The following is a 57,671-nucleotide window of genomic DNA, read 5'->3' on the forward strand; positions in this document are numbered from 1 at the left end:
TACATAGGCCGGATCCAGGGCTTTAAGATAACGCTCTAACTGGCCTGAACCTTTCAGGATTATTTCGTTATGGCAATTACAGTTTTCCATTTTAGCGTATTTTTGATGTTGGCTTTAAAGCCGTTTTTGTAAATAATTATATTGATTCGACCAGAACCACTTTCACGTTGAAATATTTGTTGCTTCGCTGATATAAAATGGATAAACATAATTATAGCGCGTATTAGTTGTTATGATGGTATATTGAATGTCGATCTGTAACACACCTCCGTTCTGATCAGGCGTAGCTGTTACGCTTTCCACTATGATCCGTGGTTCGTTATACACAAGCGCGTCATTAACTATTTTTTGGATCATAGCAATGTTAGGCGCATTCATCGCATCAAAAACGTGAGGCTGCAAATTGCATCCAAAGGTTGGCAGCATAATCCTTTCACCTGTTATGGTTGACAAAATTATCTCTATGCTGCTGCGTACATCCGGTTCATTAACCAGCATATCAACAGTATATGACTCTCTGCGAAAAGTTGGGGGAAAGCTCCACCCTGTTCCTAAAAATGATTGGTCTGTTATAGCCATTGTTCAAATATTTAAAAATCAACCTCCAATTAAAACTGTAAGGCAGCCTGCAACTATGCTGCCGCCATGTGCTGTTGAATCACCTACCCGGGCAGCCTGGTTACCACTTATCATTACCGTAGCAGATCCCATTATAATGCTATCAGGCGGCCCTGCGCAGGTACACATATTTCCAACTGTTGCCGCCGGCATTCCGCCAATTAAAACCGTTGGAATTCCCGGCGGTAAAATAGGCCCGCCTGTGTGTGGAGTCGGTGTCGGTGGCGGATTCGTCATCGGGCATACATGATTGTCGGTTACGCGGGCTGCTGGTGGCATATGTTTATATTGTTTATTCTCCTATTTAATTAATCATTACCATCGTGCCTTTTATAGTCACATTTCCCATTCCTGCCTCTATGGTAATTCCGCTTGAGTCCATTTTTATGCTGTTCTGATTTTCATCCGTCATCACAAAAGCACCTGAATCGTCATTTAAAATCACTGATTTTTCGCCTGTTGCAGTGGTCACAGATAAAGTAAGCCGCTTATTAGTGTCGTCAAAAATCAGCTTAACACCTTCTTTGGTCACAAACCCATATTGCTCCGCACCTGAATCTACAGGCAGGGGTGATTGTTTTGAGCTGCTGCTATGCAGGTATCCGAGTATAATCGGCTCACGCGGATCATCATTCAAAAAGCCAAGTACAACCTCATCTGATGCCTGCGGCCTGAAATACACGCCCCTGTTTGCACCGGCATCAAGGGTTGCTACCCTGGCCCACATCCCTTCATTACCTGATGTAATGGTGGGCACCTGTACTTTTACCCGGTACTGGCCGGCATCAGCATCGTCAACATCTAAAACTGTACCTATAAGCAACCCATTTATGCCAGGCAGTAAACCCGAGGTCGGCTTATCCATTACTTTTTCTTTCCAGTAAAAAAGGTCTTCGTTCCAGCCAAACTGGATATCAGTAAGCCAGGTGCCATCAAAAATATGCTGAACGCCACTGACAAATACATCGCCGTTAAACCGGTCGCCCACCCCTCCAAGGGTGATCATTGTACCTGGTTTTACAGTTGAATTTCCCTGGATGCGTACCCGTCCCACATTCTTTGAAAGGTGGTTCCGCATAGCATAAGCATCGGCCCAGTCCTGCAATTGCGGTTGGGTTAAATGTCCCGCATGGTTAAGTTTTACCTGCGCACCTATTACACCGCCTATATCATCTATAGAAATATTGCCATTATCAGCAAACGAGGAATCGCCTGGGTCTGATTGTTCCAGCTGTTGTTGGGTATAATCCCATGAAATGCCTGAAACACCGGAAAGTTGCCTGCGGGCATCCATTTCGGCTTCAAACTCAAAAATAGTTTGCCCGTATGTTGCCGTTAGCACAGAGGTGCCCGCTGTTGGCTTTTTAATAACCAATTTACCGTCATCTGTTAAAACGAGCATTCCATTGGCCTCGGCACGGGTTACAATAAAATCCCAGTCGGTAGAGTCAAATTGCACTAACTGAGGGTGAGATACCGAAGTCGTATCAAGGTCTGTATCCAAACCTGCATTGCCGGCAAGCGTACTTATTACATCACTATCCTTTTGATCAATGTAATAAGCGCTTTTACGGTTAGCCGTAAGCTTTATTGAAGTGTCTTTGGCTTCAACTATAAGCATTGAGCTCCCTTTTTGAGTGGCTTTAATAGCATGCTTAACAATTATTCCTTTAAATACAGTATTCACCAACCCCTGGTAACCCAACTGTACCTCAACCTGGCTGCCAGGTTTATAAGTATCATCATCGCTAAGCGGAAAATCGGCATCAGATGCAGAACCGTCAACAAAAACAAGTTTTGCGTAAGCCACCTTATTAAAGGTTTTATTTACCAGTATAGTTAAAAGCGCAACGTTTGTACCCAATGCAGTGCCATTAATAAGTACTGTCTGGCTGGCTACAACTGTTGATTGCGGTGCTCCCGGTGGTAAACTGTCTAACATGTCTTTATCGGTTATTAATATTTTATACTCTTATTTATTTTGAAATGGGCGGAAAAATAAGGGTGCTTCCCGCCTGTAATTTCCTGAAGTTTTTAAGCTTATTAACTTTTGCCACCTGCAGGTAGTAACGTTGGTCTTTATATACCTGATTGGTTAATAGTGGCAGCAGGTCTCCCTCTTTTACTTGCACAGAATGCGTAAGATCAGGCGATGAAAGCATGTTCAGGATATTGCCCAGGCTGGTTGTACGCTCGGTAAATGAAGCGCTGATCTTTGCCCTTATAGGAAGGCCAAACATGTCAAACATGGTATAGGTTACCGTTGAGCTGGTTAATACACAATTGCAGATAAACAAACCATATTGCAGCAACAGGTAATTTGGCCTGTGAATGTCGCCACTAATTGATGTTGTTGCCAGCCTGAAAAGAATTACCTGCGCGGTTACCGGTATTTTTACACCGTTTGTATTTACACCGGTGCCGTCAAGTGTCAGTTCTATCGTAAATGTACGGGGGTCTACCCTTAAAAAATGGGGATCAACTCCCGACTGGCCGGTTGGCGCATCACTATCATAAACAATATTTTCACTAATGGCTATATTTTCCGGATTGAACATAGCCAAAAAAGGTACAGCAAGCTTAGGTATCCCGTTCTCGTCTGTTTGTAAGATCTTAAGGTTAAAGGGCAACATTGCCGCACTTTGAGTATCCATCAGCGTTCTTGTTTTTCTTTAATAATTTCTAATACTTTTTGTATGGCTTCATATTCCGCAACTTTGCTGCCCGCCTGCGAGGGCTGACTGCTGTTACTGTTGTTCGCCGGGGCCGGGTTAACAACCGCCCTGATAATTATTTCATTGATCTGTACAGGCATAGCTTTTACATTTTTCGTTCAAAATATTGATAGGCCAGTTCTATAGTTTCCACTACAACCGAATTATCAGTTGATTTAAAGTCAGATGTAGACCACTTTAGAGGATAAGCCTGCACCACATTCCAAACAGCATAGGGCTGGCCTGCATCATCCAGTAACGTTATCATAATATCAGCAGGCTTGAAATCGTAAATCGGCACAGTGAAATAGGTGTTTTGTGCCGATTTGAACCATGCGAGCAGGGCTGTTCCTTTTAACAATCCTCTTTTCAGAATCAGATTTGGATATTTCGCCCTTTTTGGGAACTTATATACAAACCTGTTCTCCCCGCCTTCGCGTAATTCTTCAGTTTCAATTTCTACCGATAAACCACTAACCTCCTGGAAACGCTGTTCAGTATCACTGTCAGCGCCGCTTACTCCAACAAATTCAACTTTGAAGTGAAAGCCTGCCGGTGGATAATAGGTTGCCATGTTGTTATGCTACTTTCCTTGAAATGCCTTCGTGAACAAGCTCTAAAGATTCGATAGCTATTTCGTTGCCGGTAGCTTTTAATCCAGGCCCGTCAATTTTCACAGGCCATGCTTGTGCTATGCTCCAAACAAAAACAGGGTTATTTTCATCATTTAACAATGTAATAGTCAGGTCCCTGCGGTCAACGCCTGGGTTTCCAGCATTATTCAGCCAATCAAAAAGCAAGTTATCACTGGTAACCATGCCCTTTTTAATGGTTATATGAGGAGCCTTTGAAAGCCCCTGGCGTTGTAGTGATAATGTAGTTGATGACATTAAGCCATCTCTGTATTCAATAGCTTGAACTTCTTGTGAAAGCCCGCTTACTTCTGAGAAACCAATAGGTGCACCGCCGCCCAATGAAACACTGAAATGGAAGACTGGTAATGGATAATTTGCCATTTTTGTAGTTTTTATGTTTTACAATAATTTGAAATACTATTTATTACTTGTTATTACGAGGTTTGCAACATTTGCTCAAACTGCATAATGATAAATTCGGCCGGACGTGCTACAGCCATCCCGATTTGGATGATAAGCCTTCCTTCTAAAATATCAACAGATGTCATTGTGCTGCCAAGGCCAATATTTACAAAATACGCCTGCTCTGGTTTTGCACCGGCTAATGCGCCATCGCGCCATTTCATGAAAAGATAATTCTCAATCATGGCCTGTACTTTTACCCAGGTTGCTGAAGTGTTTGGCTCAAAAACAAACATGCCTGTTGAATTTTTAATTGACTGTTCAACAGTGATAAAAAAGCGGCGTACATTGATATATCTCCATTCATTATCATTACCGTCAAGTGTGCGTGCGCCCATAACTACTGTACCAAAGCCATGCGTATTCAATATGGCATTTACTGATTTACCGGTTTGATCATTTACATTCATCAGGTCCTGATCAATCCTGGCCACAGTAACGTTTGCTTTAACTACATCAGTTAAGGAAACATTTGCAGGGGCTTTCCACACACCAATTTTTTTATCAATACCGCAATAAACGCCGGCCATAGCAGCTGAAGGCGGTAAAGAGATATGTACGTTCTGATACTGGCCCAGGATGTAATTGTATAAGGTTGAGGCAGTAGTTTTAAGCGAAAGCATTGTTGCTCCGGCTCGTGGATTCGGAGCAGGTGTAGCCCCATTCACTGTATAATTGTGAATTGTCAAATTATCAAAGGTAAATGCATAATTATAAACAGTTTCCAGGTGTGGATAGTAAACTGCTGCGTATTGCAAAGCAAACGGAGCCGCACCTGTTGCATTTATATTGTTAATGGTATTGTTAAGATCAGTGCTGATTGAAGCAGATGTTTTTGGAACTGTTGGCCTGGCAGTATCAAGAACTGCAAAACGATCGCCCAGGGTTGCTGCCTGACTAGCCATATACTGATTTATAGCACCAAGGTTGGTGGGTGTAGTAGGGTCGGCATCCAGGTGGATTGCTTCAGGACATAACAAAATTGTTGGTCCGTCTATCGCTCCTACCGCATCAAAGCCACCTTCCAGGTCGGTCAGCGCAATTGAATTGGTGTATTTTCCAACAGATGTTATGTAACAACGTGTACCTCCATTAGCAAAATAATGCTTTACTGCATGGTATAAAATATGAGGACTCATATGTGCGGAATCAAGGGTAATCACAGCACTGTAACCCGTTGTTTTTCCGCCTGATTGTTTCTCATCAACATCAATGGTAATATGAGTTGGGTCTTCAACATCCGGTCCGCCAAAAAACTGCACGTAATCACTCATGCTATTGATGGGTGTAGGTACCTTTGCCAGGTCGTCTGTAACCAGGTTAGTAGCTATACTTGTATAGCCTACAAAAGCAGGAACAGCAGATTCTACTTCTGCTATTGAAGGTGGAAGGGTAGATATTTCCTCTACATATACACCCGGAGATCTGTAATTTGCCATTTTTTTTATTGGTTTTAAAGTGTTATAAATACGTCTGAATAAATAGTTGGAAGGCTGCCCGAATCAATGATAGCTGTTGATGGATAAGGCAGGCTGGTTTTTACAACTGCTGTTTTAGCTGGTGTTTTTGTGTATTTGCTTAGTGTTATTATAAGCGGATCTTTTGTTGCGCTTGTTGATGATGTATATTTTTCAAACAGGGTAATATTGCTCATCGATACAAATACCAGGCTTAAATCAGCGCTTGAGGCCAGCTTAAATTTAATGGTTGTATCATTGGAGCTTATAGCCAGTTGTTTTATAAAATCCGTTTTTTGAACCGGGGTAAGTTTGGCCATTTCAAGGTAAAGCGGGCTATTGGTTTGCAACTGGATAGTATAGCGCCACACGGTTGGACGGTTTTTGAACAATGCCACATAATTTGGCCTTGCAGGAACAAGTGACCTGTCTGGCTCAACGATTCTGTAATTTGCAGACAAGCTTGCCGATAACGAAAGCTCTATTACTCCAAATACCTGCTGGTTAGCCATGCTACCCAAAAAGTAAAATGTATCTGTCACAATATTATTGATCAACAGTTGGCAACACCCTGAAGGCAGCGAAGAAAGATCAAACGTAATGTCTGACTGGGTGCCCTGAACAATAACAGACCTGGCGGTAACTACAGCACCGGTTAAAAGATGCTTAACTTTTGCTTTGCTTGCAGTTATAACTCCAGCAAAATTAAATGTATAATTAGCAGAAGATTTTTTAAGCTGATCAACGTTGCCGTCAACCCCGGTTGCGTTTTTTGTTAAATGAAGGTTATTGCGGGCTGCGGCTAGGTCCTTTACCTGGTTACTGAAGTAATAAATATTCCCGGCATTTAACTGGGTTGGCAGGGTATCAAAATTAACCAGTGCGGGGTTTTGCAGCAGCATGAAAAAGCTAAGTTTATCCGCATTGGTTACAGCATTCCTTAAAAGATCATTACCCGCCAGATTTTTTCCTGATGTGCCAGCCATTACCACAAAGCCACCTGTTGTGTCAGTATTTTTAAATACCATATTTTTCGCCTTCATAAAGGCCATACATTCAGCTGTTGGCACAATAGTGAAATCTAATTTGGGAGTTGCCTGGTAGCTTGCGCATATTTGATTACTATAAAATAATTGCATAACCTGCATGGTTACTAATTCTGAATATTTTACTATTACTGTAGCCATAATAAATCAGTTTTCAACAAAATTAAGTTCACTAATTGCGGTAACCTTATCGTCGCTTTTGGTTTCAAACACAGTAAGCATTTTTACCCGGTAAACTGCACTCGGCATATATTTGGAACTCAGCATTCCCCATAGGTTGTTCTGCTGTTCAAATGTCAGGCTCACCAGTTTAAAGCTTAACCTGTCAATCAGTTGCCACACCTTATTAACAGGGTCGGTTACTGATGCATTGAGCGAGGGGTATTTCTGGCTGTCAAATACAGAATGTGACTGAAAAAACTCTATCACGTCCGAAAGGTCACGCAATGCTGTAGGATAGTCGGAATTGTTTGCTACAAAAAGAAGAAACAGATCAATCTCAACCGGTGGATTTAGTTTTAAAAACTTTTTGTCATCTGTTGGCAAATAATAGGATTGCTTACCTTCCCGCCTTTCTTCCTCTATATTTACCAGCATTATAGTAACATGCGTACTATCCGTTATATTAATATTTCCATTAGGTAAAACAATCGACTTTAAGTCAACCACATTACCGGCACTATAGATTGAAGGATCTTGCTCCCGGTCAACCATGTAGTTCTCCAGCTCTTTTTTTATAAATTCAAGTGCAGTACGAATCATATACTTGTATTAATAAGTTATCAAACTTTGTGTCTTGTATAATTGGTTACTCAATATTAAACATCCAATATTAAAGCGATCATATTTTAATATTAAATTAAAATATGATATCAAAAATTATATCTGTATCAATCTAAAAGATAATTTATAATTAAATTCAGTAACAGACCACTGTATGGATCGCTGGTCAGGTTCAGTTAGGTTTCAATTTTTTATCTGGAATAAAGTTATTTACTAACCTATTGGTGCACAAGAGTATTTACACGTAATTACGTAAGTATTTTTACGTAAAAATAAACAGGTGAAAAAACTCAAAAAAGCCACAAAGCCCCATAATGTTCAAATAATGATTGTTTTTTAATTAATATGAAATAATTATAATTCATTAAAAAATTGCCAATTATCGTATATTAATACCAATCGTGATATTTAATAAAGAATTTGATAAGTTGGATTAAAAATCAGGGGGTATCATTCATGGCAATAGGCCGGTGATAATTACTCTTTTGAATTACGGGAATTTGAGTTGATGCGGGCTCCATATTACTATTAAATTAACAGCGCCCCTAAATTGAGATACTTATGCTATCTTTATGTAAACTTAAGCACCATGTCAGCAATTCATTTTATCCTGTCGGCTATTTCAATTGGTTTTGCAAATACCGTTATTGAATGGTTTTTTATCGGCTTTTTGTTTCATAAATACCAGGCTCTTACCCCTCAAACCTGGCGACCGGAAAACTACTCAAACTATACTTACAGTACTTTGCTATCGCTTTTATTCGGTGTGCTGTTTACTTTATTTTATCTAAAAATCGGGGCGCATTATGTGCTGCCGGGGAGTTTGTGGTCACATATCAAATTAGGGCTCATCTGTTTCGCATGTTTCAGTTTCGTTTCAGCCATTAACAACTCTATCTATATTAATTACGATAAAAAATTTGTCGCCGGTTTGTTAATCGCTTCATGCCTTACTTATATTTCGGCAGCAATAATTGTAAGTTTATTTTACTGGCGATAATTTCTGCAAAACAGGAAAGCCAATGAATTCTCATTGGCTTTCCTGTTTTATAAAACTGGTCTTTCACCGGCTTTATGAAAAATCTATAATTATTTTGATGACTGGTAATAAAGCACGACAACACCTCCCTCCAGTGGCTGGGTTTTAACAAGCTTCAAACCGGCAGCATACATTCCTTCCTTAAATAAACGCTTTCCGCTCCCAATAATAATGGGATGGACCATGAACCTGTATTCATCAACAAGATCAGCCTCCATTAACAGCTGAACAAGCTCACCGCTGCCTTCCAGCATAATTTCATTACCGGGCAGTTGTTTCAACTTGCCGATCTCTTCAGCTATGTTTTCTTTAATAACGATTGTGTTATTCCAGTCGGCTTTTTCAAGCGTTGATGAAACTACATATTTGGGCACACTGTTCAGCTTGTCTGCCACCCCGTCCTCATTATTCTTCATGGCCGACCAGTAAGGCGCCAGCATCTCATAAGTTTTGCGTCCAAATAATATAGCATCACAAGTTCTGTGGCACTCCTGGATATAGGCTTGCCTTGATTCACTGTCATATGGCATAAACCACTCGCCCATTTTTTCTGCATCAAATACGCCATCCAGCGTAATCCATTCCGAAACTATTAGCTTTCTCATTTTAATTTGATTTAGTTTGTTTTTAATAACACAAAGTAAGGGCAGCCAAATTTTGTATGATAGAACAAATCCGACAATTTTAAATTTTTCAACGCGGAAAGTCAGAGGCTCGTTTTAAATATTCAAGGGGTGAGCAATTGGTAAATTCATTAAAGGCCCGGATCAGGTGACTTTGGTCTGCATAGCCGTTTTCATAAGCAACATCAGCCATCCCCGAAAATTGATTCTGGCTGAGTTGCTGAAGTGCCGAATGAAACTGGCAGATTCTGCTAAATGTTTTTGGTGAAACACCTACATGAAATTCAAACAATCGTTGAAGGGTCCGTTCGGTAACATAAAGCTCTTTTTGAACATTGGTAAGTGATATTAAACCCTTACTTTTTTGTATAGTCTGTGTAGCAAATGAAATGGGATTGTTTATGCTAAGTTTATTAAGTCCCGAAAGTTTTAGCACATAACTATTCATCAGCTGTAAACGTTTATCTAAAGAAGTTGCATTGAGCAGCTGTTCTTTCAGGCTCATTTCCCTGGCAGGTTCCGTAAGGCTTAAATCAAGGCCAATATCTGTTAACTCTTTTGCATCAATTCCAAACAAATTTTTTAAAATATGCGGATACAGAAAGTAAGCTATAACAACAACATAGCCGCGGGTATAGAGTTCAATTGGTTTAATGTTTTGCCCGTAAAGCACTAAGTTATTATTGTTTTTATTACTGTTTATAATCAGCCCCGTATCGGTGATCTGGAAAGTAATACTGGGAGAGCCATTAGCAATAAGGGGGAGAATTGCTTCGCGGTAGATATTATTATTTTCAATAACAACTATGTTACTTACATAAGCAGCAATTGAAGGGTGAGGAATAATTGATTGCGTTTTCATTCCCTGGATAATATAATCTTACTATTTAAGCATCTAAGTTAAAACCATATACAGCCTTACGTTATACCGCTAATTTACACATATAAAGCAAATTGATTATAAGTTACCTGTATTAAGATCTGTTATTTAGTTTCAGCAGTTTGCTCAAGCTGCCCAATCTTATCAAACATAACTTTGAAAGTGTTCCATGGGGTTTTATCACCGGCTGCGGGATTTACCGTTTTTCCGTAATACCCGTCAAGAAATTGAACCGGCGATGACCATACAGTTTCTGCAATTCCGTAAAAACGCCCTTTAAGCTCCTTACCTGATATAGCCCGTGAACGGTAAAAGTTTTCTACCTGGCTTACTGCTACCTGAGGGCGGTTCCAGGCACAGGTTACAACCCTGAGGCCTTTCATAGCAAAATAAACTGCAGTTTGGTTATCCTGATCGTATTGCCAGTCGCAGATCACCACATCGCGGGGGATCAGGTCGATGGCTTTATAGGTATTATTATAACTGGCTGCCCACTCACCAATACCTGTAGTCCTGCCGTCAATTAAACGGTCGCCCCAGATCCACAGCTCGCGGTTTTGCCCGGCAAGGTGATCACGGATAGTTTGTACCTCGTTGGCAAAAAGAACGGCTTTATCGCGGCCTGCGCAACGCGGGCACTTATCCTCGCCCAAATAAAAAACCTCATCCATGCCTGCATGGAAAGCTTTGGCTTCAAATACATCAGTAATCTCATCCACCAGGTCGAACACAACCTTGTGCACGCCGGGATGAAGCGGGCAATAGCTTTTGCAATACAAACCATCGGCATTGGGCCATTTATATTCAGCAGCAGTAGCCGGCATTTTTACCCATGGGTTTTCATCAAATTCGGGGTAAACCTTCAACAGCATCCCGGTTTTACTGGCCCATGACTGGTGCCCCAGCAAATTAATCTGCGGAATAATACTGATGCCATTCTTTTTACAAGCCTCAACCAACTTTCTGACATCGCTTTTTGACAGGCATATAGAATCCCGAAGCTCCGGGTGGCTTTTAAATTGGTAATTGAAATCAACCCGCAGGATCAGCGTGTTTACCTTCCGCGGTGCCAGTTCTTCATTAATAAATTTAACAAAATCGGCTACGCCATTTGGCCTCGGGGCTGCAATAGCAAAACCTTTTACCTGGTATAGGCTATCGGTACTTTGCCTTGCAAAGGCTTTAAAAGTAAAAAAAACGACTATCAGCAACAGTAAGCATTTAGGTATTTTCATTGGGATAAAGATTTATTTAAGTTAACGAAAACTAAGTTACCATAAATAGCAGCTTTATTTAAAAATGAACCCGGTTTTTAGCAGTTGTAGTGCAGAAATAGTACTATCAAAAGAAGATCAGTCCTCCCGGTGACTTCAAAGTATATGAAATATTTATACCACGCCGGAGCCTACTCTTTTAAGCTTGTTTTTTAAGAACTTTAACCAGTTGTTCTACCAGTTCTGCTTCTTTAAAGGGTTTGCCTATTATGCCCGAAAAACCCTTCTTCAGGAACTTTTTTGCATCTGTTCCATCAGCAGCGCCACTGATCATAATTACCGGTAGTTGATTTAAAGGTTTTTTTAATTTTTTTATTTCGGCCAAAAGCTCATAGCCATCCATTTCAGGCATCTCAATATCAGTTAAAACAACCGTTATTGCATTTTCAGCAATCAGATCCAATGCTTCTTTTCCATTTGTCGCCTGGTGAAATTTTACATTCCACTTATCCACCATCATCTTCAGAAACATTAAATTAAGTTCATTGTCATCAACTGCCAAAATACTTATGCCATTAAGTAATAATAGCGGATCGTCAGTACCCTTTTTAGTAATATCATCACTGTCATTTTTTTGATAGGGGATAAAAAAGCTGAATGTGGTACCCGCATCCGGGCTACTTTTTGCTGTGATCTTTCCACCTTGCATCTCAACCAACTGTTTACAAATAAATAACCCAAGCCCGGTTCCTACTTTACCTTTTGAAGAGCTGGTTTGATAATACTTTGAGAACAATTTAGCCTGTTGTTCTAAACTAATTCCGGCTCCTGTATCGCTAACGGTTACCTGCAGCCTGTTCTCCGCCCCTATCAGCACAGCGTTTACCGTAACGCCACCCGTGCCGGTATATTTTATTGCATTGCTTAGCAGGTTGGTCATGATCTGCTCAAGTCTGAAGCTATCCCCAAGCAAAACAGCTTCTTTATCCCCTTTAAAGTTATATCCAATGGTCAACCCTTTTTTTGTTGCACTGAATTCCATACTTTCTATAACCGTTTTCAATATAAAATCAGGATTAAACGGATCATTGTTGATTTTAAACTCGCTGCTTTCCATTTTTGCTGCATCAAGCGTATCATTAAGGGTACGCAGCAACATATCAGAAGAATGGCTTATGGAATCAAGCATTTCCGTTTGTTTTTGCGACAAGCTGGATTTACCGAAGATATACAGAAAGCCTTTAATGGCGGTAAGAGGGTTACGGATCTCGTGGCTCATATGTAGCAGCAGATCCATTTTTTGCTGGGCTATAGCAACAGATCGTTCATTTTCTTTCCACAAATGCTGTTCAGATTTATTGAGCTCAATTATAAAAAGGATCAGTAATATTGCAAATACCAGTACTAGGGATAAAGCTGCCAGGTAAAATTTATTCAATAATACAGTAGTTTCCAGGTAATTTTTAAGCGCCACCCGCTTAAACTCATCCGCCATCTTGTAGTTAATTTCCTTCACATCACTAATGATGTGTTCCAGTTCATTACTAATCCGGGTATTCACGACTATCAACTCCCGCTGCTTATTGAGCAGATCCATGTTCCGCTCCTGCAACTCTTTCAACTTCTTTGAATAAAGGTTTTTGTCTTTGGTTAAAATTTGCTGTGTGGTAATGTCCGTTACTTGGCTGTTGTTACTATGCTTAACAGCAACAGAACTGTTATTTTTATTTATAATAGCATCTTTTATCCTCCCCAAAAGCCCTTTTTTCTTTGCATTGTTGGCTTTCAGGATTGAATCTGTACTGCTATTAACACTTCTCTGGTTAACATTTACATTTGTGCCGGATTCTTTTAAATTTTTATCAGCCTCTTTATTGAAATCAGCATACACAGTAAGCAGGGAATCAAAATTGTGTTTAAGTACATATAGTTTATCTGATAGCTTTAATTTTTTCTGAAACCATAACTTTACCATATTGCCTTGTGCCGAAGTTAGGTGTGCTGTATCAGCGCTTTCTTTCAGCAAAGTATCTATCTCGTTAAAAGACTGTGTTAGCTTTATTTTATAGTCTGCCCTCTTTTTTCTGCTGGCACTTAATAAGGATTCCTGGAAATCATTTTCCGACTCATGGAGCAAAAGCAATGCATGTTCCGGCTTGGCCCGGTCATCTTCAACGTTGCTTGCTAGTTTGGAAATACTTGCTAATTTTTTATTAATAGTGTTGCGTACAAAGAACGCCGTTATGGAAAGAACTATAATAAATGTAAGAAAGGCAAGAAGAATTTTCCTCGCCATGGCTTTTGTATAAGGTACTCTCATTAAATGGTGTCAGCTCTGTAATATTGAAGATATCGGCTATCTTCAATAAATAATTTATCAGGCTAAAAGTACCGTTTTCTTCCCGTTCAGGATGAATTGCATTAATTTATTTATTAAAAAGATGCGATTTATTTCTAACAAGTTAAATTATCAGGCAACAATTGCGTTTATTATTAAAAAGCACTCATTTGGGGATGTATCCAATGGATACTAAAAAGTCGTTTTCCTTCTTAAATGCATCAGCTACCATTGCCGGGTCAGGGTCAAAATCCTTATACTGGATCTTCAAATTCCGGGTTAGTAAATGGCCAACTCCGGGGTAAACAAACAAGATACACTTTGCCCCTGCTTTTACTGCGGCGTCGCGGAATGCCGTCGCGTCCTTTGCAAAAACGATACTATCCTTTTCCCCCTGGATTATTAATGTCGGGACGAGTTTTTTGCTGATATATTCAGATGGCGAATAACTGGCCGGATCACCTTTTCCGGCCATAAGGCCAACAAAATAATTATCATGCGCCATATTCAGCGCTGGCGAATATAACATTAATGCATTGGGGCGTGCCCTGCCAGGAATTTTAATGCCATTAATGGCCGGGATCAAAGCTGCTGCAGCTACCAAATGCCCCCCTGCCGAAACACCGTAACCAACAACCCTTTTTGTATCAATCCCCAACTTAACAGCCAGGCTGCGCGCCCAGGCAAAAGCGGCACAGGCATCATCCACCCCGTTAATGGGTGTTAAGCCGTTATTTGCTAAACGGTACTCTATAGCAATTGCAACCATTCCCCGTTCCGCAAATTGTTTTGCCCGGTCAAAGGTCCATGCTGCTTCACCCAAACGCCAGGCTCCTCCATGAAATAGCAAAATTGCCGGGTGCTTACCTTTTCCAACAGGCTTAAAAACATATGCTTTTAATGTTTCATAGCCTATTTTTCTGTAAACAAATGTATCTGGAATTGTATTTGTCTGCGCCATTAAGGCCGAACTGGTTAAAAGCAGGAAAATCAAGTTTAAGAGTAAAGGCTTAATGTGTTGCATAGCTTTAGGTTTTAGATCTGTGTAAAGGATGAGTAAAACCTTCAAATGTTGCATCGTGTTTTAAAATATGCAATCCATTGTTGAAAAAATATAGCCCCCTCTCTCCTTTTTCATAAATTAGATTTATGAAAACAAACTGTACCCAAATCAGCTTGAACTACCGTCTTAGCAGGGTCCACGGTGCAAGCCCCTGCGGGAACGGGAGATAATGTATAAAGCCAAACTGATTGAACTGCTGATTATTCCACACCATCAACGCAATACTCCGCAGGGTCCGCGATGCGAGACCCTGCGGGAACGGTATGGTATAGTTATTTCTTATTAATCTTCTTCAACATTATATCCGCCGTTTGCAAAGCGCCTTCCACCCAGCCCTGGGCATCCGAGTAGGCTTCGCCGCAGATGTAAAGCTGTAAATTATCAATGGGTTGTGTAATCTGATCCCGTACCTCCGAGCTTTTTACACCGATGTTCCAACTGTTCCAGCCGCCGCCAAAAGGGTCTTCGCCCCAATCGCGGAAGGCGGCGTTTTTAACAATAGGTGTATGGCTAAGGCCATGCATGAGTTGTAGCTGCCTTGCTACTTCATCAACCATGGCGGTTGGGGCCTGGTATTCGAACCAATCCAGGTCGGCTTTGTCGCTTTTGGCTTCTCCTAAAAACGGGTCCTCAATTTTGGCGTGGGCCTGGCCTTCGGCCCAGGCTTGTTTGCGTTGGGGGCGCAGGCCATCCCAAAAACCGATGTTGTTGCCATCGTCATAGCTGGCCAGCAGCATTGATTCGCCTTTCGTGGCTGGCTTGCCATTATTTTTTGGCCAATAGTAGGTTTGCCTAACCGGCAGGTCGGTTACACTCCTACCCGATTCAACCGGGACAAATTTGCCTGTTGCTTTATCCGTATAGCCAGCCGCCATCCACCATGGGTTAGCATACGTGGTAAACAATTTAAACAGCGGGCGCGGTGTAACGCTGCTGATCAACTGCTTTATTTGCTGCAACGCCGGGCTGCCCGGCGCAAGCAGATCAAGCGAGCGGCGCGGCATGGCAAGGATTAATGAATCGGCAACAACGGTACTATCATTAAAAGCCAGATGAAACTTGCCGTCAATTGTTTCAAAACCGTTTAATTTAGTATTCAAATGAATTTCGCCACCCAGCTGAACAAAAAAGTCGGCCAATGTTTTAGGGATCTGCTGAAAGCCTTTTTTAAAGCCTTTGTATTGCGGTACTATTCCAAAATCTGTCAGGAACCATGGAATAGCATCGGCAGCATTCCAGTTGGATAAGGTTGAATTATAACCGCCCGCATCCATCCCAAACTGGTAAGCCTCGCCGCTGATAACGCGGTACAGCACATTCCAAAAGCCCTGCTTATAAAGCGGTTCTCCGGCAAATTCGGCTTTTTGAGCCAACTGGCGCCTTTCTTCTTCGGTTAGCTTAGGATTGGTAATTCCGGGTACTATTTGCTCAATAGCATTTACAATAATGCCGCCCGGCGACCCACCTTTTTCAAGGAATGAAAGCTTATAAGGAACTTTATCAGGGTTCAATGCAAAGTCTGATAATCTTAAATATACGCCCCGCAGATAAGCTATATTTTGATTTTCATCTACCGGGAAATCATATAATTCTATTTGGTTATCATCCGGCAGCTGTTTGTTTAGCTTTTTGATCAGCGCAACTATCAGCGGCTGGGCATTTTCAAGGATGCGCATTCCGCCAAGTTCTGCTACCATTTCGGGAATATTTGGCGGAACAACAGACAGCAAACGACCGCCTATATGGTCGCCACCTTCAAATACAATAATTTTTTTTGCAGGGTATTTTTGTTTAAGCTTCCATGCGCTGTAAACACCCGAAACGCCACCGCCTACAATGGCGATGTCAATGGTCTCATTTTTTTTCATCATGAATCCTCTTTGCGGAGAGGCGCCGTTGTTAAAGGTTTTAGGATTAAATAATGCAACTTAATGCCTTTATTCAAATATTAGATTTTTTACTGATTTATGCGTGTTTTATTTAAAAAATATTTAAAATCGAACGGATCGCCAAAATAATTTACCGCCCCAATTCCTTCGTTTACCGACAACTTCTCCCCTCTCACAAGGTTTGACTTCGCGTGACAAAACCCATCTGTTAGTTTTGCTCAACATTAAATTTAACACCATGAATATAAAAGCCATATCAACCATCTTTAGCAAGGATGCCTATATAAATACTACAGATAATTCGAAAAACCCGAAAAAAGAAGATCAAACAGCAGCTCCCGAAGTTTCGCCGGAAGCAGGTGAAACTAAAACAACCTTATTTTACAATTGGCGGCAGGAAACAGATACCTCAGCGATTTTTGTGCCGATGTGGGGGTAACAACTGATTAAAATCTGTTACTACAAAATGGGCCGAGCCGATGGCTCTTGGGAATTATAATTCGATTTTCAACGGATTAAAATCTGTTACCACAAAATGGGCCGAGCCGATGGCTCTTGGGGCTATGATTAGCTCAACGGATTAAAATCCGTTTTAAACAACAAAGCCACCTGATAGGCGGCTTTGTTGTTTGGTATTGCGAATAAAGCTTATTCGTGTAACACCAAAATAGCTTTTACCGATTTGTTCATTACCTGGTTTATGGTACTACGGTTAAATAAACGGTAAACTATATTGTGGTGATGTTTTACCAAACAAAGTATATCTATTTCATTTACTTCTACAAAGCTTAGTATCCCGCTTAAAGTGCTGCTGTTAGTAATATAATTAAATTCAAGGGTTGTGTTTTTAATCAGTTCCTGCAGCTTGCTCTCTTCGGTCTCAATATTTTTCTTTTCCGAATTCTCAGCAACGTACAGCACCTTCATTTTTTCTGATCCAAAAGCCAACACCATTTCATTCAGTGCGTTCACATCATCAGCAGAAAGCCTGGTTTCATAATCGGTTGCAAGCGTGATTACCGGTGTTTTCGAAAATTTGCTTTCCAGCGGGATGATCAGCGTAGGTATTTTAACGGCTTCAACCATTGTACTGGCGTTACTGCCAACAATGCCGGTAATCCCGGTTGAACCGGTAAGGCCCATCACCAGCAATTCAACATGGTGTTGATTTATATAATCGCTTATCACGCTTTTTAACGAGCCTACTTCGCAAAGAGAGGTTACGGGTATATCAGCATATTCGCTATCTGCAGAATAGGTAGCCACCCACTCCCTTAAAGCCTGCCTTTTATTATTATGATAATCTTCAATAAAAATAGCATTGTATATGTTATTTCCAACGCCTTCCATTGACGGGATAGCGTTTATGGCACATACTTCCATATTTAATATTTTAGCCAGCGCCATAGCATATTCCATTGCATTGGCTGCACTGCTTGAAAAATCTGTTGCAACAAGTATCTGTTTCATTTTTTGATAGTGTTAAATTTAGGTATTACCGGTTACATTAAATAAATAAATGGAAGAACATAAATAATAAAAGCGATAAAATAATTGCTACCGGCAAAGTTAAGATCCATGCCAGCGCTATGCTTTTTAAAGTTTTGCTATTTAAATTACCCTTTCCGCCTGATGCCATCATTGAGCCCGCAATACCGCTTGATAATACGTGTGTGGTACTCACCGGTAAACCAAACGCAGTACTTAGCCCAATGGTTGATGCGGCTATGATTTCGGAAGTTGCGCCCTGTGCGTAATTAAGATGTTCGTTACCTATTTTCTCGCCAATGGTTACCACAATCCGTTTCCAGCCCACCATGGTGCCAATACCTAACGAAACAGATATAGTAGCTATTACCCAGATCGGTGCAAAATCTGTTAGTCCGTTTAAATCTTTTGAGGCTGATTTCAGTATTACAACATCTTCTTTGGCAAACTTTGAATCTTTATCGCCAACAAGTCCGTCTATGCTTTTAACTACCGTTTTTATTTCCTTACGGAACTTGTAAGTTTTAGCTGTATCAGCAGGGTTTTTACTTACCAGCTGAGTTTTGGTTTGCACAATGGCAGAATCAAGGTGAAGGATCAAAGCATGAGTTTTCCCAACAGCAGAAGCAGTATTTTTACTGATCACCTGCTCCGTTTTGTTTAATGCTGAAAGGATCTTATCGTTTGAAATAGAATGATTAACGGCAAATTTAACAGGTAAAAATGCAATCAGGATCAGCATCAATAAGCCTACACCTTTTTGGCCATCGTTACTGCCGTGAAAAAAGCTTACCAACGTACAGGTGATGATCAGCAATATACGTACAAGGATTGGCGGTGTGTCATTTTCGCCTTGTGGGATATGAAACAGGGCCTTTGATTTTACCACGTTCTTTAAAAAAAGCATCAGCAAGGCTGCTGCCCCAAAACCAATTAAAGGCGACAGGATTAGTGATAATCCTATCTCTTTTGCTTTATCCCAGTTAACACCTGCACCACCATAATACCAGGTAAATGCAATACTTGCGCCTATCATAGCGCCTATAAGCGTATGTGAGCTTGAGCATGGGATGCCTAAATACCAGGTGCCCAGGTTCCATACAATTGATGCCAGTAAAACGGCCAATACCATACAGGCCCCTACGCTAACGGGCAGCTTCATCAGGTCATCTAACGGTAGCAACTTTAAGATGCCCATTGCGACCGCTACACCACCAAGAAAAACACCAAGGAAGTTAAAAAAACCCGACCACGGAATAGCATAAACAGGCTTTAATGCTTTGGTGTAAATAACCGTAGCTACAGCATTTGCAGTATCATGAAAGCCATTAACAAATTCAAAGCCAACAACTGCCAGCAGGCAGATAAAAAAAACAATGGTTAATGAAGCGCTTAAACTAACTTCACCAAGCAACGGGAGTGTGATTGCACTTAATACGTTGAGCATAATCTTTCAGCTTTTTTTAGGGGGATAAATAGTTAATTGTGATGCAAGTGATTATTACTCAAAGAAATAGATATGCAGTGTACTTGCCTAAAATTTGGGATTATCAAATTGTTATTTTATTGGGGAATTTATGTTAGGTGGATGATAACTGTAAGTAAATCCGGTTGCTGCAACCAAATTCATAACCGGTGAAACACCAGGTGATGATTTTTACCGATCCAACCCCTTCATTTACCGACATCTTTCCTCCTTCTGCAAGCTTTATCTTCTCATCCTAAAGCCCATCAGTTAGTTTTGATCAACATTAAAATTTAAGATCATGAACAATCAAGCAACATTTGTTTTCACTAATGACGATTATATAAATACAACCACCATTTTTGGCGGAATCAAAAAGAACATCATCTCAAAAGACTTCAGGGGTGGCAGGGTTAGCAACATATTTGGTGCTACCGAGCTGGATTTTACTAATGCCGATATTGCTGGAGTGGCAGTACTGGATATTTCACAATGCTTTGGCGAAGTTAAAATTGCCGTGCCAAATGACTGGTGGATAGAAAGCAACACCACTCAATTTTTTGCTACGGTAGAAGATAATCGTACAAATGCCATGAATGCTTACGATTCAAAAAAAATCCTGGTTTTAAGAGGAACATCGGTGTTTGGCGTTGTAGAAATTTTAAGCAACCTGTAGCAATTGCTACAGATTGCTTAAAATTAAGATCTTTATAAGTGCTGCAAAATATTGATCAACTTGCCGAATGGGTCGCGGGTGTAAAATCTTTTTACACCCCAGGCTTCATTTACCGGGCCGTATTCAACAGGGAAGCCGGCATTTATAATCCGCTCAAGGGCGCTATCTAAGTCGTCAACCTCAACGGAAAGATGTGGAACCAGGGTATCATTACCGCCTTGTGAAGCAAAGCTGATCTGTACTTGCTGCTGCTCGTCCAAACCATAAGTAGCAATCCATCCATGATCCATTAACACATCAAGGCCAAGCACATCTTCATAAAAAAGCTTAGCTGCCGCAACATGTTGCGTTTCAATATTTACCACAATTCTTTTAACCTTCATACTTATCTTTTAAAGCATAAAATCATCATTAACAAACGGGGTCACCTTAACTATTTCAAAAAGTTTATCATATGCAGGATCGCTTATTATCAGCTGCTCAAAATCAAGATCAGACAATACATTGAGCAAAATACAAATACTATCGTCATTTAGCACTTTCCCATACCTTACAATTTTTTTGCGCTCGTAAAGATTTTTATAATAGACTAAATGCGTTGTCATGAGCACATTTTCATTCTCCAAAAAACAGTTTTGCTTTTTTTTCAGGATAACCATCACTTCATGTTGCTGTGCAAATTTTTCTTCATCTTTCATACACATCTTTAAACTACCTATTTAAACCAAGCGGCATAATCCTTTATAAAATCCGCTACGGTACGCGCCGGCTTGTTTAATATTTGCGGTACTATATCACTTACAAATGGGGTTTTACCACTACGCTGAGCTTCTGCGTACAAAAGCAAAGATTTTACAGCCATTTCCGGCATTCCTTTTTGCTCCATTTGCTGCCTGGCTTCATCGCTACTAAGCCGAACGTAGGTAACGTTTTCACCAACTACTTTGCTAATTATTACAGCTATCTGGCTAAAGTTCAACGCTTCACCACCGGTAAGCAAATAGGATTTATTGATGTGCTGCTCTGGCTCAGTAAATACTTTAAACGCTACCTCCGAAATATCACGCAGATCAAGATATGCTCTTTTGCCATCGCCGGTTGCTTCATAAATTTTCCGCTGGTTTTTAACTGAATTTGACAGTGCACCCAGCCAGTTTTGCATAAAGCCATTTGGTTGAAGAATGGTATATGCAATGCCTGATGCTTTTAATATGGTCTCAACATCGGCGTGCACCCGGGCTATCAATAAACCCGGAATATAAAACGGCGACTTTTCATCAGCACCTCCTGATGATAATTTTACAATATGTTTTACTCCCTGTTCCCGGGCAACCGCTATCACGTTGCCTTGCTCCTCTACAAAATTGGGACTATGGCCTGATAATAGGAATAAGGCCTTACTATTTTCCATTGTTTTATACAGGCTTTCCTTATCTGCCATATCTGCTTCCATCCACTCAACAAATGGCATTGCAGCGACTTTACTTTTATTGCGGGTAACAGCAATTACCGGGTGTTCTGCTCCTGATAAATATTCAATTAACGCTGCACCTATTTTTCCTGTAGCACCGAATACGGTGATATACTTTTTGTTTTCCATTTTTATCATTTACTTTTGATATTCAAAGGTATGGGCTGCCAAAAAGCGCTGTAAACGCAAAAGGAAGTGGTATCAACGCAAAAGGAATTATTATGAACGGCATGAATCAATCCGGAGTTTATGAGCAGCAAAGGATCATCCATGATGAAACCGGGTACCGGATCCAACTGGATGAGGTAACCCTAAGCCAGGTTGATTTAAAATGGGGCGCTTACGTTAATCCGGAAGAAAAAGTCCTTTTGTTCCACCCGGATAAGTCTGCTATTATTTCACATTTCAGGATGTATGACCCAAGAGTTGTTGTTGATTTAAAAAGAAAGAATATCAGGGAAAAGCAGTTCGTTATATACCGTGAAGATGCCGGGCCATATGAGCTTTGGATTCCGCCTACAAAAGACAAAGGTTGTTCGTTCTTTGAGCTGATCATGAGCGATCATTTCTTTAATAATATAATGACCGATGAAAGTGAGTTTATGTCGAGCTTTCACCAGCATACAACCGTGAGCACACCGTCCCTGGATTTTACGGCTCAAATGAACCCTGCTATGTATGGCGTTATTAATGAAATGCGAAACTCGCCTTATACGGGTTATTTAAAAGGCATCTACCTTGAAGCAAAAGCCATAGAGCTTTTTTTGATGCAGGTTAATCAGTTAGACCAGTTGGAAATTGCAAGGAGATCAAAGCTAAAAGCAAGGGATATTGAAAGCCTGCATGCGGTAAAAGCTTACATGGAACTAAATTATAATAATCCGTATTCTATTCCCGAACTTGCACGAATAGCGGGCATTAACCAAATGAAGCTAAAAAACGGCTTTAAAGAGTTATTTAACACTACCGTTTTTGGCTACCTGAGCAATTTGAGAATGCAGGAAGCCAAACGGCTTTTAATTGATGAAAAAATGTATGTTAACGAGGTAGCCGACCTGGTTGGTTATAAACATCCGCACCATTTTACGGCAGCATTTAAGAAGAAATATGGTATGGTTCCTAAAGATTTAAAGAGCTGATTTTATGGCAGTACGTCGTAGAGACGCGATGCATCGCGTCTCTACGATATATTTCTAATTTAAACCACGTTTTTCGCCATTTCCAAATGCACCTTACTTCCTGAATGTGTTGCATCCAATTCAAGTACCTTATTAAACATTTGAGTTGCTTCTTCTGTCCTTCCCAAACCAAGATATCCTAATCCCTGTATAAAACAAGCATGAATACGGTTACGCAGATCCAAATCGTCATCAAATATCAACAGATTAGGTAACGATACGGCAAAGTAATCCAGCTTTACTTCATCATCGGTATGTTCAATACCATATGCTACCAGTTTATTAAAAATGGTATTTGCAGTTTCATTATTGCCAAGCTGTTTATGGGCAAGCCCCTGGTAAAAGATCTTATCAGGTTGCTGATCGTTATAAAATATGGCGGCAGATGGTTCGCTTAACCCTTTGGTTGCTTTTATAAAATACATGTTTGCTAATTCCTGCTTATTTAATCCTGAGTAAGCGCAACCCAGCCAATAATCAATATCATTTTCCTGTGCGCCATAAAGTTTTCCTTCACCTAAATTATGCGGGTAGGTTTGAGCCTTTTCTAAATATTCAATGGCTTTTTCATACTGTTTTTGCTGGATAAACTGCTTAGCCAATTGAACCAGACTTAAGAGGTATTGGTATGAAACTTTACCTTCTCCGCCCTCCCATGGATGGAATATTCGCATTTCAATTAAATCCAGGGCAGTTTTATAATCACCTATAAAATTATACATGCCGATGCGCTCCAAATAAGTATCATCCCGCTGTTCTGTTACAGTGAGATGATCTTCCAAAAACTTTAATCTTTGTGTCGGCGCCCGGTTTAATCTTTTGTAGAGTTGATCAAGTTCCATCAGCACACGTGCATCAGTTGGGTCGAGCGAAAAGGCCTTTTCATAGCTATCAAGTGCCTTTTGCGGATCGTTTTGTTTATTGAAATAGGCAATACCCAGGTTCCGGTGAGCGGTAGGGAATGCGTTATCCATTTGTACCGAAGCTTCCCAGCAGTTTATCGCGTCAGTGTATTGCCGCTTATCATAAAACAAATTACCGAGGTAATAGAATGCCTTCGCGTCTGCAGGACTCATTTTAATAGCAGCCTGCAAAATATTTATTTCAATTAACCGGTTTGGAAAGCATAAATAAGGATTGGCAGCAGCGGCTCTTTCAAACCATTGTTTTGCCTTTTGCTGATTGCCTGCTTTATAGCTAAACCAACCCAAAGTATAAAACACAATAGGGCTGGTATCGGTTTCTTTTACGGCATACGCCAATAGTTGATCAGCTTCTTCATATAAACCGGATGCGGCATAATCCAATGCATATTCAAGCAGATTCCGTTCATCTCTCCGTGAAAGTATGAGCAACTCGTTTGTCAATCGTTTTGCCTTATCATCCTGGCTGTTTAATTTGCTGATCAATGCTTTCTCAAAAAGTGCACCCAAATTAAACCTGTCAAGTTTTAAAGCTTCATTCACCGTTTGCAGGGCGCTGTCAAAAAGCAACAGCTTACGATAAGCGGCCGCCTTTACTACCCAGGCCTTGCTATTGTTGCGGTTCCTGTCAAGCGATTGGCAGATATGCTCCAAAGCCTTTTCATAATGGCCTCTTTTCAGATCAATCAATGCAACAGAAAAATAACCGCTGTCTTTCCACGCATTGCTCCATGTTGCTTTATAGAAAACTTCATAAGCTTCATTTTCCCTTTCAAGATAGGCTAAACATAAACCCAGGTTATAATAAGGTTCGCTATCATATGGGTTGGGATTGCGTTGCGTTATGGTTTCAATCGCTTTTCTAAAATAATGTTCGCTTTTGGCAAATTGCCCTTTGCTTAACAGCCACTTACCCATTGCATTGTTATTCCTCGCATCTGACGGATCGCGGCGCAAAGCTTCCTCATAATAATCTACCGGATTATAGGTTGCATGGCGGTATTGCTCCAAATGCTGCCCGGTTAAAAATAGCTGCTCTGTGCTGGCAACTTCCTTTGGCGGCAAAGCTGGTTTTGCAGCTGCCGGCATCTCGTTTTTACGATTGCCTGCAGGTTCATACCGAAGCAGTTCCTTTCCATCTACAGAAGAGACTTTTATTAACAGCTCATTTTCATCAAAATCATTTTCAAGCGGTAATTCTTTATTAAAGATCATCTCAGGCGAAACCGTTATTGCCTCTTTAAATACTTCCTGTTCTTTTATAAACAAGGTTAGTTTGATATCTTCATGTGTAGATGTTGCGTATACCTTTATAGTTAGGTTATTCCCTGCTTTGTCGGCTGCCAACAGGATGTCTTTACTGGCATTTTTTACCATGCCCAACTCCTGGTAAGGCATAAAATATTGCGTAAATGATTTTTCCTCGTAGGGCATCAGCCAGCTAAAATCAGGCTGATTATCCGTAAACACCCCTGTCATCAGTTCAATATACGGGCCGTCTTCATCAGTAAGGTTCCTGTCCCAGGCCTGTCCGAAATCGCTGTGGCCCCAGGTCCATTGTTTTTTACCCGGAGATACATGATGATCAGCAACATGCAATAAGCCGCCTTTGCTGTCATGCTCATAACCGCCAACAAAATCATAATCTGAGTTAATGGCCATGTATGATGTAGGTACAGGGATATTTTTATACATGGAAATATCCGTCCCCGGCGAATAGTCAACTTTATAATAAGTACCAGTAGCAATTGGAAAATCAGAAACATCGCGTTTGCCGTGATCAAAAACAGCATTAACATCAGGCGGAAAAACCGACTGATAGTGATCATTTACCTTTACTGCCGGGTTGGCCCACCAGAGAAACGTTTGTGGCAAACTAGTGCGGTTGTATAATTTGGCGTTGATTTCTATGTAAGCTTTATCAGGGTATAAAGTAAAGCCGGCCATGCTTTTGGTATGGAACATTTTTTCCACTTCATTAATCCATATGGTCTTGCTACCGTCGGAATTTTCAGATAAAGTATAATCAACAGGCTCAAAGGTGCTGGGGCGGTGGTGCTGCGGCCAGTTAAACTCAATCCCGCCCGAGATCCATGGCCCGGTTAATCCTACCAAAGCTGGTTTAATCACCTGGTTGTAATAAATAAAGTGACGTTGCTTGATCTTGTCATAAGCCATCTGGATGCGTCCGCCAAGCTCAGGCAGGATCATTATCCTGAGATATTTATTTTCTAAAAACAGCCCAATGTATTCTTTGTCGGCCTTTTCATCCTCAATCTTTTCAATAACCGGGTTGGGATATACCACGCCGCCGCTTCCCTGGTACACCCGCTTTTCAAAAAACATGGGGTTTTTGTCCGGCTTGCCAATGCCATAGGTTGGTATAATTACCTTTTCTTCCCAAACTGATACTGCTAAATCATTCATTATTATTAAAATTATTATAATATACTCATTGCCGCCTCGCCTAAACTACGTAGCACTCGTGAATGCCTTATAAAACCAATCATGCTGTGAATAATCCTCTCCAAAAGAGAGGACTTGAACTTCGCGCTTCTTTTGCCCTCCATGTATGTGTATCCATCCCGGCAAAGCGTTCCATTTTTACATGCGGAACACCTGGAATAAAGTGAAACATTCTGATTATCAAATATTTAGCTATTTATCAAGAATTAAATAAGTACAAGTAGCTTATAATCAGAATGTTCCACCTATTTTCATATCAAACTCACGTTAATTTATTATAATTAATACCTCTGCACTACCTAGTGTCCTGCTAAATGTTGTTCCAATTCTTCCAATGTTTGGCCCTTAGTTTCCTTTACCTTGCCTTTAATAAACAAGAAGCCTAAAAAGCAGATCCCCGCATAAAGGTAAAACGGACCATAAGCGCCAAGCTTTTTGGCCAGGATAGGAAAAGTAAAAACCAGTATAAAATAAGCTCCCCATAATGATACGATTGCAACCGATGATGCCAGTCCACGAATTTTATTAGGGAAGATCTCGGAGATAAGCACCCACGTAACCGGTGCAAGCGACATAGAATACATGCTGATCGCCAATAAAACAAATATGGAAACCAGCCCGGCAGATGAATGATTTTGTAATAAAAATGCCAGGATGATATACACTACCGATAAGCCAAGCGCGCCACCAAGCATTAATGGCCTGCGACCAAGTTTATCAACCTGCCACATGGCAATCAGGGTGAATACCAGGTTAACCACGCCTATAGCAACCGTTTCAAAAAGCTGCCGGTTAAGGTTTGCGCCTACCGACTCAAATATGGTTGAGGTGTAATTAAACACCACATTTATCCCGCAAAACTGTTGAAATACAGCCAGGGTGATGCCTACAATAACGGCAGGGCGTACACTTTTTTCAAATACAGCTTTGTAGCTTTGTTTTTCGGCCCCAACCATTGACTGTTCAATGGCTTTAAAAGTTTGCTGAACAAAAACCGCCGAACCTATTTTATCGAGTACTCGTTTTCCCTGCTCAACTTTACCGGCTTTAATTAACCAGCGTGGACTTTCAGGCAGCCATGTTACCCCTATTAAAAATATTGCGGATGGAACAACCCCGAGGCCAAACATCCAGCGCCAGGCATCCACGCCTTTATCCGCCAAAAAATAATTAACCAGGTTAGTAACTAAGATCCCGATAACAACGGTAAGCTGGTTGATGGCCACATTACGCCCCCGCACCGCAGCCGGCGAGATCTCTGCAATATACATAGGGCAAAGCATGGAGGCCATACCCACCCCGATACCGGCAGCAAAGCGCATCGCCACAAACCAGGTAAGTGTTTGAGCAAGCGCTACCCCGATAGATGAGATTGCAAAAATTATGGCTGCAGTCATTAGTCCGGGTTTACGCCCATAACGGTCAGCAACCCGGCCCGCAATCAGGCATCCAACAATACAGCCCAATGCTAATGAACCGGTTAAAAAACCTTCCCACCAGGCATCAAGCGCAAATTGTACCCGCAAAAAAGGCAACGCTCCGGATATAACGGCAAAATCAAACCCGAACAAATAACCGCCAAGGGCCGAAATAAACGAGATGCCAATAATGTACCGGCTGTTAAATGTTGATGCTTGGTTCATATTTGAATATCGGGAATTAAAGTAAATTCATAAATAATCTCTTCTCTGTATTGCTCACCCGGTTTTAAAGCGGCTGATGGAAATGAATCATGGTTTGGCGCATCAGGATAATACTGGCATTCCAGGCATAAACCATCGAAAGGTTTATAAGGCTTACCCAAATGCCCGGGATAAATGCTTTCTAAAAAATCTCCGGTATAAAACATTAATCCCGGATAAGTGGTGTAAACATTCAGTCTTCGCCCTGAATTTTCATCATCCAAAACAGCAGCTAACCGGATGTTGTCATCCTGATTATTGAGGATGTAATAATGATTAAATCCCTCACCTTTATTTTCTTTGATCTTATCTCCTATCCTATCCACTGAAAGAGCGCTTTTACCCGCCGGAATTACTTTTCCGGTGGGAATGTATTCCTTGTCAGTTTCCAGTACCTGGTCTGCATAAATGGTTAACTGATGATTAAGCATTGAGCCCCCTTTTCCTGATAAGTTAAAATAGGCATGATTGGTAAAATTGGCAATGGTTAGCTGATCGGTTTCTGCAAGGTAAGTGATTTTAAGCTGATTATTTTCTGTCCATTGGTAACTGACTGTTAGCCCAAGATTACCCGGAAACCCACCATCCCCATCCGGGCTGTTCAATGTAAAAATCAGCTTATCATCCTCAATTTTATAATCAAATACCCTTAAATTATATCCGCTACCCCCCCCGTGATTAGTATTGGTATTATCATTTGCTTCAAGGTGGTATTGCTTACCATCCAACTTAAAGGCGGCATTTCCTATCCGGTTGGCAAATCGCCCAATTGTTGATCCTATATAACATTTGTCAACCAGGTAATCTTCCGGCTCATCAAAGCCGGCTATCACGTGTTCTAATTCTCCATTCCTGCCAGGCGCCACTACTGAAACTATTGTCGCTCCATAATTGGTGAGTTGAATAAAGGCTCCGTTTGCGTTTTTTACTGTGAACAACAAGAGCTCCTTATCATCGTAAATTCCGAATTTTTCAAGTGTGATCATTGGATCTATAACTGGCATTGTAAAATTCAATGATTTAAACGGGCAAATAAATAGGTATTATTATTATAATGATGGATTATATTATGGCAATTATTAGATTTGTTGATAATGCTGCAGACAAATAAAGATATAAAAAGACGCGAAGGCTTTGAAGGACAGAAACTTATTGTGCTGCCTAAAAAGATCATCACGGGTTTCTTAAGTAAGGACCCGGTAACCCGGCAGATCTATATAACTGATATTGGCTATTACCCGAAAGCTAAATTTCATTATGTTGAACGCCCCGCGGGGATTAGCCAGCACATTATTATTTATTGTACAGAAGGAAACGGCTGGCTCGAGATCAATAAAAAAAGGGTTGAGCTATCGCCTTCGCAATTCATCGCCATTCCGGCAAATACCCCACATAGGTACGCAGCAAATACAAATAAACCATGGACTATTTACTGGATGCACTTTAAAGGTGATACAGCCGGATTTATTATCAACCTGATATTGAAAAATTCGGAGAACTATAAACCGCATTTGGCTTTTAATGAGGACAGGATAAAGCTATTTGAGGAGATTTGTTTTAACCTTGAAAAAGGCTATAGCGAGGATACTTTAAGGTATGTAAATATGATCTTTTATCATTTTCTCTCTTCATTGATCTATGAAAATAAGTTCAACCATATTGATAAGGCCGAAGATGATGTGGTAAGTAAAACAATTGCTTATATGCAACAAAAGGTCAACGTAGCCATTAAACTGGAAGAGATTGCTGCATTTGTAAATATCTCTGCATCACACTTTTCTGCTATTTTCAAGTCAAAAACCGGACACTCGCCTATTGAATATTTCAATCAGCTTAAAATTCAGAAAGCTTGCCAGTACCTATCATTTACAAACATGGCTGTGAAGGAAATAGCGATTACATTAGGGATAGAGGATCAGTATTATTTTTCGCGAATGTTTACCAAGCTAATGGGCATTTCTCCTACCAAATACCGAAAAAAAAATCAGGCTGCGGAATAAATCATGCCTTGAAAATAAGCTATGTACAGATATACCTGGCGCTAATACCTATGGCCTGTTTATTATGCCGCCGCCTGAACAAAGAAGCATATATCTTTTAATTACGGATGCACCACTGCCCAGCCCTCATAGTGGCGTAAAATAATTTCGCCGTTACCACTTGGTACGTAAGATATAAAATCGAACAATTCGTTTTTATCTATCTTACGTTCTCTTACCGTGTTACTGCACTCAGCTAATATTACGCCCTTGGCCGCCAATTTTTTTAATAACTCTTCATATACTCCTGATTTCATGTAAACGGCAACGCCATCGCCAAATACAATCAGTTCCATGTGCAGTTTACCTTTTAAGCGCGGGTCATCCAAGGCATTATCCATATTGCGGAGCGTACCCCTTATTTTTTTCTCATCGCTTGAATTCAGCACATATAAAGCATCATAATGGTCCAGTTTAGGCTGTGCACCTGTAAAACCGGCCCCTTCTGATTGTGCCCTGGCTTGTTCGGCAAAAGTTATTAAGGCAAATACTGCTACAATTAAAATATACTTTTTCATAAGTTTTTATTTGTGTTGATATGTGTTTTCTGAAATGCTGCTATAGGTTTAAAAGGCCCCAGCTTGTGCTGCTTTTCACTAAACGAATCAGGATAAGGGCCAAATGGTAAATCTATTGGTTTTTTATTAATATCAGTCCAGTCGTTATGCTGGTCTCTGTGCGGCCGGGGTTGCGAATCTATATAGGCAGCTACATTCCATGCTTCCTCGTCAGTTAGTTGCGGGTTTTGATACGTTGCTCCATAAGGCATATTATTTTTAACAAAGCCAGCCAGGTTTATTACACGATACATTCCCGCCCCATCATTATAACTATGCACACCCCATAGCGGCGGATAGGTATACGATATTTTATCTGCCGCAAGCACGCCTTCGCCGTTATTACCGTGGCAGCTTTTGCACTTTGATGCAAATACTATTTTTCCTTTAACCGGATCAGCCGGACCGTCCAAAAAAGGCAGTTTCTCTGTAGCATTACCAAATAACTTTTGCCCTTTTTTAACATCCCGGCCAATCCATTTCATATAAGCCAGCATTGCCCTGATCTCTTTTTTTGAAGTGTCCGGGCTTTCACCCCCAAGGCTCCGCCTAAAGCACTCTACAAACCGTTCAGTTGCAGGCTCAACTCTACCCGAGCGATTGCTCATTTTAGGATAACTTGATATAAAGCTTGCAAAGTTGTTTCCGAATAGCCTGCTTCCTCCATCCAGATGGCAATTCTGGCAATTCATTCCATTGCTAATTTGTGCTATGCTACCTTTTGGCCCTAAATAGTTCGCCGTATGGGCAATCAGTTCCCGGCCGTAATTGATCATCTCTCCGGCTTTACCGGCAGGTATAGTGCCTGCACCAGGGGCTTTCCATGCATCGGCAGGGATGGCCCTTGAAGATTTATCTGATGCTGATGATTTTGGATCCGCAGGAACAGGTGACGCTGTATCAGACTTGGTAAGTTGTTGCGGAATGTTTACCGGGTCGGCATCTAATAAAACAGAAATTAAAATAACTATGCAAACTACAGCCACCAATGCGATAAAAACCACATACTTTGACATTTTGACAATAGCTTTTACCAGCTCTTTTTCTTCGCGGACTTGCATATTATTTTATTTGTGATCCGGCTAATATATTAAGTGTCGTTTGATTTAAAGGCAGTTATTCACATAATATAAGCATACCTGCAAGATGCAGTTAATAACCTGAAAATGAATATTAAGATTACTTTGAAGTAACGAATATGGTACAAAATTATATCAATTTGTATAAACTTTTAATTTAATATTATCATTAGATTAGCTAATATATCTTAATTATAAGCCAATTTTCCGTTATTATGTATAATAATGGGGCCCCGTTCTTATCCACAAATTAATTTTAATTCACAAAATTAGATTTTACCTCCAAATTTTACTCTATGAGAAAAAAACTTTACTTTCAAAAATTTGCTTCGTCCTTTCAAAGTATTGTCTTACTAACATTCATTACTTTGTTATTCAGCGGCGCAGCATTTGCTCAAAGTACCTCTGTCACTATTACAGGTAAGGTTACTGATGCACAAACCAACGAAACACTTACCGGTGTTACCATAAGCATAAAAGGAACCACAAAAGGTGTATTTACAGATGTAAACGGAACCTATTCAATTACGGCAGATCCTGCAGCCACATTAGTATTTACCTACATCGGTTATAAAACAACCGAAATAGCTATAGCAAACCGGTCAGTAGTAAATGCTAAACTGCAACCATCATCTGAGCAATTAAAAGATGTGGTGGTTACCGCCTTAGGTATAAAAAGAGAAAGACGGGCCTTAGGTTATTCGGTGACAGAAATAAAAGGATCATCACTTACCGAAGCCCGTGAAACCAACTTTGTAAACGGACTGGAAGGAAAAGTAGCCGGTGTTAACGTAAGCAATGTAGCAACAGGCCCGGGCGGTTCTGCAAACGTAATAATTCGCGGTATTTCAGACATCACAGGCTCAAACCAGCCTTTGTATGTAATTGACGGAATCCCTATGCAAAACAGCACCTACAGGCAAACTGACGTTGGCGGTGGCTACGGCGGCTCTGATGGCGGTGATGGTACTATCAACATCAATCCGGATGACATTGAAACAATCTCGGTATTAAAAGGAGCTGCCGCTTCGGCGTTATATGGATATCGCGGTAGCAAAGGTGTTATATTGATCACCACAAAATCAGGTAAAAACGCAAAAGGTACAGGTATTGAGTTTAATTCAAACTATGTTATTCAAAATGTTATTGATAACACCGATTGGCAAAAAACTTACGGACAAGGATCTGACGGGGTTAAACCTGCTACAGGCAGCCAAGCCTTTGAATTAGGGTTATCAAGTTGGGGCCCAAAGCTTGATGGCTCGCAAGTTTACCAGTTTGATGGGGTTTTAAGGCCTTATTCTGCTGTTTCTGGTAACATGAATCGTTTTTACAAAAATGGCGGTGCAGCAACAAACACCGTATCTTTCAGTAAATCATTTGGTGACGACGGGAGCATCCGCTTTTCAGCAAGCGATCTGCATAATAATAGTATTATCCCAAATGCCGGATACCAGCAGCAATCATTTTCATTATCTGCAAATTACAAGTTTGATAAACATTTTGATGTACAGTTAAAAGCACAATACATTAATGCGTTTACCCACAACAGGCCAAGTGTATCAGATGCTGCCGGCAGTTTAAACTTTGCCCCAATGTTCCTCCCTCCAAATGTGAATGTAACATCCCTGGCGCCGGGTTACAAGGCTGATGGCTCTGAAAATCAATTTTTAGATGATGCGTACACTACCAACCCTTATTTTGTGGCTTACAAGTTCATCAATAATACTAATCGTAACCGCTTTATAGGATCGGCAGATGCCAAATATACTTTTGACAATGGCCTGTATCTCCAATTACGAGCAGGTGAAGATTACTTTAACGACATTAATACTATAGTAACTCCTAACGGCACGGCCTACCAGTCGGACGGAGCTATGACCCAGGAAACCATTAAATCTACAGAACTGAACATAGATGCCATAATTGGCAAATCGTTTAAAGTCACCAAAGATTTTAACATCGCAGCCCTGGTAGGCGCTAACTCCAGGAAAGCTGTTACAGATCAGCTTGATGCTACAGGTAATACCTTTCAAACACCATATCTGTACACAGTTGGTAACCTTGCCAGCCCTACTGAATATCAAAGTAAGCCGGTTGTGGTAAATAAATCCATTTACGGCACGCTTGATCTTTCATATAAAAACTACTTATATTTAACCGTTACCGGTCGTAATGACTGGTATTCAACACTTGCTCCAGGTAAAACAAATTACTTTTACCCTTCTTTAAGCGGTTCATTTGTTTTCTCTGAACTGCTTCATTTAGATTGGATGGACCTTGGAAAGTTAAGACTTGGCTATGCTAACGTGGGTGGAGAGGCTGATTCACCTTATCAAACTTTATTAGGCTATAATAATATTGGTAATTTAAGTGGGCACGCCATAGGCAATATATCCAATGGAGGCACTGTACCAAATTCAGCTTTAGAGCCTTCTTCGGCAAAAGAGTTTGAAATAGGAACAGAATTGACCTTTTTTAAAAACAGGCTCCATTTTGATATAGCCTATTATGACAAGAAAGAGTCAAGGGAAGTTATACCTGCCGTTACTTCCAAAACATCCGGGTATGATGCCGTTTTGCTAAACTCAGGCACTATCCAAAATAAAGGTATTGAGTTTTTAGTATCGGGCACACCGGTTAAAACACAAAATTTCAGCTGGACAGAGATCCTTAACGTTACATTTAATGATAATAAGGTATTGACCCTTTCAAACGGCTCAAGTAATTATCCTCTTGGGTATTCACGTGCCGGAGAAGACGAAGGTAATGGGATAGCTTACATGTCGCAAGTAGTTGGTAAATCTGCTTACCAGATCTTTGCTTTAGACCCGGCACGGGATGCAAGCGGCAAGCCAATCATTAATCCTGAAACAGGAGCACCTGACCCAACTACTGCTACTTATAAAGATCTTGGATCAGGAATTAGCCCGTGGACAACCGGTATAACTACTGAATTCAGGTATAAACATGTAAATCTTTCTGTGCTGGTAGATGGAAAATTTGGCGGAAAGATCTTCTCAGGCACTAACTATTACGCTTATACATATGGCCTGTCTAAAGAAACGCTTCCGGGCAGGGATCTTCGATATGGAACCCAACAGCTTTATCCGCAGGATTATTATAATGCATTGAGTAATAATGGCTCAATGTTCCTTTATAATGACAGCTTTATTAAATTAAGACAGATTGTATTAGGCTATACCTTCCCGGCCAGTATGTTCAATAATAAAATACAAGGCATAACATTAAGTGCTGTTGCCAGGAATGTGTTTACCATTATGAAGCATACGCCAAATATCGACCCGGAATCTAATTATTCAAACGGTCCCCAGGGTATTGAACAAGCTACGGTACCTTATACCAGGACATTCGGGCTTAACCTTAATGTGAAATTTTAAGATGATTATTGAAAAAATTAATAAACTGCTTAACATGAAATTACAATCCATATATATACTTGCAAGTGCCTTTATGCTAATGGCCCTTGTTTCGTGCAAAAAAGACCTGATAAAAACAAATACCGATCCTAACTCTGTATCTGTTAACGTATTTGATCCCAATAACATACTTACAGCAACCCAGCTTTATTATACCGGCAGTACCGATAACGCAATTGAGGTGGAAGAAACCGAGATCCAGGGCGCCGGCTGTATGATCCAGCATTGGGCTTCAACTTCCGGGTATTTTTTTGGCGATAAGTACATTGGCGCACCGACCAGCGGAGGTTGGGGCTCATTTTTTGACCATACTTATACTTCCACCATAAAGTATGCTGTAGATCTTTATACCAATACAACCGGTAAGCCTCAATATAAAAATCTACACCAGATAGCGAGAATATTGAAAGCGTTATCATTTGAACGCATTACTGATGTATATGGTGATGTGCCTTATTTTAATGCGGGGCAAGCTTATACTAAAGGCATTTATTTTCCTAAATACGACAAACAAAAGGATATTTATGCTGACTTGTTAAAAGAGGTGGAACAGGCAACCGACAGCCTTGATGAAAACGCCGATAAACCCACGGGTGATCTGTTTTATGCGCACGCCGATGATCAGATTGCCGAATGGAAAAAATTTGGCAGCACCCTGTTACTGCGTATGGCCATGCGTTTAACAAAGGTTGACCCCGCTACTGCAAAAGCCTATGTTACTAAGCTAGCAGGAAAAACAATGCAAAGTAATGATGACAATGCCATTGTGGCTCATGGCACCAATGATCCGCTTACCATAAACAGGATCTATCGTGGAATAGGTGAAGATGGCAGCATACAGTTGTCAGGACAGATAAGTAATACTTTCATTGACTTTTTGAAGAACAATAATGACCCCCGGCTACCTGTTTTATCGTACGTTTATCCGCCGGATTTTACACCAGGGGGTGACCCTTCAGGAGGATCATCTGATCCTGCAGATCAAAACGGTTTGCCAAATGGATATGATGACGGAAACACTGCGCACGGCATTATTAACTACCTTGGGCCACCACCTTACCTGGGTAATACAAATTTGTACTCACGCCCAAGCCCTATAATATTTAATGCTACTGCACCAACTTTAATTTTAACTTATGCCGAGTCGGAGTTTTTATTAGCTGATGCGGCAAAGCGCTGGGGTATTGGCAGCGCAGTAGATCATTACAATAACGGTGTAAGAGCTGCCATGGCTGAATTATCCATTTATGGAAGCGGTGGTTCAATAGCCGATGGTGATATAACCGACTATTTAGCTGCAAACCCTTATGACGATACTGATGGATTGAATATGATAAACACCCAATTTTGGGCCTGCACATTTTTTAATGAATATGAAGCCTGGGCCAATTATCGCCGCACAGGTTTCCCTGTTTTAAATGCTGTAACCTATCCGGGCAGCCAATCTCCCGGTGTAATACCCAGAAGAATGTATTACTCTTCTGTTGATAAACAGGTTAACACAACAAATTACAACGCAGCCGCAGCTGCAATGGGCGGGGACAAAATAACCAGCCGGATGTGGTGGGATATTCAATAATTATAGTTTTATAGCTCTTGTAAATTTTCAGAAACAGCCAGCTAAAAACAACTCGTTAACAAGCCATCTTTCAATAAAAAAAGATGGCTTGTTAACGTATACGGCTATTTTAAAAGCTTGATTATTGAAGTAATTAAAAGAATTATACCTTGAATGATTATTTAGCCTTATTTTAGCGCCTTAATAAAGTATAGCTGGGTTATAGCTATAATTTAACATTTTTTAAGATTTAATATGGATACTTTTGCATTCCTTTATACGTTTGCATAACCGATGGGCCTGCATAAGTATAATATTTATTCATCATTAAATAAAACGTTCCTTACACCATAAAATGAAAAAAACACTTACACTAATTTCAATTATTACACTTATTTCTTTCTATGCCAAAGCGCAGGATTCTGAACCTAAAGATTATGTTAAAAGCTATATCGCACTTATAGGCGGATTGTCAAATCCAATGGGTAATTTCAGTCAAAAAACCTATGAAAACAACCAGGCCGGGTTTGCTAAACGTGGCGCAACTTTTGGGCTTGAAGGTGCAGTTTATGTTTATAAAAATTTGGCCATTGGTGCACTTATTTCATTCCAGGATCAGGGTGAGTTAACTACTCCTGATGTACAGCTTCTTGCTAATGGTTATAACAATGTGCTTAAAGTTAACTCTACCTTAGTTCAGGGTGTTAACCGCTACCATAACTTAAATTTTATGGGTGGCCCCCAATACTCCTTTACCTATGGTAAATTTATCCTTGACTTGCGTGTTGATGCAGGGTTAATTAAAAGCTCATCAACTCCGCAGCTTACCATATACGTTTCCAAGAACAATACATCACAAACTATTACCCAAAACAGTTCAACAGGTTCGGCTTTTGCATATGGTGGCAAAGCTGGTTTACGCTGGGCATTTGCTGATGGCTGGGATATTGGCGTGCGATTTAACTACGTAAAATCTGACGGGATTAAAATTTCTACTACTGGTGATGTTTCGGCGCTTGGAAATACTGGCCGCATTGTAACAAAACAACCTATAAGCGAGATCCAGAGCACTTTTGGAATCGGGGTTCATTTTTAATCATCACTCCATCATTAAAATATTAAAAAGCAGCTATGTAAATGGCTGCTTTTTTTATTCAATTTTTTTGACTGCTCTACAAAACCTATATTACTTTTTGTTAAATCGGCTATAAATGATCTGTAAAACTTTCATTTCTAATTTTTTTCTGATAGTTTTAGGGTTGTTTCCCGATTAAAATTAAACAATTGAAAAAATTGATCGCTATTGCATTGCTTAGTTTGCAAATGTTCACCATTTGCGGGCATCTTTTGCTCTATCAATTTTTTGTTTACCGGTCTGATAAATTGTTTAATGACCGGATAGGTAAAAACTTGTATAATGTGCATGACCTGGTGCTAATAAAAGTCCCCTCACATACAAGAGTAACCCAAAGCTGGAATTATTTTGAAAAAATAAACGGGCAGATCCGGTTTAAAAATACCTGTTACAACTATGTAAAACTTAAGCTGACCAGGGATACCATTTACCTGATGTGCATTCCCAATTACGAAAAAACAAGGCTGTTTAATCAAAATATCATTAATGCCAGTCATATCGCCGATGTTCCAGTTAATAAAAAAGACCATGTTCCTTTTGGTAAAGCAATCGACATAGGTAAATATAATTACCCTGTAACATTGTTTAAATTTTCGGCCCAGGTTACTATTTTGCAAAGTAGTAATACCAAATACTGCTCCAATCCTATCCAATATTATACTGACACCCCACATCAGCCTCCAAAAATGTTTTGTTAACTATCATTAAATTAACATTTTTGCTAACCTGCTCTGTAATCAATATACGGGGCTTAAGTTTTCATTTTACATGCTGAATTTTAATCTTCAACAAAAACTTCATTATACATTACGTTTTGCAATAGCTATGTGCTTCATAGGCCATGGATCGTTCGGAATAATTACCAAAGCAATATGGTGTAATTACTTTGCTGTGTTTGGCATAGGTAAGGTAATGGCCTACCAGCTAATGCCCTGGCTTGGCGGCTTTGATATTCTTTGCGGCATAATTATGCTGATATATCCTTTAAGGATCATCCCTCTTTGGCTGGTAATATGGGGTATGGTAACAGCCTTCTTACGCCCAATGTCTGGTGAGCCATTTGCCGAATTTATTGAACGCGCCGGAAACTTTGGCGCTCCATTAGCGCTTCTGCTATTATCAGGCGGCATACAATTAAATATTAAGAGACTGTTTACTCCTATTAACCCCAATATTGGGGTTGATCCCAAAGTATTATCAAGAGTTACATCATGTTTAAAGGCAGTAGTATTCCTGCTGCTTGCAGGCCACGGCTGGCTTAACCTGATCGAGAAGAAGGGCCTTATGGGGCAATACACAAACCTTGGCTTTAGTAACCCTGCAAGTGTCGCCCATTTAATTGGCGCATTAGAAATTGCGGCAGCAGCAGCCGTGCTGATAAAACCTATCCGCCCGGTATTGCTGGTGTTTTTAACCTGGAAAATTATCAGCGAGCTGTTTTACCCGCATTATGAAATATTTGAGTGGGTTGAACGCGGTGGCAGCTATGGCTGCATCCTGGCGTTATGGTTTGCCCTGTCGCAGAAAGCAGAAGCCCCACAATCCGTAAATAATTTACAAACAACGTAGTTGGGGGCATTGGGCATTAGTCATTGGTCATTAGTGAATTGGGTACTAATGACTAATGACACAATGCCAAATGGCTCCTTAAAAGAAAGAGCATTCTTAAATTGGCACAAATGACTAATGACACAATGCCCAATGACTCCTTAAAAGAAAGGGCATTCTTAAATTGGCACTAATGACCAATGACACAATGACCAATGACTTTTCACTTACAAGGCGGCTCTTCAATTCCTATCTTCTTTTCTATCTTCTTTTCTATCCTTTTGTCGGGTGTGAACCAGATGCACGCTACAACTATATAAAGGGCGAAGCCAACCTTTGAGTTTAAAAATGAAACAATAATTGCAACCGCATATATAATGGTTGAAATGGTACCTTTCCGGTCTTTTCCAATTGCCTGTGCCAGCAACGAATCGCGGCCGTGATGCCTGATAAGAGCCATCAGGAACAACAAATAGGCTAATGAGCACATAATCAAAACAATTCCGTAACAGGTAACTGGCCAGTGGGCAAAATGATTCTCCCCCATCCAGGAGGTAACAAACGGAATCAATGATAACCAGAAAAGCAAATGCATATTGGCCCATAGGATAGCGCCATTTACCGATTCAACAATCTGCATGGTATGGTGATGGTTATTCCAATAGATGCCTATATAAACAAAACTAAGTATGTAGCTACCAAAAACAGGCAACAGTGGCAGCAACGATTTGATATCTGCCCCGTGAGGCACCTTCAGCTCCAAAACCATTATAGTGATGATGATTGCAATTACCCCATCGCTAAATGCTTCTAAACGTCCTTTTTCCATAGTTAAAGTTTAATCAGCCTGTAAAATAAAAAAATATGGCGAAAGGAGAAAGTAAAAGGCGAAAGGTATAAATTCTAATGGTCAATTATTTCATTGATTCACTCCAATTTAACGCAGGCCTTCGACCTGCGCTGGCATATTAGGCCCTTACAGGGCCAGAAAAATGAAAATCCCAAAGGAAAGGGCTAAATCCCCCAGCGCAGGCCTTCGACCTGAGTGTTTTAATCCGGTAATGCGAAACAAACATAACTATCGCCTGACTTGCTTCCTATTTTGCCGCCTCCGCAGGCTATAACCACATATTGTTTGCCATCTACAGCATAAGTTGCAGGTGTAGCATAACCGGCGGCAGGTAATTTTGCTTCCCAAACCTGCTTGCCAGTATTTTTGTCAAAAGCCCTTATCTGTTCGTCTTTTGTTGCTGCAATAAATACCAGGCCGCCCTTTGTTACCAGCGGACCGCCATATAACTCCGTTCCGGTAATTGGGATTCCTTTTTTTGTAAGCTCAGGGTATTCACCTAATGGCACTTTCCATAAAATCTTCCCCGAGGTCAGGTCGACCGCGTTTAGCGAGCCCCACGGTGGTTTAATGCCGGGATAGCCGTCTTTATCTAAAAACCGGTTATAGCCATTCATTACATAAGGGATTGTATTTACAGGGTTGGCAGATACAGGCTCCTTAGCCATCAGCCGGGTTACCGGTTCCTTTTCAGGCAATTTCAATACAAACGCAAGCAAAGCTTTTTTCTCATCGGCAGGGATCTGTTTAAATGAAGGCATCATATTACGCCCGTTTGCCAAAATCTGGCTTACCTGGTCTTCATTATATTTTTTGTCGATGTTGACTAATGATGGGTACGATGTGCCATTACCCTTTAATTCCGCTCCATGACAAGCAATGCAATATTTGTTATAAATAGCATGCCCCATCCCCTGCATGGTGTGATCATCCGTATTTTTTGGCACATCAATCATTACCTGTGCCCATGGCATTTCGCTGTTGCTGATGTACATAATTTTAGATACAGGGTCAACAGCCGCACCGCCCCATTCACCGCCACCGTCAAAACCGGGGAAGATCCAGTCGCCATCTTTACTTGGCGGGGTGAACATGGTATTATACTTTACCTGTTTGTATTTATCAAGCATATCCTTGTGCGTTTCAGGGCTGAGATCAGTTACATCCTCGGGCCCGAAATGCTGACGGGCAAAAGATTGAGGCAATGTGGGAATCGGTTGTGTAGGCCATGGCTGCTCGCCCGGTAGCGCATTTTGCGGCACAGGTTTTTCTTCAATCGGGAATATAGGTTGACCGTTAGTTCTATCGAACATAAAAATATAGCCATACTTGGTTATTTGCGCCACAGCGTCAATTGTTTTGCCGTTATGCTTTATGGTTACAAGGTTTGGGTTAGCCGGCAGGTCACGATCCCACAGATCATGATGGACCACCTGGTAATGCCAGATGTATTTACCTGTTGCCGCATCCAAAGCAACAAGTGAGTTAGCATAAAGATTTGCTCCTTTACGGTTGGCGCCATAAAAATCGCCGCCTATTGAACCTAGCGGGATATACACAATACCCCGTTTTTCATCAAGCGACATGCCCGACCAGTTATTTGCACCACCCAATCTTGTCCAGGCATTTTTATCAGGCCATGTTTCGTATCCTTTCTCTCCTGGATGCGGGATGGTATGAAAGATCCACCTGAGCTTGCCAGTACGTACATCATAGGCACGGACATGGCCCGGTGCAGCATCTTCCGATTCGTCAACACGGGCGCCTATTATCAAAACATCTTTATAAATTACACCCGGCGTAGTGCCTGATACATATGATTTTGTTTCCCTGCCCAAATCCTTTGTCAGGTCTAAATACCCGCCCCTGCCAAAGCTTTTAATAGGCTGGCCATTATCTGCATCAATGGCATAGGTTTTTGAGCCGACGCTATAAAAAATGCGTTTGTTTTCGCCGTTTTCATCTTCCCAGTAAACTACCCCTCTGCACACCTTGTAATAATCTTTTTTTGAAGTGTCCTGCGTTGCAGGGTCAAACAGCCATTTTTGCACGCCGGTTGCAGCATTTAGTGCAAACAATTTTAGTTTGGGGCTGGTTGCGTAAAGTATGCCGTCAACCATTACCGGGTTACACTGATTTTGGCTGTGGTTGGCGCTATCCTTATCGTTTGAGCTATAAGTCCATGCAACTTTAAGCTGGCTAACATTTGCTAATGTTATCTGCTCATTTGATGAATACCTGTTTCCTTCTTTTGAGCCGGCATAGGTACGCCATTCACTATTATCCGAAGCTGATGAATGCTTTTTACATGAAGTTATGGCGCTTATTGCAAGTAGCAAACAAAATAAGGGAAGAATTTTCATAAACGAGTTTAGCTTTTAATTGGAGCAACTAAAGCTAATCACATTATGTTAAAAACAAAATAGCGTATGCAATACTTGAGCGTTAGGTTTTATTAACATGTTTCGTATGGGCCTCTCCCGCAGGCCTTCGACCTGCGAAATAAATGGCGTTAGAAATTCTAAAAGCAATTTCCTTTTTGCCTGGTTTAATTAACAAAAGGCATCACAATAGCTTCCATCACCTCAGGCCTGCGGTAAAAAACAATATGATCAGACTGAGGAATAATGGCCAGGCTTGCATTTGGGAGCTGTTTATAAACCTTATAAAAATTATCTATTGTGTTATACTGATCCCTGTCGCCGCCAACCACCAGTACCGGGCATTTAACATTTTTTAATTCCGATGGCTCAACTTTAACCTGCGTTAACCATGCATGTTTTAATTTATCAACAAACTCATCCCATCTTTCCGGTTCAGGCATTAATTTTTTGCGGTCCTTAACAAAATCTGGGTAATCCATTTCCATTGTTTTGCCGGTTGTTTTTTCAAGATCTGCTGTTACACCCGGTCTGTAATCTTCCTTCGAAATATTTCCGCCCGCAAAAACCAGTTTCCTTACTATTTCAGGGTGTTCTATGGTTAAATTCATAGCAATTACAGCGCCATCGCTAAAACCAATAACTATGGTACTATCGCTTGTAAGGTGTTTAATAACGGTATAAGCATCCTGCGCCATTAGTTTATAAGTAAATAACTGGTGGCCAATCTCTGATTTCGCATGTCCGCGTGTTTCAATTGCTATCACCTGGAAATGCTCGCTCAGTTTTGGGATCAGTTTTTCATATTCTGAGATATCGCCAAACAAACCGCCGTGCAACAATACAACTGGGCGCCCTTTACCGTACACCTCATAATAGATCTTTGTGCTATCCCCAACTTTTAAATAATGCCCGTTAGCCGGATTATTACCATATTGAATACCGTTGCTTATTTGTGCATTTGCAACGTGTGAGGCAATTATTATAATAAGAAAAACAAATATTGTACGCATGATAAATGATTGTTAAAGGTTTGTTACTACTAAGTTTTTATAGGCCCCAATACTGCAGTTCCCTAACCAAAAGCCAACTGATCCGGTTTTAAGGCTGGCATCAAGGTTAGTATAGACCATTACAGGCTTTGGCTGTTTATCAACAAATACAGTTAGCGTACTGCCTTTAACAATTAGCTTTACATGGAACCAACCATGCAGTGGTAGTGTAGCTTTGGCCTGGTATTTATCGGCCTCATAATCCCACCAGTTAAATTCAGGTTTCTTTTCGGGCATGTATTGTACTGCGTTGATAGTACCTGAGCTTTCGGGCCTGAAATAAAGGGTTTCGTAATGATGTGCATCGCTGATGCGGAATGCCAGGCCAACAAAACCACCTTGCTTACCGGGCCAGGAAAGGTAAGCCTCGATAATGCCATTTTTAAAGTTTAATTTTTTAGGATATGCTACGCTTGCAGACTTATAATTGCCTATTTTTCTTTTCAGCAAGAGCGCATTATCAAAAGCATAATCCAAAGTATCGGTACGGGGAATTATCCAATCTGCTACCTTAATAGCTGAATAATTATGAACTACCGGTTTTTTCTGAGCAAATACCCACGTAAACATTACGAGCATTAGCGATGTAAATATTATTTTCATTTTTTATGTATTTAGATGCTTATTTTTAAATCAAAACTCACAAAACATTAATAAACGCTGAGTTCAAAGCCATTTCAATTTTGTTCAATTTTTATAAACTGATTTTAGGGATGAAAAAAATAAAACGAGGTGGCTATTTTTAACCCGGATGGAAAAAGAAAAACAACTGTTGTTATTATGCCGTAAACTGATTGAGCAATCTCTTAATTGGGGTGATGGTAGTATATGGAGCAATGATGATTTTGAGCAGCTAGGCGAAAAGATCTTTGATAAAACAAAGGTTAAGCTCAGCGTATCAACCCTAAAAAGAATTTGGGGGAAGGTACGCTATGAAAACTTCCCCACTACGGCCACACTAAATGCCTTAGCCGGTTTTGTAGGATACGAGAGTTGGCGCGATTTCAAACAGAACAACCTTGTTGAAGATGAAATACAAATAACAGATGAGCTCGCCCCTATTCAAAATGATGAAGCACCAGCGGCCGCTGTCAGCAAAATCAAATGGGCTGCAATCCTAATCATATCTGTTTTGGCTATTGGAGCAATTATTTTTGTGATATCTCAAAAAAAAACTAAACCTGTTGATCTCAATAAAATAAAATTTGAAGCTATAAAGGTTTCTGACTCGCTGCCTAATTCTGTTGTATTTAATTATGATATCGCCCCATTTAAAGCTGATAGCGCATTTATCCAGCAATCATGGGATCCAAGCCGGATAGAGAAGATCCCTATAGGCAGCAAGCAGCATACTTCCATTTATTACGAGCCGGGCATTTTTATTGCAAAGCTTGTGATCAATAATAAAGTAAAAAAGAAATGTGTGCTTTATATAAAAACCAAAGGCTGGAAAGCTATTATTAACAAACGCCCGGTTCCCACCTATCTCTCGGCAAAAGAAATAAAAGGCAATGGTTTTATGGGGGTATCTGATGAAACGCTTCATAAAAAAACAGGTCTGCCCGTTTTTAATGATACATGGACATATTTTTTAAACGTGCATGAGTTTAAAGATATTGACGCCGGTAACTTTACTTTTGAAACCACCCTGAGAAATGCATCTGCAGTAGAAGCATCTGTTTGCCGTAAGGTAAGGGCCATAATTTTAGGCAGCAGCACCGCCATTATTATTCCGCTGGGCGATAAAGGTTGCATTTCGACGCTGGACCTGTGGACGGGAGATCAATGGATTGGCGGCAAAGACCATGACATGAGCGCCTTCGGCTGCGATTTCACTAAACTACAAAACCTTAAATGCCGTGTCGAAAAAAACTCTTTTAAAATTTACCTGAACAACGAGCTGATATTTAGCACTATACAAAAACACAGCCTTGGCGAAATTGTAGGCATAAGATTGGAATTTGAAGGGAGCGCCGAAATTAAAAACGTAAAACTATCAACGCCGGGCTCAGGTTCTCATAACGACAATTTTTAAAACCATCTACTTTGCATCAGGCGTTTCTATATGAACGTCCCAAACCCGGGCCTCTTCAATAACCTCCGGATCGTGCGAGCAGATAAATAAACCTAACAAGGCTTCGTCCGACATGTTTTTCATTATATGTGCACCAACAGTTTTAAGCGGCTCTCCAACGTGGCCAATCCTCATTATTAAACGTTTGCCTATCCGTTGCAACTGGATCACTTCAAATTTCTTTTCGGGATAAAAAATCTCGCCTTCCGGGTCTTTCATGTTTTCGCCATTGAGAGATCGCCATTGCATTACGGTTAATCCATCGCCATGTTCAACCGTATTCAACTCAATTGATTTCTCATCAGCTGATTCTCGGATCATCCAGCCAATTTTACGGTGATCATTACCTTTTGCACCTAAAAATTCAAAATTGGCCGTAGCAATAAAATCGCCCTTTATTTTTTTGTAAACGTATTGAAATTCATCCCGGTTAAACCAGATGTTGTAGCCTGATCCCTTTATAAAGTAGGTATGCGTTACCTTATCATACTGCGCCGAGCCCGCATTTTTTGGATGGCCTATGTCACCATGATAATCAAAGATCCCAATAGCATCAGTTTGTGCCAAAGCACTGTTATAAATACAAGTAGATAATATAAAACATGTAACTATCGAAATAAGAGATTTCAGTTTCATAAAAAGACCGGTATATGTTTACAGCTAATAAAGCTATAAAAATACCAGCCTTTGTTATGGTTGTTTTTTACCTTTTACTAATCAATTATTGCCTTTAACTTCTTCTTTTTTGTCTTTTTTATGCCCGTTAAAGTCAAACATCCGCGAGATAGTGAACCCTAAACGATATTGCCCCCTGCCATAGGTGGATTGTGTGCTGCTTAGGTAATTGATTTCGTTAACAGCCCGGGCATTAGTAACGTTAAGGGTAAACACGTGGCCCCCTGTTTCAACTTCATAGCCAAAACCAAGCGGGTCGGAAAAGCCGTTGCCTTTAGTATGCTGATAAGATGAGAATGAATGCGCATAATCAACAATAAAGCCGCTATGGTTTGAAATCTTTAAACGCAGGGTTCCTGAAAGCGCAAAAAAATCAAGGTCATTATTGGGCACAAATGGTATTGGCGTATTGTTGCGTACAAACGATGGGGCTATTTGCAAAACATTGCCCGGTGAAAAGCTATGCGCTATAATGGCTTGTCCGAAATAGGAAAACCTGTCTGATGTTTTGATAAAGTTCACGCCATAAGGCCTGAAACCCGTTTCGCCAATTAAGGTAATGGCAAATGGCGAACCATCGTTAGCCTGGTGCAATACAGCATATTTTAGCTCCAGGTCAGCCAGGCCGCCAATTGTGCTCCGGCCCATGTCAATGTTAAAATTATCACTCAAACCGTATTCAAATCCTATATATACATCGGCAACGGCATCTAACCCAAAATAGGTTTGGCCACCGCCTACCTTACCGGCAAAATCTCCAAAACGATGGATGACCAAAAAGTTAAGGTTATTCTTCTTTATTGTTTCGGTGCTTTGCGATAAAACAAGCCTGGATGATTTATAAATGGCAATTGGCCCTTTTGCATCATCTTTACTCATTGAATTTAACAGCGAATCGGCTGCGGTTGCTTTTTTATCAGAATCGGCTTTTTGAGCCATTGCGCTAACGCTTATTACCAGGAAGCTTAACAGGGTTATACATCTTTTCATGTCAGAATTATTTAGTGTGATTTTTTTATTTATTAGGAGCGTAAGTTGCTGCAACATTTATCTTAATGCTTTCGGCAATGTTGTGAAACACAAGCCGTGGGATCTCAATATGATGATCGGCACATTTAACCATAAATTCCGATTTCAGGCTTACCACACCGCCTTTAACCGTTATAGTGCCGGGTATTGTTCTTTTAGCGGTTACATTGTGCGCAGTAAAATCTCCGGTTACATTTACCGGGTAGCTTCCATCTTTGCTGACATCTACCTTCTCGGCAATTTTACCCTTAAAGGTTGCCCGCGGGTACTTATCGCTTTCCATATAATCGGAATTAAAGTGTTCCTGCATTAATGATTTTTCAAACTTGAACGAGGTAATTGCTACGCTAAAATTTACTTCGCCAGTAGCCACGTTTAAAACTGATACACCTGTAGATGTTGCTGCTTTAATATCCTCGATTGGCGCAGTTGAAAACAATGTGACACTGGCATTTTTACAGACATAGAGGTCCTGTCCTGTCTGGAAGGTTGTCATCCAGGCAAGTAAAATAATACTGATATGTTTCATTTTTCTAGGGTTTTGTTAACGAGTTTAAGTTCCAGCTAAGCCCAACGGCCACACCTGTTGTTTGTAATTTAACCTGGCTGTAGCCAACGTTTGAAAGCGGGAGTTTCATGTATGGTTGCACACTGATCCCCACTTTTGAGTTTATTTGTCTTTCGTAAGTGGCATTTAAATTCACTATGCCAAAAAAGTATTTCCCCGGGTTAGGTACCGTATAATTTAAAGGACCGGTAGAGCCCCCATATTGATAAGTAAACTTATAGCTTTCATGAAGCATTAAATATGATGATAACCCGGTGCCAATTGATATTTTATCCTGGCGCTTATGATAAACCTGGTAACCAACATTAAGCGGGATGTCAAGCATACGGCAATCAGCAGTAACATTCAATGGCTCAACGGCCCATTTATAACCGGCACCAGTATTATAGTTGTTAAAGTTGGTTATATACGGCTTAACCGAATATAAGGCACCAGTGCTTATTGTTAACTTACGCGATACCCCCACAGCGAATGTCATACCTATATTTGTTCCAACCTTGCTTTGCTGAAAAGAGCCAACCCCATTTAAATCAGGCGCTGCAACCACGCTTAATGCATACTGAGGGCGAAATCCAGCCTTCGGCTTAACTTTATTACTATTTTTAGCTGTAGCCGGGCCTGTTGTTGGACTATAAGCCGGTTTGTGAAGATCAATCTGTTTAACCTGCTGATCAGCCATTGATCCCGGATTAAAAACCGGAGCCGCATTTATTGCCATTAATTCCGCATCTACCCGATTATTTGACATGTCAATTCCAATCCTCTTTTCAACAATCGTATCTTTTTGAGATCTACCCGGAGATAAACCCAATACAGGTTTCTGATTCTTATTTTTTAGCGCATAATTTACATTATAAGGCGTTTTTTGTACCGGGGCCAAAGGCTGCTGTACAGCTTTTTGCTCCTTAGTTTGATCCTGTGCCTTTGATCCTGCTGCCGCCTCCTTGTTCATTGCAGTATCTGTGGCTTTTGGCTGAGCAGTTGCCTGCCCGTTTACAGTAGTATCAGCTGTTTTGCGCTGAACAGCCATCTGTACCTGGTCTTTGGTTGATTTATCACCGTTTTTTGGCCTGAAAGCCCACCATCCTAACAACAACAACAACATTGCAGCTATACCGCTTAAAATTGGCCATAAATAGCTAATACCCTTACGTTTGGGTTTACCAAGCATTTCTTCAAGCGCATCCCAATCCCCCTCCTCGTACCGGATCTCATCGACCGGGTCATCCAGCTTCTTTTTAAAAAGATCGTCTAATCTTTTTTCGTTCTCTGTGTTCATTCTCAAATACCTTTGTTTAAATACACCCCATTCATGTTTATTGCTTTTATAGCAACAATCGAGGTGGAATCCATGCCAGTGTTATAATTAGCATTATTGGCAGACGAGTCTGCTTTAAATATCATTTGCTTTAGTTTTTGCCTTGCCTTATGCAAATTTGACTTTGATGTACCGGCGTTAATATTAAGCATTGTTGCAATTTCTTCGTGCGAATAACCCTCAATAGCAAAAAGGTTAAACACGGTTCTGTAGGCCTGGGGAAGTTTTTGAACCATGGCCAAAAGATCATTATAGTTCAGGTTTTTATCAGCAATATCTCCATCGCTAATGTGTTCAGCCTGGTCAAGGTCTTCAGTATAAGCCATTTTAAGATTAGCCCGGTAAAAATCAATCGAAACGTTCATCATGATCTTTCCAAGCCAGGCTTTAAACGGCCTGCTTGTGTCAAAACTTTCTATATGGGTAAATACTTTAAAAAAGCCCTGGTTCATTACCTCAGCTGCCTCATCGCGGTTCCCTGCATAACGCAAACAGATCCCCATAGAAAAACCATAGAAAGCTTTGTAAAGCATTTTCTGGCATTTTCTATCCTGTTTTATACAGCCCCTGATCAGATGATGTAAGTCTTCTTCTCCCATATGGGTTATATCCTGTTATCCATATTAATTCCCATTACTTAAACGCTATCACGTTAATTAGTCAAAAAAGGTTGCCTGACAGCTTCAAAAAAATTATACCTTAAATTAATTTCCTGATTATCAATAAGTTAAAATAAACTATAATTTTCAATTTTGTTAACCGATTTTAATTGTAATTCCGCAAGCCTGTAATTATTAAAAGTAATTTACTCAAAATTAGTTAGCCAAGGCAACCCTTTTAATTAAATACACGATATAATTAACAAACACACGCCAGCAAAGGCACATAAATTTAATTAAATGGTTCCGGTTTCTGTTATTATAATCACTAAAAATGCCGCCGATATAATTAAAGGTTGTATAGAAAAAGCCAGGGAGCTAACCGACGATATTATAATTATATATAATGGAAGCGAGGAAGAGGCGCCAGGTGTGGCAGATCCAAATGATTGCAGGGTTTATAAAAAAACATGGGACGGCTATGGCGCCAATAAAAATAAAGGTGTTGAAGCGGCAAAGTATAACTGGATATTAAGTATCGATTCTGACGAAATACCCGATGATGAACTGATAAGCGCTATTCATAATTTGAATTTTAGCGATGTTAAAGTTGTGTATGATATTAAGTTCAGATCGTACTTTGGAAAAAAGGCCATCAGGCATGGCAGCTGGGGAAGAGATCATCATATCCGGTTGTTTAATCGCGGGTTTGTTAAATGGTCTGAAACATTGATCCATGAAAAATTAGTACTGCCGGCTTACATAGAAAAGAAAAAAATAGATGGGTATATGCACCACTATTCGGTAAATGATGCTTATGAATTTGAAAGCAAATGCAGCTACTATGCAAAGTTAAGTGCTAAAAAATATTTCCGCGCCGGAAAGAAAGCAACTTTTACCAGGCTGTATATATCCCCTGTGTTTAGTTTTATTAAAAATTATATCGCTTATTTAGGTTTTTTGGATGGGCGCGAAGGTTGGAAAATAGCTCGGACAATAGCTAAAAACACAAGCCGTAAATATCATTTTTTAAGCCAAATGGAAACCCATGGGGAAAATAAGCAATCGGCTAAGGATAACCTGGTGGTTGAGTACTGACAAGCGCCGGATGTCATGGTGAGGCACTCGAACCATGCGGGTAAAGGCCTCTTCACCATGCTGAGCAGGCGGACAGGCCACTGCGCTCATGCTTCGAGTGCCCTCAGCATGACACCCTTTGGTGTATTCAATATTTCAAAACCTTTTTATAAAACTGAATAGTTTTAGCTGCAATTTTACTTATCTCAAACAGCTCCCTAACTTTTTCATTACCGGCTTTTGCCAATCTTGCACGATCAACCGGGTTATTCAGCAGGTACAAAATAGCTGATGCAATTTGACCAACATCATCGGGATCAATTAACAAACCATTTACCCTATCATCAATTAGTTCAGGGCCCGATGTACGATTTGAATTAATAACTGCGGTTCCACAAGCCATTGCTTCCAGGGGCGCTAAAGCAAACGCTTCTGCATATGAAGGAAAAATACTTATTGCCGAGGCTGCTAAATGATCATATAATTCACCTGTTATTACATGCCCCATAAAGCTTACCGATGCTTTTGCATCATCCGTTAATTGAGCGATAACTTTTTGTTGTGAGCCTTTTCCTAAAATCAGCAGCCTTGCATCTGGCATGCTTTTATACACAATATTCCAGGCTTTGGCTAACTGGTAAATTCCCTTTTTGGCTACCAGCGTACCTGTAAAAATAACCTGTTTCGGATTTTTGGGAACATTCCTGGCAGGCAGATCTGTTTGAATACCGTTATATAAAACCTCAATTGCCTTATTGTATGAAAGATATACAGCACTTTTATCAGCAGTATAGCTGCTTGCACTTGATATTGCTGCTGCCTTGTTTAAAATAGTTTGTTCCATTTTAACAACATGGGCCGGCGCTTGCAGGTTTGCTTCCCTCGCAAAATAGGTCATCGAGCCATTCATTTTAACAACTACAGGTACAGATAAAGCAGGGAAAGGAACATAAGTGCTGCAAAACCTTATGTAGTCGTTATAATCAGGCATTTCAATAATGTCAATCTTATTCTCAACAATTAGCTGCTCAAGTTTGTCTTTATAGATAGCCAGGCTTTTTTTGATGTCCCGCTCCATCAACCCCGAATCCTTTAGCAAGCGGGTACCAATGCGGGATCTTAAAGAAGTTTCATTGCTCAAAAATCTAAAGTTAAAACCTCTTCTGAAACGATAGACCGTAACGCCTTCGTCGTTAAATTCATTCGCTCCGCCATAACCCGGGCCATACAAACCGGCTACTATTACCTTATGTCCAAGCTTTACCATTTGCCGGGCTATCAGCCTTACGTAGGTACCTATACCGCCATGCTTGCCGGGAGGGTATTCATCGCATAGATATAGGATATTCATTTTGTAAGTAAATGCTTAAAATTATAAATATGCTGCTTATTTATCTGTTTTGATAATACGGTAATTAACAGGTATAAAACAATGGCAATTACCAACTGAATAAGGAAATGAACATTAAGGCGCGTAGTAACAAAATAAATAATAATTGCTTCGGTGGTAAAAACAATAATGGGGCGCAAAGAGATCTTCATAATTTCTTTACGTACCAGCCTGTAATACAAACAAGCCTGTAATATAGTTGTAGTTAAGAATGCGATGGATGCGCCCAACCCGCCAAACCTTGTAATTAAAATTAAATTCAGGGCGATATTGGTTATAGCGCACACCACTGTTATAAACGATACCGACTTATATTTTTTAGCCCCAAAGCTTAATGACCACAGCAGGTTTATAAAAAACTGCAATGGAATACATAGCGATAATATCAAAAACTCTAATGAATTTGATGCCCCGTATTTGCCGTTGGTAATTAAAGTAAGCAATGGCGCCCATAAAATATTGAGCAATAATGGTATGGATGCGGCAAAAAATATTTCGACGATGTTAAATGATTTGATATACTTTTGATACTCTATATCAACAATGTTATTTCCAGATAAAAGCCTTGCGAAACGTGGCAAAATTATCGGCGCTATAATTAGCATAGGCAACCTGGCCAGCTCATAGGCCCGGTAAGCAAAACTATAATCAGCTAAAACACTGCTGGTTGTCATAATCCCCAGCAGGATCCAATCCATCCGCGACAGGCTTATATCAAAAATAACCGAAATATATTGTGCAGATGATTCTTTAAGCAGTTTTTTGTAGGCTTTAAAATGGAATTTAAAACTAAAGTTTGTTTTGGCAACCAGGTATATCATTAATCCGGAAAGCTCAAATACAGCGGTGCAGATCAGTATAATTAAAACTGTATTTATATAAAGCTTCCCTTGAGTCATTAAAAACCAGGCGGCGGCTATTTTGCATACATTGCTTATAACCGCAATAATGCCATACGGAGTAAACTGCTCTTTTGCATTTAAAAATTGCTTCAATGGCACTCCTATAAAAATTACTCCCTGTGCTAAAAAGAACCATGGGAGGTGTTTATAAATGCCGGCCGGGCTTTTTATCACCCCATTAAGTAACAAAAGCAGCAAAAAGGTTATTAAAAACCCTGCAATTGAATGTATAAAAAAGGCAGTCGCCGCCCAGTCAGATCTTTTTGATGCTGCTATCCGGCGTACTACAACCTGCTCCAGGCCAAAACCAAGTATAGTAGTTAAAAATACAGATACGGCGTTTGTCCAGCTTATTATGCCAAATTCATCTTTGGAAATATAGATCGAAATAAAATAAAAGAATACCCCACCCAGGATCTGTACAGAAATTGCCTGCAAGCCTGAAGAGAAGATCTTTACTAATAGCTTATTTTTAACCAATGCTGTTTTATTTCTGAGTTCATCAAAATTAGGATTATCTTTCAATTGCAGCGCTTTAGTCCATTACGTGAAATATCTTCATTTGGCTGCCTTGAACTTAAAATAGTTTTCTACCAAAATTAATTGATAAAATAGCGTTCTCCGCGCATTGTTACAGGCAACCCTTTCAGTTTTAAAGCCGTAGTCTATAATAGCCATTATATGGTTTTGAAGCTTGATTAATTGATTGCGAATGTTGAACGGTATTGTTGATTTTAATTTTAGAAAGGTCATAAGCAAGATAGACTGGAAGCTGCTGTTGTTTCTTATGCTCTTTTTAAATGTAAAGCTGGCCATAAAAATCCCCGCCATTATTATTATTTACCTCCTGAGGTTCAATTTCAGGTTTAAGTTCAGTTTTAAAAACTCAAGGCTGCCACTTTTCTACTTATTAATAATGCTTATTCCTTTTATTGATCTTATAGTTAATAAAGGTTATACCAACCCTAATTATCTTGGTGTATTTTTTATGGGGATGGGATTCTGGCTGTTATGTATTTTAGCCATTCACCAGGTTAAGCTGTCTGTTGAAAATACAGAGGCCGAGATCATCCACAGAACCATCCTGGTATTTTTTGTAATTAACGCCTTTATTTCCTTCTATAATTTTGCCGGTATTGTATGGGAAACCGGAGCCATTAATCCCTACCGGTACCAGGGGCAGTATCAAAAATATTTTATAGGCACTGGCGATTATATAAAAGGCCTAACCTTTGATACATCAACAACTAACGCCGCTTTAAATGCCATTGGGGTTATTTATTTTTTAGTAAGAAAAAATAACCTAATGGTGCTTTTATGTATGGCAGTGCTATTATTTACGGGCAGCAACTTCCTAAACATAGCATTGATTTTCATACTTGCCCTGTTATTTATTTTCAGGAGCACTAAAGATCAAAAAAGCCTTATTGTTGTTTGCCTGATGATGCTGGTTGTTTTTATGGTAAAAATTTCGCCGCAAAATGACCGCTATGCTGTTAAAACCTTTAGCGATGTTATCCATCCGCCAAATCCTCAGCTAAGTAAAACGGCAATAGCTAACAAGTGCACCAATATCCCCACACTTGAGGAAACAAGGCGGAGAATTGCCATACATTACCTGGATAGCATTAAAAAATTACCGGGTAAGAAGCCTAAAAAGCTACTACCCTATTTAGCTGTATTGCCCAAAACCGGCCAGGGAAGGATCTTTGTTGATACAGCCGACATTAATTCGCTTGCATACCAGTCAATAATTGACACCACTGCTCAACAGCATATATTATTAAACTTTATTGATGCTCATAAAAACAGCCTTCCGCTATCGGCACAAAAAACATTTAAGCCAGGTTTACCGGGTAAAATAATCGGGTTTCTCCAAACCGTATTGTTTTTTAAAGAACATCCGTCAAAAATAATTGCAGGCGCGGGTATTGGTAAGTTTTCGTCAAAGCTGGCTTTCAGGGCTACCAGTTTTGGCTTTGCCGGTGGATATTCTGCAAAGCACAATTACATTAACAGCGATTTTTTAACCAATCACCTGGATGTTTACCTGAATTTTTTCAGCCGGCGTTCCGGGTTGCATTCATTAACCAACAGCCCCTATTCTGTTTATGACCAGCTTATGGCTGAATATGGTTTGCTTGGCTTACTGGTCTTCGCTATATACTACCTGGGATTTTTTGCCAAACATCATAAAACACTTACATACGGTTTACCCCTGCTGCTGTTATTAATGATGATATTTTTTACAGATTACTGGTTTGAGCAACTATCGGTGATTGTATTTTTTGAATTGCTTTTACTGCTCAACATTAAAGAAACTACTAATAAAGCACAATTGAATTATGGATCTGAATAATCCAAAGGTTACTGTTTTAATGCCGGCTTATAATGCCGGTAAATATATAGGTGAGGCAATAACATCTGTACTGGATCAGTCATTTACTGATTTTGAGCTTTTGATAATCAATGATGGGTCTACAGACGATACCGAAAAAATTATCCGGTCGTTCAAAGATCCAAGGATTGTTTTGATAAGCCAGGACAATAAGGGAGTTTCTGCCGCGCTAAATTTGGGATTATCACATGCACGGGCCAACTATATAGCCAGGTTTGATGCTGATGATATTTGCCTGCCAAACCGGTTAAAGATTCAATATGATTTTATTACAGCTTATCCTGAATATACCATAATAGGCTCGGCCGTTGAGTATGTGGATGCCGACGGTCATTATATTTTTACCCATCATCCCGAAGGGCATCTTAATGAAGAGATCCAGCAGCTTAAATATTCTGTCTGCCCGTTTATTCATTCCAGCGTGTTTTATAAAAAAGATGCGGTTGTAAATAACGGAGGATATAATGAGCATGCCTATACCTATGAGGATCATTTTTTATGGGTGAATATTTTAAAAAATGAAAAGGCCTGCAATCTTTCACAGGCACTTATAAAAGTAAGGCTAAACCCGGAATCGATAACGATAGATGAGAAGTGGCGCACACGTAAATTCCGTTCCATAAAATACTCCACATTAAAAAATAAAAACATTACTGAAGCCGAAGGGAACGAGCTATCCCAGATAGGTGGTAAACAATATTCGCCCAAAATAAAACAAGGCGCTTATTATGCGCTGTGCGGTAAAAAGTTCCTGCTCAATAATTACCAGCCCGAAAAGGCCCGGCTAAACATGATAAGAGCCATTAGCCTGCACCCGCTGCGTTTGGACAATTACCTGATCTATACGGTTAGCTATTTCCCTGAACGATTTATTACCTGGCTGCATAACATCAGCATGGGTAAATTTTAAAACCAAAAATGAAGATGAAGGTAGCATTTATAGCAAGATCAACATTATATACGGTACCCGGTGGCGATACTGTGCAGGTTGTGCAAACAGCCCGGCAGCTAACCAATATGGGTATTGAAGTTGATATATTGCTGTCAAAAGAAGTGATACCCTACGAAGAGTATGACCTGCTGCATTTTTTCAACCTGATTCGCCCGGCCGATATTCTTTACCATAGCAAAATGGCCAAAAAGCCTTTTGTTATTTCAACCATTTTATGCACCTACGGCGAATACTATAAATATAACCGTGCCGGCCTGGGCGCAATATTTACCCACCTGCCCGCAGATGGTGTAGAATACTTAAAAACCGTTGCCCGTTGGATTTTGGGTAAAGATCATCTTTCGAGCATTGATTACCTATGGAAAGGGCAGCGCAAAAGCATTATTGAGATCCTGAAAAGGGCAGACATGGTGCTGCCTAACTCCGAATCGGAATACAGGCGGGTACAGGAAAGCTATCCTTGCAAGGTTACCCATATGATCATCCCAAATGGTATCAACCCGGATAAGTTTCCTTTTAACACAACTTTAAAGAAGGACGAAAGCCTGGTGATCTGTGTAGCAAGGATAGAGGGACGTAAAAATCACCTCAACCTTATAAAAGCTTTAAATAATACCCGGTTTAAGCTGGTAATTATTGGCGCCCCTGCACCTAACCAGGATGATTATTACCAGCAATGCCGCAGTATCGCAGCAACCAACATTACCTTCCTCGACAGGATCCCGCAACAGGAATTACTGGAATATTATCAGCGAGCCAAAGTACACATTTTACCCAGTTGGTTTGAAACTACAGGTTTAAGTTCTATCGAGGCAACCGTTATGCACTGCAACATAGTAATAACTGATAAAGGTGATACAAGGGATTATTTTGGCGATGATGCCGTTTACTGTGATCCGTCAAAGCCTGAAAGTTTACTGGCGGCAGTTGAGGAAGCAAG

The 57,671-nt window shown here is 40.3% G+C and carries 53 protein-coding genes (2 of these 53 cut by a window edge); 15 read left to right on the forward strand and 38 right to left on the reverse strand.

Translation table 11 applies throughout. The features are described from left to right. The 11 genes from BUE31_RS24650 to BUE31_RS24695 form a co-directional block, all read right to left on the reverse strand. On the reverse strand, positions 1 to 90 hold the beginning of the coding sequence (locus BUE31_RS24650) for a hypothetical protein (protein WP_073406533.1). It extends 4,707 nt beyond the left edge of the window; only the first 90 of its 4,797 coding nucleotides appear in the window; its start codon is at positions 88 to 90; its stop codon lies beyond the left edge, outside the window. A 72-nt stretch (positions 91 to 162) separates the two neighbouring features. Further along, entirely contained in the window at positions 163 to 579 is a 417-nt protein-coding gene (locus BUE31_RS24655; protein ID WP_073406534.1) for a GPW/gp25 family protein, read from the reverse strand. A gap of 18 nt (positions 580 to 597) precedes the next feature. Beyond that, positions 598 to 897 (reverse strand): PAAR domain-containing protein, encoded by a 300-nt coding sequence (locus BUE31_RS24660; RefSeq protein WP_073406535.1) that lies wholly within the window; start codon positions 895 to 897, stop codon positions 598 to 600. Between the two features lie 25 nt (positions 898 to 922). Further along, the gene (gene vgrG, locus BUE31_RS24665) at positions 923 to 2,560 is read right to left on the reverse strand and encodes a type VI secretion system tip protein VgrG (RefSeq protein ID WP_073406536.1); all 1,638 of its coding nucleotides are present in this window, start codon (positions 2,558 to 2,560) and stop codon (positions 923 to 925) included. Positions 2,561 to 2,594: 34 nt separating this feature from the next. Next, complete coding sequence (locus tag BUE31_RS24670) at positions 2,595 to 3,272, reverse strand: CIS tube protein (protein WP_073406537.1); 678 nt, start codon at positions 3,270 to 3,272, stop codon at positions 2,595 to 2,597. Further along, entirely contained in the window at positions 3,272 to 3,433 is a 162-nt protein-coding gene (locus tag BUE31_RS31185) for a DUF5908 family protein (protein ID WP_159440742.1), read from the reverse strand. The genes BUE31_RS24670 and BUE31_RS31185 overlap by 1 nt, the downstream gene beginning before the upstream one ends. Before the next feature lie 5 nt (positions 3,434 to 3,438). Then, the gene (locus tag BUE31_RS24675; RefSeq protein ID WP_073406538.1) at positions 3,439 to 3,906 is read right to left on the reverse strand and encodes a phage tail protein; all 468 of its coding nucleotides are present in this window, start codon (positions 3,904 to 3,906) and stop codon (positions 3,439 to 3,441) included. A 4-nt stretch (positions 3,907 to 3,910) separates the two neighbouring features. Then, positions 3,911 to 4,348: a phage tail protein gene (locus BUE31_RS24680; RefSeq protein ID WP_073406539.1), complete on the reverse strand. Its 438-nt coding sequence runs from the start codon at positions 4,346 to 4,348 to the stop codon at positions 3,911 to 3,913. Between the two features lie 53 nt (positions 4,349 to 4,401). Further along, on the reverse strand, positions 4,402 to 5,868 hold the full coding sequence (locus tag BUE31_RS24685) for a phage tail sheath family protein (protein ID WP_073406540.1): 1,467 nt from the start codon (positions 5,866 to 5,868) through the stop codon (positions 4,402 to 4,404). Between the two features lie 14 nt (positions 5,869 to 5,882). Continuing rightward, positions 5,883 to 7,073, reverse strand: a complete 1,191-nt coding sequence (locus BUE31_RS24690; RefSeq protein WP_073406541.1) for a hypothetical protein — start codon at positions 7,071 to 7,073, stop codon at positions 5,883 to 5,885. A gap of 6 nt (positions 7,074 to 7,079) precedes the next feature. Continuing rightward, complete coding sequence (locus BUE31_RS24695; protein WP_073406542.1) at positions 7,080 to 7,694, reverse strand: Pvc16 family protein; 615 nt, start codon at positions 7,692 to 7,694, stop codon at positions 7,080 to 7,082. Positions 7,695 to 8,304: 610 nt separating this feature from the next. On the opposite strand from BUE31_RS24695, the gene BUE31_RS24700 reads away from it, so the two are divergent. Beyond that, complete coding sequence (locus BUE31_RS24700) at positions 8,305 to 8,715, forward strand: hypothetical protein (protein ID WP_073406543.1); 411 nt, start codon at positions 8,305 to 8,307, stop codon at positions 8,713 to 8,715. A gap of 89 nt (positions 8,716 to 8,804) precedes the next feature. Here the strand turns inward: BUE31_RS24700 and BUE31_RS24705 are convergent, their stop codons facing one another. From BUE31_RS24705 to BUE31_RS24730, 6 genes are all read right to left on the reverse strand, one after another. Further along, positions 8,805 to 9,359 carry a dihydrofolate reductase family protein gene (locus BUE31_RS24705; protein WP_073406544.1) on the reverse strand — a complete coding sequence of 185 codons (555 nt, stop codon included), beginning with the start codon at positions 9,357 to 9,359 and terminating at the stop codon, positions 8,805 to 8,807. Between the two features lie 88 nt (positions 9,360 to 9,447). Continuing rightward, entirely contained in the window at positions 9,448 to 10,239 is a 792-nt protein-coding gene (locus tag BUE31_RS24710; RefSeq protein WP_073406545.1) for a helix-turn-helix domain-containing protein, read from the reverse strand. Positions 10,240 to 10,361: 122 nt separating this feature from the next. After that, the gene (locus BUE31_RS24715; RefSeq protein ID WP_073406546.1) at positions 10,362 to 11,492 is read right to left on the reverse strand and encodes a family 20 glycosylhydrolase; all 1,131 of its coding nucleotides are present in this window, start codon (positions 11,490 to 11,492) and stop codon (positions 10,362 to 10,364) included. Positions 11,493 to 11,670: 178 nt separating this feature from the next. Beyond that, entirely contained in the window at positions 11,671 to 13,767 is a 2,097-nt protein-coding gene (locus BUE31_RS24720; protein ID WP_234997902.1) for a hybrid sensor histidine kinase/response regulator, read from the reverse strand. Between the two features lie 208 nt (positions 13,768 to 13,975). Then, positions 13,976 to 14,833, reverse strand: a complete 858-nt coding sequence (locus BUE31_RS24725; protein WP_073406548.1) for an alpha/beta hydrolase — start codon at positions 14,831 to 14,833, stop codon at positions 13,976 to 13,978. Between the two features lie 311 nt (positions 14,834 to 15,144). Beyond that, a complete protein-coding gene (locus BUE31_RS24730; RefSeq protein ID WP_200801984.1) occupies positions 15,145 to 16,743 on the reverse strand; it encodes a flavin monoamine oxidase family protein in 1,599 nt (532 codons plus the stop codon). A gap of 256 nt (positions 16,744 to 16,999) precedes the next feature. Here BUE31_RS24730 and BUE31_RS24735 point away from each other — a divergent pair, with 256 nt between their 5' ends. Next, positions 17,000 to 17,200, forward strand: coding sequence for a hypothetical protein (locus tag BUE31_RS24735; RefSeq protein ID WP_073406550.1), 201 nt, complete (start codon positions 17,000 to 17,002; stop codon positions 17,198 to 17,200). 209 nt (positions 17,201 to 17,409) lie between these two features. Here the strand turns inward: BUE31_RS24735 and BUE31_RS24740 are convergent, their stop codons facing one another. Continuing rightward, a complete protein-coding gene (locus BUE31_RS24740; protein ID WP_073406551.1) occupies positions 17,410 to 18,231 on the reverse strand; it encodes a universal stress protein in 822 nt (273 codons plus the stop codon). Positions 18,232 to 18,268: 37 nt separating this feature from the next. Next, complete coding sequence (locus BUE31_RS24745; RefSeq protein WP_083620293.1) at positions 18,269 to 19,696, reverse strand: inorganic phosphate transporter; 1,428 nt, start codon at positions 19,694 to 19,696, stop codon at positions 18,269 to 18,271. Between the two features lie 319 nt (positions 19,697 to 20,015). On the opposite strand from BUE31_RS24745, the gene BUE31_RS24750 reads away from it, so the two are divergent. Then, positions 20,016 to 20,390, forward strand: a complete 375-nt coding sequence (locus BUE31_RS24750) for a LiaF domain-containing protein (protein ID WP_073406552.1) — start codon at positions 20,016 to 20,018, stop codon at positions 20,388 to 20,390. A gap of 32 nt (positions 20,391 to 20,422) precedes the next feature. On the opposite strand, the gene BUE31_RS24755 is transcribed toward BUE31_RS24750, so the two are convergent. The 3 genes from BUE31_RS24755 to BUE31_RS24765 are packed head-to-tail and all read right to left on the reverse strand — an operon-like array spanning position 20,423 to position 21,990. After that, on the reverse strand, positions 20,423 to 20,773 hold the full coding sequence (locus BUE31_RS24755) for a VOC family protein (RefSeq protein WP_073406553.1): 351 nt from the start codon (positions 20,771 to 20,773) through the stop codon (positions 20,423 to 20,425). Positions 20,774 to 20,782: 9 nt separating this feature from the next. Continuing rightward, positions 20,783 to 21,088: a hypothetical protein gene (locus BUE31_RS24760; protein WP_073406554.1), complete on the reverse strand. Its 306-nt coding sequence runs from the start codon at positions 21,086 to 21,088 to the stop codon at positions 20,783 to 20,785. Between the two features lie 17 nt (positions 21,089 to 21,105). Then, positions 21,106 to 21,990, reverse strand: coding sequence for an NmrA family NAD(P)-binding protein (locus BUE31_RS24765; RefSeq protein WP_159440743.1), 885 nt, complete (start codon positions 21,988 to 21,990; stop codon positions 21,106 to 21,108). A gap of 101 nt (positions 21,991 to 22,091) precedes the next feature. Between BUE31_RS24765 and BUE31_RS24770 the strand changes: the two genes are divergently transcribed. Next, positions 22,092 to 23,000 (forward strand): helix-turn-helix transcriptional regulator, encoded by a 909-nt coding sequence (locus BUE31_RS24770; RefSeq protein WP_234997903.1) that lies wholly within the window; start codon positions 22,092 to 22,094, stop codon positions 22,998 to 23,000. Positions 23,001 to 23,059: 59 nt separating this feature from the next. Here the strand turns inward: BUE31_RS24770 and BUE31_RS24775 are convergent, their stop codons facing one another. The 3 genes from BUE31_RS24775 to BUE31_RS24785 all read right to left on the reverse strand — a co-directional run bounded on the left by BUE31_RS24775 (position 23,060) and on the right by BUE31_RS24785 (position 29,114). After that, entirely contained in the window at positions 23,060 to 26,389 is a 3,330-nt protein-coding gene (locus tag BUE31_RS24775; protein WP_073406557.1) for a DUF5107 domain-containing protein, read from the reverse strand. Positions 26,390 to 26,727: 338 nt separating this feature from the next. Next, entirely contained in the window at positions 26,728 to 28,071 is a 1,344-nt protein-coding gene (locus BUE31_RS24780; protein WP_073406558.1) for a sugar porter family MFS transporter, read from the reverse strand. After that, a complete protein-coding gene (locus BUE31_RS24785) occupies positions 28,068 to 29,114 on the reverse strand; it encodes an aldose epimerase family protein (protein WP_083620297.1) in 1,047 nt (348 codons plus the stop codon). Before BUE31_RS24785 ends, BUE31_RS24780 begins: the two co-directional genes overlap by 4 nt. Before the next feature lie 90 nt (positions 29,115 to 29,204). On the opposite strand from BUE31_RS24785, the gene BUE31_RS24790 reads away from it, so the two are divergent. Next, positions 29,205 to 30,110 (forward strand): AraC family transcriptional regulator, encoded by a 906-nt coding sequence (locus BUE31_RS24790; protein ID WP_073406559.1) that lies wholly within the window; start codon positions 29,205 to 29,207, stop codon positions 30,108 to 30,110. A gap of 101 nt (positions 30,111 to 30,211) precedes the next feature. Here the strand turns inward: BUE31_RS24790 and BUE31_RS24795 are convergent, their stop codons facing one another. Beyond that, positions 30,212 to 30,667, reverse strand: coding sequence for a DsrE family protein (locus BUE31_RS24795; RefSeq protein ID WP_073406560.1), 456 nt, complete (start codon positions 30,665 to 30,667; stop codon positions 30,212 to 30,214). Further along, positions 30,664 to 31,767, reverse strand: a complete 1,104-nt coding sequence (locus BUE31_RS24800) for a c-type cytochrome (RefSeq protein WP_073406561.1) — start codon at positions 31,765 to 31,767, stop codon at positions 30,664 to 30,666. Before BUE31_RS24800 ends, BUE31_RS24795 begins: the two co-directional genes overlap by 4 nt. 314 nt (positions 31,768 to 32,081) lie before the next feature. Here BUE31_RS24800 and BUE31_RS24805 point away from each other — a divergent pair, with 314 nt between their 5' ends. The 5 genes from BUE31_RS24805 (at position 32,082) to BUE31_RS24825 (ending at position 39,487) form a co-directional block, all read left to right on the forward strand. Then, entirely contained in the window at positions 32,082 to 35,186 is a 3,105-nt protein-coding gene (locus tag BUE31_RS24805; RefSeq protein WP_073406562.1) for a SusC/RagA family TonB-linked outer membrane protein, read from the forward strand. Positions 35,187 to 35,220: 34 nt separating this feature from the next. Further along, positions 35,221 to 36,804: a SusD/RagB family nutrient-binding outer membrane lipoprotein gene (locus BUE31_RS24810; protein ID WP_073406771.1), complete on the forward strand. Its 1,584-nt coding sequence runs from the start codon at positions 35,221 to 35,223 to the stop codon at positions 36,802 to 36,804. A gap of 334 nt (positions 36,805 to 37,138) precedes the next feature. Beyond that, positions 37,139 to 37,879, forward strand: coding sequence for an outer membrane beta-barrel protein (locus BUE31_RS24815; RefSeq protein WP_073406563.1), 741 nt, complete (start codon positions 37,139 to 37,141; stop codon positions 37,877 to 37,879). A gap of 188 nt (positions 37,880 to 38,067) precedes the next feature. Further along, on the forward strand, positions 38,068 to 38,616 hold the full coding sequence (locus BUE31_RS24820; protein ID WP_143167250.1) for a hypothetical protein: 549 nt from the start codon (positions 38,068 to 38,070) through the stop codon (positions 38,614 to 38,616). A gap of 70 nt (positions 38,617 to 38,686) precedes the next feature. Beyond that, positions 38,687 to 39,487 (forward strand): hypothetical protein, encoded by an 801-nt coding sequence (locus tag BUE31_RS24825; RefSeq protein WP_143167251.1) that lies wholly within the window; start codon positions 38,687 to 38,689, stop codon positions 39,485 to 39,487. 202 nt (positions 39,488 to 39,689) lie between these two features. Here BUE31_RS24825 and BUE31_RS24830 read toward each other — a convergent pair whose 3' ends face one another. From BUE31_RS24830 to BUE31_RS24845, 4 genes are all read right to left on the reverse strand, one after another. Further along, positions 39,690 to 40,295, reverse strand: coding sequence for a TMEM175 family protein (locus tag BUE31_RS24830; RefSeq protein WP_073406566.1), 606 nt, complete (start codon positions 40,293 to 40,295; stop codon positions 39,690 to 39,692). A gap of 221 nt (positions 40,296 to 40,516) precedes the next feature. Then, positions 40,517 to 42,679 carry an outer membrane protein assembly factor BamB family protein gene (locus BUE31_RS24835; RefSeq protein WP_073406567.1) on the reverse strand — a complete coding sequence of 721 codons (2,163 nt, stop codon included), beginning with the start codon at positions 42,677 to 42,679 and terminating at the stop codon, positions 40,517 to 40,519. A 185-nt stretch (positions 42,680 to 42,864) separates the two neighbouring features. Beyond that, positions 42,865 to 43,710: an alpha/beta fold hydrolase gene (locus tag BUE31_RS24840; RefSeq protein ID WP_073406568.1), complete on the reverse strand. Its 846-nt coding sequence runs from the start codon at positions 43,708 to 43,710 to the stop codon at positions 42,865 to 42,867. Positions 43,711 to 43,722: 12 nt separating this feature from the next. Then, the gene (locus tag BUE31_RS24845; protein WP_143167252.1) at positions 43,723 to 44,352 is read right to left on the reverse strand and encodes a LamG domain-containing protein; all 630 of its coding nucleotides are present in this window, start codon (positions 44,350 to 44,352) and stop codon (positions 43,723 to 43,725) included. 148 nt (positions 44,353 to 44,500) lie between these two features. On the opposite strand from BUE31_RS24845, the gene BUE31_RS24850 reads away from it, so the two are divergent. Then, positions 44,501 to 45,784, forward strand: a complete 1,284-nt coding sequence (locus tag BUE31_RS24850; RefSeq protein WP_073406570.1) for a hypothetical protein — start codon at positions 44,501 to 44,503, stop codon at positions 45,782 to 45,784. Positions 45,785 to 45,790: 6 nt separating this feature from the next. On the opposite strand, the gene BUE31_RS24855 is transcribed toward BUE31_RS24850, so the two are convergent. The 5 genes from BUE31_RS24855 to BUE31_RS24875 form a co-directional block, all read right to left on the reverse strand. Beyond that, complete coding sequence (locus BUE31_RS24855; RefSeq protein WP_073406571.1) at positions 45,791 to 46,459, reverse strand: hypothetical protein; 669 nt, start codon at positions 46,457 to 46,459, stop codon at positions 45,791 to 45,793. An 81-nt stretch (positions 46,460 to 46,540) separates the two neighbouring features. Next, positions 46,541 to 47,488 carry a DUF5777 family beta-barrel protein gene (locus BUE31_RS24860; protein WP_143167253.1) on the reverse strand — a complete coding sequence of 316 codons (948 nt, stop codon included), beginning with the start codon at positions 47,486 to 47,488 and terminating at the stop codon, positions 46,541 to 46,543. 25 nt (positions 47,489 to 47,513) lie between these two features. Then, positions 47,514 to 48,056, reverse strand: a complete 543-nt coding sequence (locus BUE31_RS24865) for a YceI family protein (RefSeq protein ID WP_073406573.1) — start codon at positions 48,054 to 48,056, stop codon at positions 47,514 to 47,516. 4 nt (positions 48,057 to 48,060) lie between these two features. After that, complete coding sequence (locus BUE31_RS24870) at positions 48,061 to 49,374, reverse strand: hypothetical protein (RefSeq protein ID WP_073406574.1); 1,314 nt, start codon at positions 49,372 to 49,374, stop codon at positions 48,061 to 48,063. A 2-nt stretch (positions 49,375 to 49,376) separates the two neighbouring features. Next, a complete protein-coding gene (locus tag BUE31_RS24875) occupies positions 49,377 to 50,012 on the reverse strand; it encodes an RNA polymerase sigma factor (protein ID WP_073406575.1) in 636 nt (211 codons plus the stop codon). A gap of 300 nt (positions 50,013 to 50,312) precedes the next feature. On the opposite strand from BUE31_RS24875, the gene BUE31_RS24880 reads away from it, so the two are divergent. Then, positions 50,313 to 51,110, forward strand: a complete 798-nt coding sequence (locus BUE31_RS24880) for a glycosyltransferase family 2 protein (protein ID WP_073406576.1) — start codon at positions 50,313 to 50,315, stop codon at positions 51,108 to 51,110. Positions 51,111 to 51,237: 127 nt separating this feature from the next. Here the strand turns inward: BUE31_RS24880 and BUE31_RS24885 are convergent, their stop codons facing one another. Beyond that, complete coding sequence (locus BUE31_RS24885; RefSeq protein ID WP_073406577.1) at positions 51,238 to 52,440, reverse strand: glycosyltransferase family 4 protein; 1,203 nt, start codon at positions 52,438 to 52,440, stop codon at positions 51,238 to 51,240. Further along, positions 52,437 to 53,906 carry an oligosaccharide flippase family protein gene (locus BUE31_RS24890; protein WP_073406578.1) on the reverse strand — a complete coding sequence of 490 codons (1,470 nt, stop codon included), beginning with the start codon at positions 53,904 to 53,906 and terminating at the stop codon, positions 52,437 to 52,439. Before BUE31_RS24890 ends, BUE31_RS24885 begins: the two co-directional genes overlap by 4 nt. 187 nt (positions 53,907 to 54,093) lie before the next feature. Here BUE31_RS24890 and BUE31_RS24895 point away from each other — a divergent pair, with 187 nt between their 5' ends. The 3 genes in view from BUE31_RS24895 to BUE31_RS24905 are tightly spaced (at most 8 nt apart) and all read left to right on the forward strand, a layout consistent with a single transcriptional unit that may run on beyond the window. Next, complete coding sequence (locus BUE31_RS24895; RefSeq protein WP_073406579.1) at positions 54,094 to 55,740, forward strand: hypothetical protein; 1,647 nt, start codon at positions 54,094 to 54,096, stop codon at positions 55,738 to 55,740. Beyond that, positions 55,727 to 56,689 (forward strand): glycosyltransferase, encoded by a 963-nt coding sequence (locus tag BUE31_RS24900; protein WP_073406580.1) that lies wholly within the window; start codon positions 55,727 to 55,729, stop codon positions 56,687 to 56,689. Before BUE31_RS24895 ends, BUE31_RS24900 begins: the two co-directional genes overlap by 14 nt. Positions 56,690 to 56,697: 8 nt before the next feature. Next, a protein-coding gene (locus BUE31_RS24905) for a glycosyltransferase family 4 protein (RefSeq protein ID WP_083620300.1) crosses the window boundary here: on the forward strand, positions 56,698 to 57,671 show its 5' portion. It continues 109 nt past the right edge of the window; the window shows 974 of its 1,083 coding nt (coding positions 1–974); it begins with the start codon at positions 56,698 to 56,700; its stop codon lies off the right edge, out of view.

Source organism: Mucilaginibacter sp. OK098 (assembly GCF_900142915.1).
GTDB lineage: Bacteria > Bacteroidota > Bacteroidia > Sphingobacteriales > Sphingobacteriaceae > Mucilaginibacter.

Bases quoted from the DNA above. Each gene is read 5' to 3' on its own strand.
- BUE31_RS24655 (WP_073406534.1), bottom strand. From the start codon at position 579: ATGGCTATAACAGACCAATCATTTTTAGGAACAGGGTGGAGCTTTCCC.
- BUE31_RS24660 (WP_073406535.1), bottom strand. From the start codon at position 897: ATGCCACCAGCAGCCCGCGTAACCGACAATCATGTATGCCCGATGACG.
- vgrG (WP_073406536.1), bottom strand. From the start codon at position 2,560: ATGTTAGACAGTTTACCACCGGGAGCACCGCAATCAACAGTTGTAGCC.
- BUE31_RS24670 (WP_073406537.1), bottom strand. From the start codon at position 3,272: ATGGATACTCAAAGTGCGGCAATGTTGCCCTTTAACCTTAAGATCTTA.
- BUE31_RS31185 (WP_159440742.1), bottom strand. From the start codon at position 3,433: ATGCCTGTACAGATCAATGAAATAATTATCAGGGCGGTTGTTAACCCG.
- BUE31_RS24675 (WP_073406538.1), bottom strand. From the start codon at position 3,906: ATGGCAACCTATTATCCACCGGCAGGCTTTCACTTCAAAGTTGAATTT.
- BUE31_RS24680 (WP_073406539.1), bottom strand. From the start codon at position 4,348: ATGGCAAATTATCCATTACCAGTCTTCCATTTCAGTGTTTCATTGGGC.
- BUE31_RS24685 (WP_073406540.1), bottom strand. From the start codon at position 5,868: ATGGCAAATTACAGATCTCCGGGTGTATATGTAGAGGAAATATCTACC.
- BUE31_RS24690 (WP_073406541.1), bottom strand. From the start codon at position 7,073: ATGGCTACAGTAATAGTAAAATATTCAGAATTAGTAACCATGCAGGTT.
- BUE31_RS24695 (WP_073406542.1), bottom strand. From the start codon at position 7,694: ATGATTCGTACTGCACTTGAATTTATAAAAAAAGAGCTGGAGAACTAC.
- BUE31_RS24700 (WP_073406543.1), top strand. From the start codon at position 8,305: ATGTCAGCAATTCATTTTATCCTGTCGGCTATTTCAATTGGTTTTGCA.
- BUE31_RS24705 (WP_073406544.1), bottom strand. From the start codon at position 9,359: ATGAGAAAGCTAATAGTTTCGGAATGGATTACGCTGGATGGCGTATTT.
- BUE31_RS24710 (WP_073406545.1), bottom strand. From the start codon at position 10,239: ATGAAAACGCAATCAATTATTCCTCACCCTTCAATTGCTGCTTATGTA.
- BUE31_RS24715 (WP_073406546.1), bottom strand. From the start codon at position 11,492: ATGAAAATACCTAAATGCTTACTGTTGCTGATAGTCGTTTTTTTTACT.
- BUE31_RS24720 (WP_234997902.1), bottom strand. From the start codon at position 13,767: ATGGCGAGGAAAATTCTTCTTGCCTTTCTTACATTTATTATAGTTCTT.
- BUE31_RS24725 (WP_073406548.1), bottom strand. From the start codon at position 14,833: ATGCAACACATTAAGCCTTTACTCTTAAACTTGATTTTCCTGCTTTTA.
- BUE31_RS24730 (WP_200801984.1), bottom strand. From the start codon at position 16,743: ATGATGAAAAAAAATGAGACCATTGACATCGCCATTGTAGGCGGTGGC.
- BUE31_RS24735 (WP_073406550.1), top strand. From the start codon at position 17,000: ATGAATATAAAAGCCATATCAACCATCTTTAGCAAGGATGCCTATATA.
- BUE31_RS24740 (WP_073406551.1), bottom strand. From the start codon at position 18,231: ATGAAACAGATACTTGTTGCAACAGATTTTTCAAGCAGTGCAGCCAAT.
- BUE31_RS24745 (WP_083620293.1), bottom strand. From the start codon at position 19,696: ATGCTCAACGTATTAAGTGCAATCACACTCCCGTTGCTTGGTGAAGTT.
- BUE31_RS24750 (WP_073406552.1), top strand. From the start codon at position 20,016: ATGAACAATCAAGCAACATTTGTTTTCACTAATGACGATTATATAAAT.
- BUE31_RS24755 (WP_073406553.1), bottom strand. From the start codon at position 20,773: ATGAAGGTTAAAAGAATTGTGGTAAATATTGAAACGCAACATGTTGCG.
- BUE31_RS24760 (WP_073406554.1), bottom strand. From the start codon at position 21,088: ATGAAAGATGAAGAAAAATTTGCACAGCAACATGAAGTGATGGTTATC.
- BUE31_RS24765 (WP_159440743.1), bottom strand. From the start codon at position 21,990: ATGGAAAACAAAAAGTATATCACCGTATTCGGTGCTACAGGAAAAATA.
- BUE31_RS24770 (WP_234997903.1), top strand. From the start codon at position 22,092: ATGAATCAATCCGGAGTTTATGAGCAGCAAAGGATCATCCATGATGAA.
- BUE31_RS24775 (WP_073406557.1), bottom strand. From the start codon at position 26,389: ATGAATGATTTAGCAGTATCAGTTTGGGAAGAAAAGGTAATTATACCA.
- BUE31_RS24780 (WP_073406558.1), bottom strand. From the start codon at position 28,071: ATGAACCAAGCATCAACATTTAACAGCCGGTACATTATTGGCATCTCG.
- BUE31_RS24785 (WP_083620297.1), bottom strand. From the start codon at position 29,114: ATGCCAGTTATAGATCCAATGATCACACTTGAAAAATTCGGAATTTAC.
- BUE31_RS24790 (WP_073406559.1), top strand. From the start codon at position 29,205: ATGCTGCAGACAAATAAAGATATAAAAAGACGCGAAGGCTTTGAAGGA.
- BUE31_RS24795 (WP_073406560.1), bottom strand. From the start codon at position 30,667: ATGAAAAAGTATATTTTAATTGTAGCAGTATTTGCCTTAATAACTTTT.
- BUE31_RS24800 (WP_073406561.1), bottom strand. From the start codon at position 31,767: ATGCAAGTCCGCGAAGAAAAAGAGCTGGTAAAAGCTATTGTCAAAATG.
- BUE31_RS24805 (WP_073406562.1), top strand. From the start codon at position 32,082: ATGAGAAAAAAACTTTACTTTCAAAAATTTGCTTCGTCCTTTCAAAGT.
- BUE31_RS24810 (WP_073406771.1), top strand. From the start codon at position 35,221: ATGAAATTACAATCCATATATATACTTGCAAGTGCCTTTATGCTAATG.
- BUE31_RS24815 (WP_073406563.1), top strand. From the start codon at position 37,139: ATGAAAAAAACACTTACACTAATTTCAATTATTACACTTATTTCTTTC.
- BUE31_RS24825 (WP_143167251.1), top strand. From the start codon at position 38,687: ATGCTGAATTTTAATCTTCAACAAAAACTTCATTATACATTACGTTTT.
- BUE31_RS24830 (WP_073406566.1), bottom strand. From the start codon at position 40,295: ATGGAAAAAGGACGTTTAGAAGCATTTAGCGATGGGGTAATTGCAATC.
- BUE31_RS24835 (WP_073406567.1), bottom strand. From the start codon at position 42,679: ATGAAAATTCTTCCCTTATTTTGTTTGCTACTTGCAATAAGCGCCATA.
- BUE31_RS24840 (WP_073406568.1), bottom strand. From the start codon at position 43,710: ATGCGTACAATATTTGTTTTTCTTATTATAATAATTGCCTCACACGTT.
- BUE31_RS24845 (WP_143167252.1), bottom strand. From the start codon at position 44,352: ATGAAAATAATATTTACATCGCTAATGCTCGTAATGTTTACGTGGGTA.
- BUE31_RS24850 (WP_073406570.1), top strand. From the start codon at position 44,501: ATGGAAAAAGAAAAACAACTGTTGTTATTATGCCGTAAACTGATTGAG.
- BUE31_RS24855 (WP_073406571.1), bottom strand. From the start codon at position 46,459: ATGAAACTGAAATCTCTTATTTCGATAGTTACATGTTTTATATTATCT.
- BUE31_RS24860 (WP_143167253.1), bottom strand. From the start codon at position 47,488: ATGAAAAGATGTATAACCCTGTTAAGCTTCCTGGTAATAAGCGTTAGC.
- BUE31_RS24865 (WP_073406573.1), bottom strand. From the start codon at position 48,056: ATGAAACATATCAGTATTATTTTACTTGCCTGGATGACAACCTTCCAG.
- BUE31_RS24870 (WP_073406574.1), bottom strand. From the start codon at position 49,374: ATGAACACAGAGAACGAAAAAAGATTAGACGATCTTTTTAAAAAGAAG.
- BUE31_RS24875 (WP_073406575.1), bottom strand. From the start codon at position 50,012: ATGGGAGAAGAAGACTTACATCATCTGATCAGGGGCTGTATAAAACAG.
- BUE31_RS24880 (WP_073406576.1), top strand. From the start codon at position 50,313: ATGGTTCCGGTTTCTGTTATTATAATCACTAAAAATGCCGCCGATATA.
- BUE31_RS24885 (WP_073406577.1), bottom strand. From the start codon at position 52,440: ATGAATATCCTATATCTATGCGATGAATACCCTCCCGGCAAGCATGGC.
- BUE31_RS24895 (WP_073406579.1), top strand. From the start codon at position 54,094: ATGTTGAACGGTATTGTTGATTTTAATTTTAGAAAGGTCATAAGCAAG.
- BUE31_RS24900 (WP_073406580.1), top strand. From the start codon at position 55,727: ATGGATCTGAATAATCCAAAGGTTACTGTTTTAATGCCGGCTTATAAT.